General features: G+C 66.2%; 41 protein-coding genes (2 of these 41 cut by a window edge). 21 read left to right on the forward strand and 20 right to left on the reverse strand.

From position 1 onward, the window contains the following. The 3 genes in view from ACWPN8_RS30890 to ACWPN8_RS30900 are tightly spaced (at most 55 nt apart) and all read right to left on the reverse strand, a layout consistent with a single transcriptional unit that may run on beyond the window. Positions 1 to 1,198, reverse strand: the 5' portion of a protein-coding gene (locus ACWPN8_RS30890) for a glycosyltransferase (RefSeq protein ID WP_492243560.1). 1,193 nt of this gene lie to the left of the window's left edge; the window shows 1,198 of its 2,391 coding nt (coding positions 1-1,198); the start codon lies at positions 1,196 to 1,198; the stop codon falls past the left edge of the window. Next, entirely contained in the window at positions 1,195 to 3,060 is a 1,866-nt protein-coding gene (gene asnB, locus ACWPN8_RS30895; protein WP_492243561.1) for an asparagine synthase (glutamine-hydrolyzing), read from the reverse strand. Before asnB ends, ACWPN8_RS30890 begins: the two co-directional genes overlap by 4 nt. Positions 3,061 to 3,115: 55 nt before the next feature. After that, entirely contained in the window at positions 3,116 to 3,802 is a 687-nt protein-coding gene (locus tag ACWPN8_RS30900; protein WP_492243671.1) for a tetratricopeptide repeat protein, read from the reverse strand. Positions 3,803 to 4,080: 278 nt separating this feature from the next. Here ACWPN8_RS30900 and ACWPN8_RS30905 point away from each other — a divergent pair, with 278 nt between their 5' ends. The 8 genes from ACWPN8_RS30905 (at position 4,081) to ACWPN8_RS30940 (ending at position 14,391) form a co-directional block, all read left to right on the forward strand. After that, positions 4,081 to 6,099 (forward strand): radical SAM protein, encoded by a 2,019-nt coding sequence (locus ACWPN8_RS30905; RefSeq protein ID WP_492243562.1) that lies wholly within the window; start codon positions 4,081 to 4,083, stop codon positions 6,097 to 6,099. Between the two features lie 238 nt (positions 6,100 to 6,337). Then, complete coding sequence (locus tag ACWPN8_RS30910) at positions 6,338 to 7,216, forward strand: hypothetical protein (RefSeq protein ID WP_492243563.1); 879 nt, start codon at positions 6,338 to 6,340, stop codon at positions 7,214 to 7,216. A gap of 77 nt (positions 7,217 to 7,293) precedes the next feature. After that, positions 7,294 to 8,406, forward strand: coding sequence for a class I SAM-dependent methyltransferase (locus tag ACWPN8_RS30915; protein WP_492243564.1), 1,113 nt, complete (start codon positions 7,294 to 7,296; stop codon positions 8,404 to 8,406). Between the two features lie 534 nt (positions 8,407 to 8,940). Beyond that, entirely contained in the window at positions 8,941 to 10,551 is a 1,611-nt protein-coding gene (locus ACWPN8_RS30920; protein ID WP_492243565.1) for a glycosyltransferase family 61 protein, read from the forward strand. Positions 10,552 to 10,671: 120 nt separating this feature from the next. Continuing rightward, positions 10,672 to 11,979 (forward strand): lipopolysaccharide biosynthesis protein RfbH, encoded by a 1,308-nt coding sequence (rfbH, locus tag ACWPN8_RS30925; protein ID WP_492243566.1) that lies wholly within the window; start codon positions 10,672 to 10,674, stop codon positions 11,977 to 11,979. Further along, positions 11,976 to 12,746: a glucose-1-phosphate cytidylyltransferase gene (rfbF, locus tag ACWPN8_RS30930; protein ID WP_492243567.1), complete on the forward strand. Its 771-nt coding sequence runs from the start codon at positions 11,976 to 11,978 to the stop codon at positions 12,744 to 12,746. Before rfbH ends, rfbF begins: the two co-directional genes overlap by 4 nt. Then, a complete protein-coding gene (gene rfbG, locus ACWPN8_RS30935; RefSeq protein WP_492243672.1) occupies positions 12,746 to 13,846 on the forward strand; it encodes a CDP-glucose 4,6-dehydratase in 1,101 nt (366 codons plus the stop codon). The genes rfbF and rfbG overlap by 1 nt, the downstream gene beginning before the upstream one ends. After that, positions 13,843 to 14,391: a dTDP-4-dehydrorhamnose 3,5-epimerase family protein gene (locus tag ACWPN8_RS30940; protein WP_492243568.1), complete on the forward strand. Its 549-nt coding sequence runs from the start codon at positions 13,843 to 13,845 to the stop codon at positions 14,389 to 14,391. The genes rfbG and ACWPN8_RS30940 overlap by 4 nt, the downstream gene beginning before the upstream one ends. A gap of 73 nt (positions 14,392 to 14,464) precedes the next feature. Here the strand turns inward: ACWPN8_RS30940 and ACWPN8_RS30945 are convergent, their stop codons facing one another. Continuing rightward, the gene (locus tag ACWPN8_RS30945) at positions 14,465 to 15,376 is read right to left on the reverse strand and encodes an NAD-dependent epimerase/dehydratase family protein (RefSeq protein ID WP_492243569.1); all 912 of its coding nucleotides are present in this window, start codon (positions 15,374 to 15,376) and stop codon (positions 14,465 to 14,467) included. 24 nt (positions 15,377 to 15,400) lie between these two features. Next, on the reverse strand, positions 15,401 to 16,777 hold the full coding sequence (locus ACWPN8_RS30950; RefSeq protein ID WP_492243570.1) for a protoporphyrinogen/coproporphyrinogen oxidase: 1,377 nt from the start codon (positions 16,775 to 16,777) through the stop codon (positions 15,401 to 15,403). Positions 16,778 to 17,026: 249 nt separating this feature from the next. Between ACWPN8_RS30950 and ACWPN8_RS30955 the strand changes: the two genes are divergently transcribed. From ACWPN8_RS30955 to ACWPN8_RS30965, 3 genes are read left to right on the forward strand one after another with little or no spacing between them, the layout of a single operon-like run. After that, on the forward strand, positions 17,027 to 17,347 hold the full coding sequence (locus ACWPN8_RS30955; RefSeq protein ID WP_492243571.1) for an NAD/NADP transhydrogenase alpha subunit-like protein: 321 nt from the start codon (positions 17,027 to 17,029) through the stop codon (positions 17,345 to 17,347). Then, positions 17,340 to 18,224 carry a hypothetical protein gene (locus tag ACWPN8_RS30960; RefSeq protein WP_492243572.1) on the forward strand — a complete coding sequence of 295 codons (885 nt, stop codon included), beginning with the start codon at positions 17,340 to 17,342 and terminating at the stop codon, positions 18,222 to 18,224. Before ACWPN8_RS30955 ends, ACWPN8_RS30960 begins: the two co-directional genes overlap by 8 nt. 25 nt (positions 18,225 to 18,249) lie before the next feature. Next, positions 18,250 to 18,510 (forward strand): hypothetical protein, encoded by a 261-nt coding sequence (locus ACWPN8_RS30965; RefSeq protein ID WP_492243573.1) that lies wholly within the window; start codon positions 18,250 to 18,252, stop codon positions 18,508 to 18,510. Between the two features lie 17 nt (positions 18,511 to 18,527). Here the strand turns inward: ACWPN8_RS30965 and ACWPN8_RS30970 are convergent, their stop codons facing one another. Beyond that, complete coding sequence (locus tag ACWPN8_RS30970; protein ID WP_492243574.1) at positions 18,528 to 19,649, reverse strand: class I SAM-dependent methyltransferase; 1,122 nt, start codon at positions 19,647 to 19,649, stop codon at positions 18,528 to 18,530. A gap of 415 nt (positions 19,650 to 20,064) precedes the next feature. Between ACWPN8_RS30970 and ACWPN8_RS30975 the strand changes: the two genes are divergently transcribed. Further along, positions 20,065 to 21,636 carry an asparagine synthetase B family protein gene (locus ACWPN8_RS30975; RefSeq protein WP_492243575.1) on the forward strand — a complete coding sequence of 524 codons (1,572 nt, stop codon included), beginning with the start codon at positions 20,065 to 20,067 and terminating at the stop codon, positions 21,634 to 21,636. 262 nt (positions 21,637 to 21,898) lie between these two features. Here the strand turns inward: ACWPN8_RS30975 and ACWPN8_RS30980 are convergent, their stop codons facing one another. The 6 genes from ACWPN8_RS30980 to ACWPN8_RS31005 form a co-directional block, all read right to left on the reverse strand. Beyond that, positions 21,899 to 24,538, reverse strand: a complete 2,640-nt coding sequence (locus ACWPN8_RS30980) for a glycosyltransferase family 2 protein (RefSeq protein WP_492243576.1) — start codon at positions 24,536 to 24,538, stop codon at positions 21,899 to 21,901. 114 nt (positions 24,539 to 24,652) lie between these two features. Next, positions 24,653 to 25,858 (reverse strand): glycosyltransferase family 4 protein, encoded by a 1,206-nt coding sequence (locus tag ACWPN8_RS30985; RefSeq protein ID WP_492243673.1) that lies wholly within the window; start codon positions 25,856 to 25,858, stop codon positions 24,653 to 24,655. Positions 25,859 to 25,868: 10 nt separating this feature from the next. Next, positions 25,869 to 26,945 (reverse strand): hypothetical protein, encoded by a 1,077-nt coding sequence (locus ACWPN8_RS30990; RefSeq protein ID WP_492243577.1) that lies wholly within the window; start codon positions 26,943 to 26,945, stop codon positions 25,869 to 25,871. A 329-nt stretch (positions 26,946 to 27,274) separates the two neighbouring features. Beyond that, positions 27,275 to 29,275 (reverse strand): O-linked N-acetylglucosamine transferase, SPINDLY family protein, encoded by a 2,001-nt coding sequence (locus ACWPN8_RS30995; RefSeq protein ID WP_492243578.1) that lies wholly within the window; start codon positions 29,273 to 29,275, stop codon positions 27,275 to 27,277. Beyond that, positions 29,272 to 30,852 carry a tetratricopeptide repeat protein gene (locus tag ACWPN8_RS31000; RefSeq protein WP_492243579.1) on the reverse strand — a complete coding sequence of 527 codons (1,581 nt, stop codon included), beginning with the start codon at positions 30,850 to 30,852 and terminating at the stop codon, positions 29,272 to 29,274. Before ACWPN8_RS31000 ends, ACWPN8_RS30995 begins: the two co-directional genes overlap by 4 nt. A gap of 71 nt (positions 30,853 to 30,923) precedes the next feature. Then, positions 30,924 to 31,748, reverse strand: a complete 825-nt coding sequence (locus tag ACWPN8_RS31005) for a class I SAM-dependent methyltransferase (RefSeq protein ID WP_492243580.1) — start codon at positions 31,746 to 31,748, stop codon at positions 30,924 to 30,926. A 209-nt stretch (positions 31,749 to 31,957) separates the two neighbouring features. Between ACWPN8_RS31005 and ACWPN8_RS31010 the strand changes: the two genes are divergently transcribed. Continuing rightward, the gene (locus ACWPN8_RS31010; RefSeq protein ID WP_492243581.1) at positions 31,958 to 32,809 is read left to right on the forward strand and encodes a hypothetical protein; all 852 of its coding nucleotides are present in this window, start codon (positions 31,958 to 31,960) and stop codon (positions 32,807 to 32,809) included. On the opposite strand, the gene ACWPN8_RS31015 is transcribed toward ACWPN8_RS31010, so the two are convergent. Both ACWPN8_RS31015 and ACWPN8_RS31020 read right to left on the reverse strand, forming a co-directional pair. Next, positions 32,791 to 34,503, reverse strand: a complete 1,713-nt coding sequence (locus ACWPN8_RS31015) for an O-linked N-acetylglucosamine transferase, SPINDLY family protein (protein ID WP_492243582.1) — start codon at positions 34,501 to 34,503, stop codon at positions 32,791 to 32,793. The genes ACWPN8_RS31010 and ACWPN8_RS31015 overlap by 19 nt on opposite strands. An 8-nt stretch (positions 34,504 to 34,511) precedes the next feature. Continuing rightward, entirely contained in the window at positions 34,512 to 35,099 is a 588-nt protein-coding gene (locus tag ACWPN8_RS31020) for a D-sedoheptulose-7-phosphate isomerase (RefSeq protein WP_492243583.1), read from the reverse strand. 216 nt (positions 35,100 to 35,315) lie between these two features. Here ACWPN8_RS31020 and ACWPN8_RS31025 point away from each other — a divergent pair, with 216 nt between their 5' ends. The 8 genes from ACWPN8_RS31025 to ACWPN8_RS31060 all read left to right on the forward strand — a co-directional run bounded on the left by ACWPN8_RS31025 (position 35,316) and on the right by ACWPN8_RS31060 (position 48,780). Beyond that, positions 35,316 to 35,858 (forward strand): hypothetical protein, encoded by a 543-nt coding sequence (locus tag ACWPN8_RS31025; protein WP_247872667.1) that lies wholly within the window; start codon positions 35,316 to 35,318, stop codon positions 35,856 to 35,858. Between the two features lie 112 nt (positions 35,859 to 35,970). Beyond that, positions 35,971 to 37,572: a tetratricopeptide repeat protein gene (locus ACWPN8_RS31030; RefSeq protein WP_492243584.1), complete on the forward strand. Its 1,602-nt coding sequence runs from the start codon at positions 35,971 to 35,973 to the stop codon at positions 37,570 to 37,572. A gap of 133 nt (positions 37,573 to 37,705) precedes the next feature. Then, positions 37,706 to 39,034: a hypothetical protein gene (locus tag ACWPN8_RS31035; protein WP_492243585.1), complete on the forward strand. Its 1,329-nt coding sequence runs from the start codon at positions 37,706 to 37,708 to the stop codon at positions 39,032 to 39,034. Between the two features lie 127 nt (positions 39,035 to 39,161). Then, positions 39,162 to 40,400, forward strand: coding sequence for a glycosyltransferase family 2 protein (locus ACWPN8_RS31040; protein ID WP_158285307.1), 1,239 nt, complete (start codon positions 39,162 to 39,164; stop codon positions 40,398 to 40,400). 64 nt (positions 40,401 to 40,464) lie between these two features. Next, positions 40,465 to 43,536 carry a glycosyltransferase family protein gene (locus ACWPN8_RS31045; protein WP_492243586.1) on the forward strand — a complete coding sequence of 1,024 codons (3,072 nt, stop codon included), beginning with the start codon at positions 40,465 to 40,467 and terminating at the stop codon, positions 43,534 to 43,536. 158 nt (positions 43,537 to 43,694) lie between these two features. Further along, a complete protein-coding gene (locus ACWPN8_RS31050; protein ID WP_492243587.1) occupies positions 43,695 to 44,360 on the forward strand; it encodes a hypothetical protein in 666 nt (221 codons plus the stop codon). A 426-nt stretch (positions 44,361 to 44,786) separates the two neighbouring features. Further along, on the forward strand, positions 44,787 to 45,524 hold the full coding sequence (locus ACWPN8_RS31055; RefSeq protein WP_146207949.1) for a hypothetical protein: 738 nt from the start codon (positions 44,787 to 44,789) through the stop codon (positions 45,522 to 45,524). Positions 45,525 to 45,672: 148 nt separating this feature from the next. After that, positions 45,673 to 48,780, forward strand: a complete 3,108-nt coding sequence (locus ACWPN8_RS31060; protein WP_492243588.1) for a M10 family metallopeptidase C-terminal domain-containing protein — start codon at positions 45,673 to 45,675, stop codon at positions 48,778 to 48,780. A gap of 15 nt (positions 48,781 to 48,795) precedes the next feature. Here the strand turns inward: ACWPN8_RS31060 and ACWPN8_RS31065 are convergent, their stop codons facing one another. From ACWPN8_RS31065 to ACWPN8_RS31090, 6 genes are all read right to left on the reverse strand, one after another. Beyond that, positions 48,796 to 49,659: an FkbM family methyltransferase gene (locus tag ACWPN8_RS31065; RefSeq protein ID WP_199237383.1), complete on the reverse strand. Its 864-nt coding sequence runs from the start codon at positions 49,657 to 49,659 to the stop codon at positions 48,796 to 48,798. Positions 49,660 to 49,759: 100 nt separating this feature from the next. After that, positions 49,760 to 52,018, reverse strand: a complete 2,259-nt coding sequence (locus tag ACWPN8_RS31070; RefSeq protein WP_492243589.1) for a peptidase — start codon at positions 52,016 to 52,018, stop codon at positions 49,760 to 49,762. A 45-nt stretch (positions 52,019 to 52,063) separates the two neighbouring features. Beyond that, positions 52,064 to 53,536 carry an efflux RND transporter periplasmic adaptor subunit gene (locus tag ACWPN8_RS31075; protein ID WP_492243590.1) on the reverse strand — a complete coding sequence of 491 codons (1,473 nt, stop codon included), beginning with the start codon at positions 53,534 to 53,536 and terminating at the stop codon, positions 52,064 to 52,066. Further along, the gene (locus ACWPN8_RS31080) at positions 53,533 to 54,396 is read right to left on the reverse strand and encodes an efflux RND transporter periplasmic adaptor subunit (RefSeq protein WP_492243591.1); all 864 of its coding nucleotides are present in this window, start codon (positions 54,394 to 54,396) and stop codon (positions 53,533 to 53,535) included. Before ACWPN8_RS31080 ends, ACWPN8_RS31075 begins: the two co-directional genes overlap by 4 nt. Beyond that, positions 54,393 to 56,606 carry a TolC family protein gene (locus ACWPN8_RS31085; RefSeq protein WP_492243592.1) on the reverse strand — a complete coding sequence of 738 codons (2,214 nt, stop codon included), beginning with the start codon at positions 56,604 to 56,606 and terminating at the stop codon, positions 54,393 to 54,395. The genes ACWPN8_RS31080 and ACWPN8_RS31085 overlap by 4 nt, the downstream gene beginning before the upstream one ends. Before the next feature lie 123 nt (positions 56,607 to 56,729). Further along, positions 56,730 to 57,671 carry the final stretch of an Ig-like domain-containing protein gene (locus ACWPN8_RS31090; RefSeq protein ID WP_492243593.1) on the reverse strand. 10,896 nt of this gene lie beyond the right edge of the window, so 942 of the gene's 11,838 nt are visible here — the last part of the coding sequence; the start codon falls outside the window, past its right edge; the stop codon is at positions 56,730 to 56,732.

Consider the following 57,671-nt stretch of genomic DNA (forward strand, 5'->3'; position numbering starts at 1 on the left):
CGTGGGTCATCACGTCGAGCGACAGGATGGGGATGTCGCTGTCGTGCAGCAGCATGTCGGCGTAATGCCGCCCCTCGTCGCGGATCGGCGACATGGTCATCAGGGACGGCGCATACCCCTGCGCCAGCAGGCCGCGCGCCAGATTGCAGATTTGCCGTTCCGCGCCGCCGGGGCCGAGATAGCCGATCATCAGCAGGATGCGCTGTTCCGACGGTTCGGGAGGCAGCAGCCGGTCGCCGTCCTGCCCCAGCCACTCCTCGAACACCCGCTCGGCCGGGCGCAGGCTGGGCAGCCGGCGCGCCTGTCCGCGGTCTTCCGCCTCCAGGTCGGCCTGGCTCCAGGCGGAGTCTCCGGACGGCAGCACCCCGCTGATCCGTGCCAGACGGCGATCCATCCCCGTCGGGTGTTCCGGCAGCTCGATCCAGGAATAGGTGCGGCCGTTCTCGTTGGGATTGCTGTTGTCGGAGCTGGAGAAGAAGACCCGGCTTTCCCAGTGGGAGTAAAGCCCGCGCCCCACCCCGCGCAGCGCCGTGTGCAGCGCATGCGCCGAGCCCAGCGGCCGACCGTCCTCCAGCAGAACCAGCCGCGAGCGGCCCTCCTTGCCGTTGGCATCGGCGCGGGCGGCGAGGCTGGGGCAGTGGGCGCTGAAGCCGTGCCCCCCTTCGGGGTGATAGCCTCCGGCCTTGCCCAGCGGGTGCTTGCGCATGCTGTCGGCACAGAAGCGGTGAACCGCCTCGTCGATCAGCCGCCGCCGCCGCGCCCGGTTCTCGTCGCAGCGCACCACGACGGGCGCCCCGCCGACGATGGCCGTGACCGTCTTGTGGCCGAGCCGGGCCAGCCGCAGGATGGCTGCCGACGGGATGGCGCTCTGCCGGCAGAGGAAAAGCAGCTCCACCCGCTCCCCTTCGGCCAGAAGCGATGGAAGGGTGTCGCGGTCGGACCCGTCTCCCCCGGCCGTTTCGGCAGATTCGGCCCAAGGCCCGTCGTTCCAGGCATCGTCCGTGAGCCAGGGAAAGGAGATGGCGTCGCCGGTTGCCGGATGGGTCGCCGAATCTCCGCCCGGCACGACGCAGGCGCGCAGGTTGGGCAGCCCGCGGAGCTGGGACAGATCCTCGGGATGGCAGAAGGCGACGAGGCCGCCCGGTGCGCGGCAGCCTGCGGCCTCCACATACAGCAGAAGGCTGATGGACAGGGTCACTGAAGCACCATGGATGCTTGGGGCCGAGTGGAAGCGGCTGTGGCGGATGGGTGCGCGGGATAGCCCGGACGCGCGCGCAGCCAGCTTTCCAGAATGAAGAGCAGCCAGAGCTGGTAGGCGCTGTAGGACTGTTCCTGATGGTCGAGGAAGGCGGCGATCCGCTCGACCGGGATCCAATCCTGCAGGCGGCTTCCGGCATCGAGCGTGAGCGCCCGGGTCCGCGGCAGCAGCTGGTCCTTTCCCCACAGCGCCATCGGCAGGCCGAAGCCGCGCTTGGGCCGTTCCAGCCAGTCGCGTGGAACGTAGCGGGCGGCGATCTGCTTCAGGACGCGCTTGCCCTGTCCGGCGGCATAGCATTCCTCGGGGCGAAGGCCGCTGGCGAAACGGGCGACCTCCAGCCCCAGCAGCGGCGCGCGCACCTCCAGGCTGTTCTGCATGCTCATCCGGTCGACCTTCGGCAGGACGGCGCCCGGCATGTAGTGGGCCGCGTCCAGTTCGCGCAGGCGGTGGATCAGCGGCTTTCCGCTGCGGTTGATGGTGGAGCGCAGGTGGCGCAGGAGGCTGGCGTTCTCCGGCGGCATCCGTCCCAGCAGCCGCGTCACGTCGCTGTCGGCATAGACCAGGATCCGGTACGAGTAATAGGCATTTCCGGGGTCCCAGCCAGCCATGCCGACGGGATCGCGCTCCAGGCGGGCAGCGTCCTCCAGCGTGGAGAAATAGCGCCCATAGCCGCCGAACAGCTCGTCCCCGCCGTCGCCCGACAGGGCGACCGTGACATGTTCGCGGGCGAACTGGGTCAGCAGGAAGGTCGGCAGGCAGGAGGTGTCGCCGTTGGGCTCGTCCAGCACCGATCCGACATGTTCGCCGAGCGCCAGCATGTCGGGCGAGATGATGCGGTCGTGGTGGTCCGTTCCCAGATGGCGGGCCATCGCCCGCGCATCCTCATGCTCGGATTCCGGCGTGTCCGCGAAGCCGATCGAGAAGGTCATCAGGTTGCGGTTCAGCCGCTTGGTGGCGATGGCCGCCACCAGGGTGGAATCGACGCCGCCCGACAGGAAGGCCCCCAGCGGCACGTCGCTGATCAGCTTGCGCCTGACCGAGCGGACGAGGATTTCCTCCAGCTCGTCGGCCAGCTCGTCGATGCTGCGGATCTTCCCCTGGTGTGGTTCCGCTTCGAAGGCGAAATGGCGGCATACGGTCGCATGCCCGTCCTCGCTCAGACGCAGATAGCAGCCGGGCGGCAGGCGGCGGACGTCGCGGTAGATGGTGCGGGTGCCCGGCACATACTGGAAGCTGAGATAGCCGGCGATGCTTTCCAGGTCGATCGCCGCGTCGAACCCCGGCAGCACGGTCAGTGCCTGAAGCTCCGACGCGAAGGCGAACAGCCCGTTTCCCTGCCAGTAATAGAGCGGCTTTTCCCCGAACGGGTCACGGGCGAGCAGCATCGACCGGTTGTCGTGGTCGAACAGGGCGAAGGCGTACATCGCATCGATGCGCGACAGCAGCGCCGTGCCGTATTCGCACAGCCCGTACAGCAGGACCTCGGTATCGGAGCGGGTGCGGAACCGGTAACCCCGGGCCTCCAGATCCTCCTTCAGCTCCAGGAAGCTGTAAAGCTCCCCGTTGAAGCAGATGGAATGGCGGCCGTCGGGGGTCTGCATCGGCTGATGCCCTCCCGAAGACGTGTCGATGATGCTGAGACGCCGGTGCGAGAAGGCGCAGAAATTGGTGTCGTCGACCCAGACGCCGCCATCGTCCGGGCCGCGATGGATCATGGTATCTGCCATCGTCTCGGCGATGTTCGCCAGTTCCTGCCTGCTGAACCGACCGCCGAAATTCACCAGTCCTGCAATTCCGCACATGATCGACGTTATGCCTCCTAACAACTTGGAATTGCCCGGATCGGGCCTTGTCGGGTCACCGGTGGGGGCGGACAGCCTGCCGGAGCCGCTCGGACAGAAAGGCCACCAGCCCCTTCAGGCTCTCGATCGTTGCCGACTGGGCACGGATCTGGATCAGCATCGCCGCGCGCTCCCGCAAGCCATTCTCCTCCCCCTCCTTCAGCCGGCCGATCGCCTGCCGGATGTCCCAGCCGGAGGCGGGGGTGTCAGCTGCCGAGGACGCTGCGGACAGAGCGGATTGCTCTCCCAAACGTTGAATCATGGTGTGACAAGCACTTCCCAGGCGCGCCGCCAGCGTGTTTCCGCTTCGATCAAGCGCAACTCTGAGCCTGCCGAGCCTCTGTGCTGCTTCGTCTCGGTTGTTTAAAGCAATGGCCACTTCCACAAGACCAAGCTCGGCCGACAAATCATCCGGGTTAACTCGCAGGGCCTCTTCGAATGCAAAGCCTGCCGCAACGATGTTGCCGCGCGCCATTTCTGCATGAGCCAGCTTCTTTAAAACTTCGGGGCGCCTTTTCGATGCTTTTTCCGCCTTTGAATAAAATTCTACCGCCTCATCAAATCGACCGCCAGAGACAAAGAAATCTCCCGAGATTTCATAATCGTCATCGTATGATATTTGTTCTATTACCGACGAGTTTTGCTCATCTTTCTGAATTGATGGTGAGTAGTCAGAGGAGTTTCCTGAATATACACGCATCACTTCATCCAAAGAAAATTGAAACTTCGCCTTGCGGGAAGAATATATCCAATTGACGTGAAAGCTTTCTTAATGTTTCTTGATGCGTATCTTTTGTAAAGAAGCATGTTAATCGTACTCCAGAGATCATGTGGGATACAATGCCAAAAGGGCAGAGCACGGCGGAGCGCGCGTCCTCCCAAAACCAGCCGTACCCCCTGGAGGGTCCGTTCGAGGATGATGGGGGATACGGCTGGCGTATCTCGCTGCCGGAGCTGAGTGCTTACGGGGCCTCGTCCGAAATGCCCCGTTCGTCCTTGTCATTGCTGGAAAACGGCCGTCCCCTGGGGCCGCCGGACCAGCTTCACGACGATGTCCGCCAGAAGGGCGGCGGCCGCTACAGCCATTGGGGCGACGGATTGTGGTTCTCCGCCTCCGACAACAGCGACCCGAACACCAACGGCCGCGACTACACGATTATTATCGATAAAGAAAACAAATACAGTGCGGCCGAAGTCGAGGACTCCGAAGCCGGATGCTCCTCCCCGGTCGTCCTGTCGCCCTTCGGGGCCGATATCCAACCGCAGGTAGGGGCGATCTATCCCCTGCCGAAGCCCTTCGCGACCGACAACGGCTTCGCCTGGCTCGTGAAGCTGCCCCAGTTCGAAGCCTGGGGAAAGGGCGGGACAGGATTCAGGCTGCAGTTCATGGAGGATGGCCGTCCCCTGGGACCGCCTGAGCAGCTCCACGACGATATCCGTCAGGAAGGCGGCGGCCGCTACAGCCATTGGGGCGACGGGTTGTGGTTCTCCACCTCCGACAACAGCGACCCGAACGCCAACGGGCGCGACTACACGATTTCCATCGTGCCGGCCGGCCAGGCTGTGCCGGCGGCCGCGGTCAAGGAGGGCTATGCCCGCCTGTCGTTCGAGGAGGGCGTCTACACAGTCGACCTGCCGGGGCGGTACGGCAATGCCGGCGGCTTCGCCTGGACCGCCTACATTCCGGAACTCGCGGCCCTGGCCTCGGATGGGCAAAGCCGCTACTCGGAGCTTTTCCTGATCGAGGACGGCGTGTTCCTGCCGCGGGCGGACATGCTCCACGACGACATCCGCCAGAAAGGCGAGGGCCGCTACAGCCATTGGGGGAACGAGCTGTGGTTCGCCACCAGCGACAACAGCGATCCCAACACCAACGGCCGCCACTATCAGCTCGGATACAAGATCCATAGGACGCTGGACGACGGATCGATCATCTATCACGCCGCCCGGGGTGCCCATGTCCTGTTCCGCGGCGGCAGCCGCTTCGCTTTGCCGCAGTACTGCAACATCGGCCTGACCAACAAGTGCAACCTGCGTTGCGAGATCTGCGGCAGCCAGAAGTTCCTCGACAACGAGAAGATCCCCCGCCGCTTCATGGATATCGGGGTGTTCCGCAAGGTGGCGGACACCATCCTGCCCTTCATGACCGAGGTCGAGCTGAGCAGCTACGGCGAGCCGTCGCTGCATCCCGACTTCGAGGAGGTGCTGAGGGCGATCCGTGACCATGGCTGCGTGTTCAAGCTCCAGACCAACGCCACCCTGCTGACCGACCGGCTGGTCAACCTGCTGTCCGGCATGGTGGGCACCGTCTGGATGTCCATCGATGCGACCGGCCCGCTGTTCAACGAGGTCCGTCGCAATGGGAAATGGGAGGCTGTCGAGCGCGGGGTCCGTCGGCTGAACGAACTGCGCGATCCTGAAAAACTGAAGCTGTGCGTCAACCCCACAGTCACCCGCCGAACCCTGCCGGCGATGCTGGACGTCATGGAGTGGGCCTCCGCCAACCGGATCGATTCGGTGAATTTCCGCCAGTACGATCCGATCTCGGATTCGTTCGAGGAGCAGCCCAGCCCCGAGGAGCTGGCTCCCCAGATCGCCGCGCTGGGCGAATGGGCGGCGGCGCATCCGGACGGTCCCGACATACGGTTCGAGCCGAACTGGATCCGCTTCACCAACAAGGAGGTCGTGGACACCGTCCATTACAAGGCGCGGTCCGGCCACGCCAACTACCCGATCCTGTCGGGCCGCTCCGACGCCCATCCCGTCTATGCCTGCATGGCGCCGCTGCAGTATGTGGACATCGGGCTGGATGGCGAGATCTATGCCTGCTGCCGCACCCAGCGGACGGTCCTCGGCTTTGCCAACAGCCTGGACGCGTTTCTGAACACCTGGTGCGGCAAGCGTTATAAAAGCCTGCGCCGCTCGCTGCGGCATGACAGCCTGAATCCAATCGTGCTGCCGGAATGCGCAGGCTGCGTCAAAAGCTACGGTGGAAGCTGACGCCGGCCGTTTCCTACCGACAGGACTGTCGCCACTCCGGACTGTGAAGGCCGGAGTGGCCGGCAGCCCGGACAGGTGCCGCCAGGGTACCGTCATGCTGATCATATCGACGATGCACATGTATTGGAGCGGGGCTGGGTTGATGAATGCTCGTCGAAACCCGGCAAGACTGGACGTTTGATGAAAAAAATGTTATCAATTCGCCTCGATTGAAAATTAGAAGCTGCTGAGTTGTTCGATGTCACAGATCTTGAAGCATCTCTATTTTAAAGAGGCTGGCTATGCATGGGCTCGTCCAAGCTGGCCGATTGAAGGGATATCGGATAATTCACAAGATGCGTTGGCATCAACGCTTCAGGTTTTTGAAAATGGTCGGCCGCTTGGTCCGCCTCATGCTCTTCATGAAGATATTCGGTTGAAAGGGAATGGCCTTTTTTCTCATTGGAGGTCTAGTCCTTCCAGCATGGCGATGGTTATTTTTTCGACATCCGATAACTCAAATCCAAATACAAACGGCAGAGCCTATGATTTTATTTTTAACTATGGCGAAGAATACAATGAAAGAAAAAATAAAAACAGAAGATCCATTGGAGATTTTCTGACGTACTGCTGCCTATCTTACCATTTGGATGATATTAATGCCGTAGGGCTTTCATCAATTCGGATAGTGAATTTTCTCGCTCACGTTTCTCGAAGTCTCAGAGTAATATTTCCATGGGGGACGCATGGAGAAAATTTCATTGATGATTACAATGAGAATTATCATGATTTTCACGAAATTATTTTAAGACGACCGCCAATGCTATGTGGTGCCTTTGCAAGGGCATTAGGGGACTGCGCGATGGGTATGGGGTTGAGAGCAAGGCCAGTTATATTTCCAGCGCATATTGCAGTTGAGATCGAAATTACTCCTGATCGTTGGGTCTATTTCGATCCGGCGTTTCAGTTCTTTGCAGCGGTAAACGGAGAGTACTTGAGCGCTCGTGATTTGGCTAAGCGCATGGATTTGATTCAGGCTTGGGATCAGCATTTTAATTCAACTTTAACATGTACAAATATTCTGTCTCATCAATTCAATATGGGATTCCATGAAGGGGAAATTCTTCCATCTATATAGATAAACAGTAGATACGAAAACCGCTCGAGAGCTAACACCTGACTCTGCTTGGCAGATAAAATAGAAGGAGTAAAGCCATGGAAATAAATCTGGAAAGACCATTTCGCCATCATGGCGGGTTTTCGTATCAAAAAGATCTTTTTGACTTTGTTTCTGTTGCTGATATCCCTGGAGAAGATCGATCGACCTTGCAGCTTTTTGAGGATGATCTTCTGCTCGGTCCGGCGCATATCCAGCATAGCGAAGTGGCTGCGAAGGGAAATGGGCGATATAGTCATTGGGTGCAAGGGATATGGTTCTCTGCTTCCGATAATAGCGATCCAAATGAAAATGGTAGATCGTATCGAATCATCATAGATGATACAAAAGTCGAGATGGCAAAGTCATCTAATAATGTAGATTTTGAAATATATCAGACTTTTTCCTGTATGAACTCATACTGCCGTGAACCATTCCCTGTATTTCGTAGTGAAAATAAAATAAATATACTAGAAATTGGCGCAAGATATTTGGGTGTTGCTGCGCTTTTCGCAGCACGTGGCGCATATGTAACGGTCATAGAACCGGAGGGAATTCAATGGGACGATGAACGCAGCCCGCTTTTCTATAAGTCACTCTCTGAGCGAGCCGAATCGCAAGGTATTTCTATCGTCGATCAATCTGTATTTGATATAATTATCGAAAGCAAGGGAAAAGTAACCCCTCGCATTGAGGTCTTGGAGACCACAGTAGAAGAAATGAATTCAAGAGAATATTCAAATAGATTTGACCTTGTTCTTTCTAATTCTGTTCTTGAGCATATATTTGATCCAGAGCGTACAATGGAAAATTTGGCTAAATGCTCAAAGCCATGGTCTTTGGCAAGGCATGGCGTGGATTATAGAGATCACAGTAATTTCAGTGATCCACTGAATTTTCTTTTCATTGACGATGCTGAGTTTCGTCAAAAAATTGTTGCGCATGATACAGCTAGAGGAAATCGTCTGCGTCCTTCCGAGCTTGAATATTGGTTCACACGCATGAACTTTAGCATCAAGGAACGTATTGTTCGTAGCTATAATACAGACGATTATGTCAATAAATTCCTTCAGGAAAGTAAAGAGAAAAGTCGGAGCCGTCTTTACAGAAACTGCATTCATCAAGATCTATATGAAAATTCAATAGCTTACAGCTTGGTTCTGATGCCATGAAATAAATTTATTCAATATATTTTCTGTATGAGTATTGGAATCTCTATTCATGGTAACGGGGGTTTCGTTCCCCGTCATGGGAGTCATCTTGCTCTGCTACGAAGATGATTGGGCATTGGTTTGGGAAGGCTCTCGTTGAGAGCCTTCAGCACTATAGATTCGATTCCGTCGTATTTGACTGCCAAGTTGAATAGGGTTGTGAAAAGATGTGAGGACCATTGGTTACGTCCAAACACCAGCGGTCATTGGTGATCGCCGCTGGTATCCGCGCCGACCGGCGCGGCGGCGGCTCCTGCCGCCGAAGCCTTTGATCCTGACCTGTCAGGATCAAAGGCTTCTGGGATAAGGGCAACACATCGTAGCCCTGTGCTCCAGTATGATAGAGATGTGAATGAATCATGGGGCTTTATAGGTAGGCTTGAGGAGGTATTGTAAATTTGCTAGTACTCTCTTGTCCATGAAAGCAAGAAAGTCCGGACTTTCAATCTTTGTCAAAAAACGAAGAAAATCTATCAATTGGAGGTTGCTCTGAGGATGAAAGGTACTTTCATTGAAACAAAAAAAATTGAAGAATTGATTGAAGTAAATTCATCAATAGAAGAATTTTTTTCTTCCAATTCTAAATATTGCAAATCAATTTTATTAGGAGAAGAATTTGTTGATTTCAGCGATGGGTATTTCCTCGAGGATTATTTTCAGGATAAGAGTGCTTACAATTATAATTGGACTAAAAGTCAAAAATCCTATACAAGCCAGAATTTATTTTTCCTTCGTCTGAAGGATGTTTTTGTATTTCCGAACCGCAGCGCGATCATGATTGCTCCTGGGGTATTCTTAAAAGAATCTTTGAACAATATTTGCTACGGAGATCAATCAAAAAACTTTGATTATTTAACTCGTTTTCTGCCGAATATTACAAAGACGGACAAAGGCTTGGTTTTCGATCCGGAAATCTGCGACCGTGCAGAAATGATCGAAGATACAGTCATGCTGGTCAACACCGTTCAGGACAATTATGGTCACTGGCATCTTGACAGCATGTTGTCCGCCTACGGGATCCGTGACTGGATTTTAAAAAATGATGTCAAGTTCCTTATGCCCAGTGCTAGGCATGCAATTAATCATTACAGAAACCGAGGTTGGATTCAAGAAAGTTTGACGGCGCTAGGCATGGGGGGGCGGTTGCTCGGCACCCCTGAACCGATTGTGTTTTGCCGGGACCTCATCTATTCAAGTCGGATGCTTGGGTTGGGAACAAACAATCCTCCACCACTTTTTCATACTATGACTTCCGAGATCGCGGAGCGAATCGCCCGTGACAGTTCGGTTCAGATCCATCAGCCCGAGTACATCTTCCTGATGCGCAAAGGTGGTGGCTCTGGACGTTACATGCTCAATGAGGAGGCTTTATCTATCGGCCTCCAGAATTATGGTTTCAATTGCGTTGTGCCCGATAATTTTAACTTTGCCGACGAAGTGAAGTTTTTCGGCAAGGCCAAGATCCTCATCTGCCAGACCGGCTCGGCGATACTGAATGCCGCCTATGCGCCGGAAGGCTGCATCATCTGCGAGATCGGGGCCGGCAACGTGTTTTTCACCGCCTTCGTCCATGTGCCGGGGGTCACGGGGAAGCGCTACGTCATGTATCATGTGCCGGAAATGATCCGGCAGGATCCGACCCGTGCGGTGGAGGCGGCCAACCGCGACCAGTGCTCCTTCGAGGTTCCGCTGGAAAGCTTCCTGCCCTTCGTCGCGCGGCTGATGGAACTGACAGGCGTCACGGTCAATCCGGAAGCCGCTTTGATCCGTGCCATGGCCGAGACGAAGCCGGAAATCGAGCGCGGGGCCTGCTATCGGGTTCTTGATGCGCCTTTTTCGCCCGACCAGATCGGGACCTTTGCCTATGCATACCGTCTCCCTGAACTCGTGCGTTACGCGGACGGCATGGCGGCGAGCTCCCGGTCGCCGCTCCGCCTGCTGGAAAATGGCCGGCCGATCGGTCAGCCACACAGTATGCATCACGACATCCGGACCAGCGGTGGCGGGCTCTATTCCCACTGGAACGACTACATCCTTTTCTCGACCAGCGACAACTCCGATCCGAACGCCAACGGCCGAACCTATTCGATCTATCTCGACCGCTGATCGTTTGCCCTTTCCCAATCTCCACCGGGGCAGGCTCTTTCCGCCCGTCCCGGCGGAGGGGCGACGCGACGCACAATCACAGCCGCCGTCCGGCTCATTTTTTCAGGCAAGGAATGCCGCATGGATAGACAGGATCTCCTCGACGCCGCGGGACGCTGGTGGGAAGACCAGGCAAAGCCCGCCTTCGTTCCGGGGGAGAGCTATGTGCCCGTCACCGGCAAGGTGGTGGACGGTGACGATCTGCGGCATCTGATCGACGCGTCCCTGGACATGTGGCTGACCGAAGGGCGCTTCGCCGACGGTTTCCGCAAGCGGTTGGCCGAGCGTTTCGGGGTCAGGTACGCCAGCCTCACCTGTTCCGGCTCCGCCTCCAATCTGGTGGCGGTGAGCGCCCTCACCTCCCCGTCGCTGGGGGAGCGGCGGCTGGCGCCGGGCAGCGAGGTGATCACCGTGGCGGCCGGTTTCCCCACCACCGTCGCCCCGATCGTCCAGAACGGCTGCGTGCCGGTCTTCGTCGACGTCGATCTTGCCACCGCCAACATCACCCCCGACCGGGTCGAGGCGGCGCTGACCGACAGGACGCGGGCGATCGTCGTCGCCCACACGCTGGGCAATCCGTTCGACGCCGCGGCGCTCGCCGACATCGCCGAACGCCACAACCTGTTCCTGGTGGAGGATTGCTGCGACGCCTTCGGCGCCACGCTGAACGGCCAGGGGGTCGGCACCTTCGGAACGCTGGCCACCGTCAGCTTCTATCCGGCCCACCACATCACCACGGGCGAGGGCGGCGCCGTCTTCAGCAACCGCAAGGCCTACGAGCGGCTGGTGAACTCCTTCCGCGACTGGGGGCGCGACTGCTGGTGCCCGCCGGGCCGCGACAACACCTGCGGCCGCCGGTTCGACTGGACCTTCGACGGGCTGCCGCCGGGCTACGATCACAAATACGTCTACTCCCATCTCGGCTACAACGTGAAGATGACGGACATGCAGGCCGCCATCGGGTTGAGCCAGCTGGACAAGCTCGACGGCTTCGTCGTCCGCCGGCGGGAGAATTTCCGCTTCCTGCGCGACGGCATGACCGCCCTGGGGCTCGACCGCCATTTCGTGCTGCCCGAGGCCATCCCGGGGGCGGAGCCGAGCTGGTTCGGCTTCCTGCTGACGGTGCGCGACGGCGTGGCCCTGGACCGCGGCGTCCTGGTCCGCCGGCTGGAAGAGCGCAGGATCGGCACCCGCCTGCTGTTCGGCGGCAACCTGACCTGCCAGCCGGCCTTCCGCGGCGTGGACTATCGCACTGCCGGCGATCTCACGAACACCGACACCATCATGCGCCGCTCCTTCTGGCTGGGCGTCTGGCCGGGCCTGACCGAGCGGCACCTGTCCTATGTTCTCGACACCCTCAAGAGCATCGTTGCGGAGGAACTGCGATGAAGGCGGTCATTCTTGCCGGCGGGCTTGGATCGCGTCTCAGCGAGGAGACGGACCGCCTTCCCAAGCCGATGGTCCGCATCGGCCGCATGCCGATCCTCTGGCACATCATGAAGCTCTACAGCCATCACGGCATCAACGACTTCGTGATCTGCCTCGGCTACAAGGGCGAGGTCATCAAGCAGTTCTTCCTGGAAATGCGCAGCACCCTGTCGGACTTCACGATCGACATCGGGAACGGAGCCATCAGCTATCACGACAAGTCGCACGACGACTGGCGCGTGACGCTGATCGACACCGGGGATGCGACGATGACGGGCGGCCGCGTCAAGCGGATCGCCCCCTATCTCGACAACGAGACCTTCTGCCTGACCTATGGCGACGGCGTCGCCGACGTCGACATCCGGAAGGAGATCGCCTTCCATCACGAGCAGAAGCGTCTGGCCACGGTGACGGCGGTGGAGCCGCCGGGCCGTTTCGGCGCGCTTGAGCTGGCGGGCGACCGGGTGGCCTGCTTCTCGGAAAAGATCGACAACAGGAACGCCTATGTGAATGGCGGCTTCTTCGTGCTGGAACCGGGCTGCCTGGACTACATCGAGGGCGACACAACCGTCTGGGAGCAGGAGCCGCTGGAGCGTCTGACTGCCGCGGATCAGCTGGCCGCCTATCGGCACAAAGGCTTCTGGAGGCCGATGGACACCATCAACGACAAGCGCATCCTGGAGGAGCTGTGGGCGACGGGCAGCGCCCCCTGGAAGGTCTGGTCGTGATGACCCCGCAGGCGCACGGTTTCTGGCGGGGCCGGCGGGTCTTCCTGACCGGCCACACCGGGTTCAAGGGGGCATGGCTGTCGCTGATGCTGCGCCGGCTGGGCGCGGAGGTCACCGGCTATTCCCTGCCGCCCCACACCAACCCCAGCCTGTTCGAGCTGGCCGGCGTCGCCGACGGCATGACCTCCATCATCGGCGACATCCTGGACGCCTCCTCCCTCGCGCGCGCCATCGCCGATTGCCAGCCGGAAATCGTCCTGCATCTGGCGGCCCAGCCGATCGTCCGGCTGGCCTACACGGATCCGGCCGGCACCTATGCCACCAACGTCATGGGCACGCTGAACCTGCTGGAGGGTGCGCGCCGCGTTCCCTCGGTGCGATCCGTCGTGGTCGTGACCACCGACAAATGCTATTTGAACCGCGGCTGGGTCTGGGGATACCGCGAGAACGATCCGCTCGGCGGCAACGATCTCTACAGCAGCAGCAAGGCCTGCACCGAGATCCTGACGGCCTCCTTCCGCCAGTCCTTCTTCCCGCCCGAACGCCATGGCCAGCATGGCGTCGGCATCGCCACCGCCCGTGCCGGCAACGTGATCGGCGGCGGCGACTGGGCGCCCGACCGGCTGGTTCCCGACGCCATCCGCGCCTTCACCCGCGGCGACACGCTGCGGCTGCGCTATCCCGGCGCGATCCGCCCCTGGCAGCATGTGCTGGAGCCGCTGGAGGGCTATCTCCGGCTGGCGATGCGGCTGTGGCAGGACGGCGCCACCCATGCCGACGCCTGGAACTTCGCGCCGCTTCCCAGCGGGGAGCGCCCGGTGGGCTGGATGGCCGCCCGGCTGGCCGCCCTGTGGGGCGGTGGCCGGGTCGAGGTCGAGCAGGCGGACCACCCTCACGAGGACACCGTCCTACGGCTGGATGCGACCAAGGCTCGCGTGTCGCTCGGGTGGGAGCCGCTGCTCGACCTGAACGAGACGCTGGAGCAGACGGTGGCCTGGTACCGGGCGCAGGCCGGCGGCACCGACGCCGGCACCCTCACCCGCGACCAGATCGACGCCTATCTGGCCCGTGGCGCCGCCAAGGCAGAGGTGCTCCCGTGACGGAGACCGTCAGGCTGGACCTTCCCGGCGCCTTCGAGATCCGCCCGCCCGTGCACCGGGATCCGCGCGGGACCTTCCGCAAGATCATGCACCGCCCGACCTTCGAGCGGCACGGGCTGTCCACCGATTTCGCCGAGGAATATTTCACGGAATCGGCGGATCGGGTGCTGCGCGGCCTGCATTTCCAGCTGCCGCCGCACGATCATGTGAAGCTGGTCTATTGCGTGACCGGCACCGTGCTGGACGTTGCGGTCGACCTGCGCCGGGACTCCCCCACCTTCGGGCGCCACGTCATGGTGGAGCTGTCGGCGGACCTCGGCAACGGCGTCTATCTGCCGCCGGGACTGGCGCATGGGTTCTATGTGCGGCGGGGGCCGGCCATCCTGGTCTACAAGACCAGCACCGTCCATGCCGCGGCTGCGGACAGCGGCATCCGCTGGGACAGCGCCGGCATCGATTGGCCTGACACTGCCCCTATTCTGTCCGAACGTGACATCAATCTCCCGATGCTGGAGTCTTTCGAAAGTCCTTTCCATATCCGCTGACTGACATGTCTAGTATCGTTGCGACGAATTGCTTGTGTGAAGCCTCATCGATTTCAATCCAAGAAAGTACAGTTCAAGACAGTCCTGAAACTTGGAGTAAATCTTTCAGGCCCGCCTCAAGAGGGATTGCCGGTGTCCAGCCCGGTACGGAATTCCCTCCGCGCCATGGCTGCATTACCTCCCGAGTTCGGTAAGGGCGGGCTCCCCACTCTACGGAAATCGGTTGCGCGATGACTTTTTCAAAGAGGCTTACAATTTCACGCAACGGCAGACAGCGGCCCGATGATACGGTGTAGCACTCTTGTGCGCCGATTTTCCTGCTCAGCAAATGTGTCCCGGCTATTCGAAAGGCTTCGACCACGTCCTTGATATGAACAATATCGAGGAGTTGCTCTCCCGGTGACATGCGCAACGTTTCTTTATTTTCCACAGCGTTCCGCAGTAAATGAAACAATTTGGAGCGACTATCTCCGGGGCCGTAGGTGTCATATAATTTAAGCGTTGTTACGGAAAATCCGCGAGCGGAAACATAGTAAGAGATAATCGATTCAAGAGCCTGCTTGGTCGCGGCATAAAGGTTTACAGGCTCATATTGATCGCCATTGAAGTGCTGCCACGAGGTTCCGGTATTAACGAGACGCTGAACGCCCACATTGGCCATGGCTTCCATCAATCGGGTGCCGAACAATACATTGGAATTTATAAGGCTGATAATATCCTGGGGCTTATGTTCTGTTATGTAGAGAGAAGCAAGGTGGAAGACGATATCTGGCCGAACTGTTTCAAGAATTCCGGCTAATTCCTCACCTTCGCCATCCATATGCTGGGTGATGTAGGGAGGAAGGAGATGTGAGTTGCTGTCGGGACGGACCACAGCGTGTACGAGTGCTCCATGCGCGGCCAAATGGCTGGCAAGATGACGTCCAACAAAGCCGGTGGCCCCTGTCAGGAGAACGCGTAATTGATTGGACGGTGCTAACGTCATGGCACGCCTCTTTTGGAAATGATTTTACTCATAATCGGCATTGAGCGCCGCCGGCGACAGACCGGCCATCTGAGCGCCGCGCAAGGCGCAGTCGTCGGACCACAGATATTTCCATTGGGCAAAACGACCACCGAGCAGCAGGGGGCCTGACAGGGGGCGTGCACGCTCCCAGTCGACCACCGGGTCCAGATCGCCCTCCTCCCGCTCCAGCCCATAGCCGGACAGCCAGTCGAGGATGCTGTCCAGCGCCGCTTCGCGGGCATGGTCGAACAGCACGTTGGCGTAGGGCTGCGACACCAGCCTGGCCCGGATGCTGTCCCGGCCGGTGCCAGGCGCGATCAGCCCCATCGCCGTCAGTTCCTCCACCACGCGGTCGACCAGCGCCTGCCCTTCCAGCGGCAGCGGCCGGGTGGGGCCGGCATACACCTCTACCTGCAGGCCGCAACTGCCGGGCGGGGTGACCTCCGGCGACAGGTTGGTGGTCAGGGTGATGCGGGTGGACAGGCAGTCCTCGTCATAGACATACAGCCAGCTCTCTGGACGCGTGGGCGGATGGGGGACCAGCACATTGACCAGCGACAGGTCGGTGCGGACCAGCCGCCTTGCCGCCACCCGTATCTCGTCGCCGGCCTGCAGCGTCGCCTCGACGAAGCGGTCAAGCGGGATGGTGCTGACCAGCCGGCTATAGGGATGCACCGTTCCGTCGGCGGTGGTCACCTCCCGCCGCTCCAGATCGATCCGCTCGACGCGGGCGCCGTAGCGGATGTTCGCTCCCTCCGCCAGATGGGAGAAATAGCCGGCATAGCCGCCCGCCTGGGGATAGCGGATGCTGGTGATGTAGTGGGTGTCGTAGGGCAGGGGGCCTTCCGCTCCCCGTTCGATCTGCTCCAGGTCGGGATAGAAGATGCGGCGCCCGATCCAGGACACCGTCATCTCTTCCGGTTCGACCGTCCAGTATTTGCGGGTGTAGGCCGCCGCGAAGACCCGGCTGAATTCGGGGCCGAACGCCCGCTCCAGCCAGTCGCCGTAATGCGCCGGCTCCTTGGCCGGCAGGGCGCGGATCGCCTGGACCGACGACAGGCAGGCTTGCCGCAGGCCCGGCTCCATCTGGTAGAGGTGGCTCTGTGCCGGATGGGAGATCCAGCTGCCCCGGTAATGGTTGCTGATCAGGGCCTGGAAGCTGCGCTGCCGCCCGGCGCAGCCGACCTGCTGGAGATGGCGGACATAGGCATGTTTCGTGAAGGACACGTGGGGGCCGATGTCCCAGAAGGCGCCGTCCGCCTGTTCGGTCCGTACCAGCCCCAGGGGGCGCGTGCTTTCCTCAAGCACCAGGCAGCGGTCATGGCCCGCATGGTGGCTGAACGACAGGCCGGTCAGGCCCGCTCCCAGAACGACGATCATGACTGGACCACGCAAGAGCGGTGAGGATGGAGGGGAGAAACGGGGCCAGCCTGCCCCTGATCGGACTATATCGATAGTCCAGATGGAAATCAGCGAAGCCGTCCATCCTCCCAGCACCGGACGTTGCCTGACAGGCTTGACATAAAGGAAAATGTTCCTTTACTGTCCGTCCATCAACACCCGCAATGCGCCCACGCCGGTTCCCGCCGCCGTGGGCTTTTTCATGCCCGGACTCCGGAGGTGCCGCCGATGAACCCTGTTGTCATGATCCCCGACGCCTATGGGCACAAGACCGACATCCTGACGCCGCCCCCGCACCGGCAGGTCCATTCGCTGGCGCCGTCCACCGCCGTCACCATACCCGTTCCGGCCGGTGCCCGGGCCGTTCTGATGGCGGCGACCACCGATTACTGGGTCCAGTACGATGGGGATGCCGTCCTGCCGGCGGCGTCGATCACCGGAGGAAAGGCGCCGGAGTTCAACCCGATGGCCCGTTCGGTGGCCGGGCTGACGACGCTTTCCTTCGTCTCGGAAAAGGCCGGCTTCCTCAGCCTCGGATTCTATGGGTGACGCAATGAATGGACGATATTCCTATGCTCCGCAGCCCGATCTGAGCGGCCTCGCTCCCGCCGCCCACGGCCATGGGATGGAGGCGGTGGCCGGGCTGACCCCGGCGCTGAACGGCAAGGCCCCGCTGGCCTCTCCCTCCTTCACCGGTGCCGTCGCCTTGGCCTCCGGATCGGCCGCCGTTCCGGCCCTGACCTTCGCCGGCGACACCAACACCGGCCTGCACCGGCCCGCTGCCGACACGTTGGGCTTCGCGACCGGCGGGGTGCAGCGCACCACCCTGGACAGCGGCGGCGCCCTGGTTCAGGGCCATACCGCCGGGGTGGGCATCGGTGGAACCGGTGGGTCCTCACCGGTGATCCAGGCGCACGGGACATCCTGGTCGTCCGGGATCGGCGCCTGCCGCTGGGACGGCGCCAGCGTCTGGGGCGCGCAGCTTTCCATCGCCAAAAGCCGCGGGACCGCCGTCGGTACGCGCGGCATGGTCCAGAGCAACGACGAATGCGGCCGGGTGTGGTTCATGGCCGACGACGGCAGCGCGTTCCTTCCGGCCGCCGACATCCGGTGCTGGGTCGACGGCACGCCGGCGGCGGGCAGCGTGCCGGGCATGCTGGCCTTCGGGACCACCCCCGCCGGCGGCACCGTACCGGTGGAGCGGCTTCGCATCGGCAGTGACGGCACGGTGACGCACCGGTCCAACGCGACCGTCGTCATCGATGCCAACAGCCATCTCGGCCTGCGCAGCTACACGGTGGCGACGCTGCCGAGTGCCGCCGCGGTGGGGCGCCTGATCTGTGTCAGCAACGGCACTGCCAGCAAGAGGCTGGCGGTCAGCGACGGCACCGGCTGGCGGTGGCCGGACGGCGCCCTGGTTTCCTGATTCGATAGCTGACTGGGAGAGAACGATGCAGACGACGAAGCGTCCTTACGAATTCCTGGTGCGCTGGGACCAGCAGGGCAATCTGGCCGGTGCCCATGCCCAGTTCCGCTATATCACCACCGATGAAGCCGGGACGGTGATCGGCGAGTTCATCGGGCCGGCGGAACCGGTGGCGATTGCCGGGGCGAACGGCTTCCCCCTGGCCACCGTCCTGACGCAGGAGCAGATCGCCGCCTTTGCCGGCGCGGTGCCGGAGCCGGTGGACGGCGGCGGTCAGCCGCTCTGATCCCCGGCAGGGGAAGCCTACCGGACGATCAGGAAGATTCCGCCCAGGGTGGACAGCAGGGCCGGGTCGATGTCCCGGAAGGGGCTGTCCGTCGCAGCACGGAGACGCGGCAGGAATTCGGCGAAATAGTCCTGATCGACGGTGGCTTCCGGCAGGAAATCGACCGTGGCGAAGTCGATGGTGCGGAAGAGGGCCTCCATGACGTTCGGCCGCATCCGGTTGCCATGCTGGTACTTGGCATCCCCGCTCAACTCGTCGTAGCCGTCCTGGCTGAGCAGAAGGAATTCCAGCGGGCGGGCGAAATTGCGGTGGTCGCGGAAATCGACCCGATGCACACCCCGCCCCCCCGGCTTCATGCAGCGGGCCAGCGAAAGCAGCGCCGGCTTCATCGCATAGAAATGCTCGAACGCGGCGTGGGAGACCGTCAGGTCCGCCAGTTCGCCCCCCGTTCCGAGATCGGCGGCCGTCACATCCTCCAGCGAGAGCGGCACCGGCCGGATCAGTTCGGGATCGAACGCCTGGGCCGCCAGCGATCGCTCGACCGGTTGCGGATCGACCGGCCAGCCGCGCTTGCGCATCTCCTCGATCAGGACCGGCAGATACTTGTCGTGCCATCCCGCCCGCCAACTGGCCAGATAGCGGTCCACCACGCAAACCCGCGCGCCCAGGCATGCCATCGCCAGAACGCTGCCCATGTCCGGACCGGGGCCGATCTCCAGAACCAGGCGGTCGCGGAAACCGTTCAGTCCGCCCTGCACATGCGTCGCATAGAACTCGACGATGCTGAGGGCGTAGTTCACGCGCTCTGAAAAATAAACGGTCTCCGACGGCTCGACCGTATAGACGCGCCCGTTGGTGTTCGGGTCGCTGTTGTCGCTCGTGGAGAAATACAGGACGTCTCGCCAATGCGAATAGCGTCCGTTGCCCTTGGTCCGGATTTCGTCATGCGAGGCATGGCCGGGACCGAGCAGGCGGTCACCCTCCCGCAAGGCCAGGATCGAACGGGTGACGAAGCCGACATCGTCGGTCAGCGGAAAAAGACCTGAGTCTATCTGAACCGTCCATGCGGCTCCGCTTTCCTTCCGGAAAGGCGGAGACAGTATGACGGGAATGGAAATCTGCTCGTCACCGCCGAACATGGCAGCCCTTAACTCTGATTAATCTGCACTAGCTATTGAATAGCTCTGCCGGAAAGTCAATGAATTGCCATGACAAAAGATATGGCTTTCTTTGATTGCAGCCCATGCATGCGAACGGATGCCTTCCACGGCAGTTCTGCGAAGTGAATGAACCATCCCGGCATCGTCTCAATGGAAGCGCCAATGGCGTGGCATGATACCGCAGCGTGTGGATGCGGCCGGCTTGTGAGGCGGGCGCGAATGGCTTGTCGAAGTTGCTTTCGGCGTGCAAATGTTCAATCTGCATTGTCAGGCGGCCCGATGACGCCTTGCAAGCCAGACAGTACCATCATCAAGACCAGGTCCGGACTCCATGAGCTTCATCGCAGGATGCCTCCACACCTCTCCTTCAGTGGACAAGGCGGCGCGGTCGATTGTGTCCAGGGCCGCAGCCAAGGCGGAAGCACGGGGACTGCTGCGCTTCGGTTTCGAGGTGGGGCCGCGGATCAGCGTTGCCGTCGCGCAGCCCGCTGGACCGGACGAACCGTTCCAGCCCTTCGCCACCGGCGACGGACGATGCGGTCTCGTGCTGCTCGGCGGCCGTCCGGCCACGAACATCGGGCAGGCGTCCGGCGGCGCGTCGCACCTGGGCGAGCGGCTGCTTGAGCGGTACCGCACCGGGGGCGAGGCTGCCCTGGCCGGGCTGGCGGGCGATCATCTGTTTTGCCTGTGGGATGAAGACCGCGACCTCTGCATCGTGTCGCACGGCTTGGCGGGCACCCGGCCCCTGTTCGTCAGGATGAATGGCGCCGACATCGTGTTCGCGTCCGAGGCACGGCTGCTGTCGGACATGGATGGATGTCCGCTGTCTCCCGATGCGGCCCTGCAATTCCTGCTCGCCGGCATCGCCGCTCCCGGTCTGGACCGGAGCCGTCCGGACGACGGGGTGCGGCGCCTCGATCCGGGGATGACCTTGCGCTGCCAGGGCGGGGTTCTGTCCCTCTGGCTCTCCGATGCTCCGGCAGGAACGGGAGGCGGAAGCCTTCTGGACCGGCTCGCCGGCGTTTCCGGCTTCGGACCGGGCCGCAAGGTTCTGCTGCTGAGCGGCGGGCTGCACGCCGGCATCCTGGCGGCGGCGCTGGGCAAGGCCGCCGCGGGAGATGGGGCGCCGCCGGTCGCCTGGGCCTTCGGTTTCCCCGGATTGAACGAGTTTCCCCTCGCCGGTGCCATCGCCGACCGGTTCGGCCTGAAGCTGGAAACCTGCGAACTGTCGCCCGAAGCTGTTTTCGATGCGGTGGATGGCCGGCTGGCCGGCCATGGGCTGCCGGTCGACGATCTTCTGCTTTTCCTGCTGTGCGCCGGGATTGGGCATCTGGGCGATGGGCCCGGCCGTATCCTGGCGGGAATCGGCGGCCGTGCCCTGTTCGGTGAAGCGACCGTCGGGATGACCGCCGGGGCGATGCTCGACGCCGGTGCCTGCGCCGGGCTGGTGCGCGGAGCTGACGTCGTCGGAACCCTGCACCGGACCGGCCTGTCGATGCGCGGCTGGGACCCGACGGGTCCGCTGCCGGCTGCGGATGAAACCACCCGTCTTGCCGGAGGGACGGTTCCGCTGCTGGCCAGTGTGCTGGGGGAACGCGGTTGGGAGCTGGACGTGCCTTTCCTCGGCGGCGGCGAACTGGCCGGCTGGGCGGAAGCGCTGCGTCGCCAGGCCCGCGCCGATGGCATGCCGGTGCGGCGCCGGCTGCTGGCCGAAGTGCCGGCACCGCTCGCCGATGCGATGGGACAGCGGGAGCCGGGTGCGGAACTGGTGACGCCCGACATCCTGCTCGACGGTCAGCGCGACCGTGTTCTCGACCGTCTGGCCACCGCCCGTGGCGGCTCGCTCGCCGGCCTTCTCGATCTGGATGCCGCGGAGCGGCGGATCGCCGCCCATTATGACGGGACACCCGATCCGCTGCTGGTCTGGCGGCTGTTCCTTCTCGCCACCTGGTCCGCTTCGGCATAGAGCCGAAGCGGAACCGCCCCGGGTCCTCGGGGGTGTGGATGTTGTGCAGATCGATCATCACCGGCCGCTTCAGCATCGGAATCTCGCCGTTCCTCAGCCGCTCGATCTTGCCGGCGTCCTTGTCGGCGTCCTTGTCGGCGTCCTTGCCGGCGCAGGTGACCTGCACGCCGAATTCGGAAAAGCAGGCGGCGGAGACCAGGCCGATAGATGGGTCGGAAGGCTGATCCCCGTCCCGGGATCCGATCCCTTCACGCCTTTTCCTTTACAGGGCGATCCTTGCGAAGGGGGTGTCCAGCCGGTTGAAAGCCGGGCTGTAGAAGGGGTCGTCGAGCGCCTCTCCCCATGCCGCCAGGATTCTCTTCACGTCGTTCCGATGGGTGTCGAGGCCGGCCTGACCGGACAGGTAGCCGCGGGTCTTGGATTCCAGGTGGTACAGGCAGACCGCGGGGTCGTAGACCACCCGCCGTCCCTCACGCCGCACCGCCATGCAATAGACGATGTCGTTCCACTCGACCGGCCAGGACGGGTCGAATCCCTTCACGCTCTCGAAAACGGAGCGCCGGGTCACCATGCAGGCGCCGGTCACGGCGGCGGCGGACCGCAGAACGAGGTTGCGGCCGAGATAGCCGCCCTCGTTGCCGGGCATTCCGCGCCCGTCATGCACCGCCCCCTGCTGGTGGCTGGTGATCACGCCGGCATGCTGGATGCTGCCGTCGCCATAGAGCAGGCGGCCCCCCACCACCGCGACGTCGGGCAGTTCCAGCGTCGCGACCGCACGGGCCAGCCATCCGGTGTCGGTGGTGATGGTGTCGTCGTTGAGGAAGACCAGCACGTCGCCGCCGGCCTGCGCCGCGGCCAGATTGTTCATCATCGCCCAGTTGAAGGCGCCGCGATACGGCATGACGTCGACGCCGCGCTGAGCCTTCATGGCGGCGATCAGGGCGACGCTGTCGGGATCCTCGTTCTGGTGGTCGATCACCAGGATCTGCATCGTCCCCGCATAGGCCGTGCGCGTCCGCAGGAGCGAGTCCAGGCAGTTGCGCAGCAGGACCGGGGCGTTCCTGGTCGGGACGATGACGGTGACCGAAGGCAGGTTGGGTCGGCGGGGCACGATGTCGCAAGGCTCGACCAGCGTCTGGCCGGCCTCCCCGGTTTCGCTGACCACACGCGTCTGCCGCACCTCGGCCGCCAGCCCACGGCGTGCGGCCCATGCCTCGACCGCCCGCGGGTCGCCGGTCAGCAGCCGCGGCAAGCCGCCGGGGCCGCGCAGGTCGGCCGTCTGGTCCAGGCTGTAGAGCACGGACGGAACGTGCCGGATCGCCTCGGCCGGCACGCAGTCGCTCAAGCGCAGCATCAGGTCGTGCAGCCCCGACGGCGGCGTTCCGTCGGCAATGGCGAATGACCGCAACAGAGCGTCCGGCGTCACCAGGACGATCGGGCCGGCATAGTCGTAGGACAGCAGCATCGCCGGATCGAAGCCGGGCTTGAACACCGGCAGCACCTGCGCCGGCTTGCCGTTGCGGGCATCGGTCAGGACGTCGTGGTCGCTGTAGGCGACGGCGGCCGGATTGTCCGATGCCGGTTCCAGGGCGGCAAGAAAGGCGGCAAGGGCGTCGGACCGCAGCGGACCGGCGCTGCCGACCACCAGATGGGCGGCGGCACCGGCCAGGGCAGGGTGGCCGGCCAGCAGGCGCGGCAGCGTGGCCGGCGCCGCGACCACCGCCCGGCCGTCGGCCTCCAGCGGACGGATCAGCGCCCCGGCCTCGCTGCCCAGGTTGTTTTGGCCGAGGCCATCGGCGGCAAGCACGGTCAATGTCCAACGGCGGTGCGTCTGGTCGTCCAGCGAGGCGAGCAGGCTGCGCAGCGGTGCCGGCTCGAGCGCCGTCTCCAGCAGGATCACGTTGACGGTGAGGTCGGCCGCTGCGGCGGCCTCACCGTCCAGCAGGCGATGGCAGGCGAGCAGCCCTTGCGCCTTCAGGGCGCCATAGGCCGACAGCGGTGGACTGACGGCACGCAGGACATGCGGGATCTGCTGCTCGATGCTGGCGAGCATCTCCTTCATCGACTGGATGGCGGCCAGCACCCGGCCGAGATCGTCGAGGGCCGCCGGCAGGTTCGCCTTGACGTAGATGTCCGACCCGAAAGGCGCCTTGGAATGGGCGTCGCGCAGCCGCAGCATCGTCCCCCGGGCGACGAGGTCGGCATGGGCCGTCGGGATATCGAAGAGGAAGCCGTAGGTGCCGCCGCCGCCGACGCGCTCGCCCAGACCCGGAATGAAGTGCTCGCACCGCACCGCGCCGATGAAGCGGTCGCCGAGATGCAGTTCCAGCACCACGCGCTCCGAAAAGTCGCTGGCATTGGCGCACCAGCCGGAAACGCCGCCGGTTCCGTTGTGCGACGCTTCCCCGATCAGGCGGCGGGTCGGGGCGAGTTCGACGGCGGCCAGCCGCCCTTGCACGCCGGAACGTGCCAGCCAATCGGCGACGGCAGCCGGCAGCCCGCCGCGGAAGCCGTCGTCGCGCAGGATCGTCAGCAGCCAGAAGCGCCAGGAGCGGCTGGTGGCGATCGACTCCCGGGAGCTTTCCGACAGGGGCAGGCGGTCCAGCGCCCAGCGTGCCAGGGCATCGTCCGGAGCCGGGGCCAGGGCGACATGCGGCAGAACGGCATCGCCGGCCAGCCCGGCGATGATGCCGTTGAGAAACTCCTTGTGCAGCAGATAGCCGCCGAGGAACTCGGCCGGCGTGCAGCCGGTGGCGGCCGTGATTTCCTGAACGCTGTTCGGGTGGCGGCCAAGGAACAGGCGGTAGCCGTTGAAGGCGTCCTCGAGGCTGGTTTGCGCAGAGGCGTCCGGGCCCTGCGCCGGGAGCGGCTTGTTTCCAGCCGTGTTCAGGCCGCTGTCCATTCCCATATCCCTGTCTTGCTCCGCCGATCCGCCTTCATGCCGACGCCCTTCACGTCAACGCCGGGCGGGAAGGATGCGGACCTTCCATCCGGCCCCTGCTTACCAGAAACCGGCTCAGATGGTTTGCAGGATCGTGGAGAGGCGGCTGGCATAAAGCTCCTGCAGGACGGGCCGGGCGAAGCGGCCGCGGACGGAGGCGGCCCCGGCGGCGGCCCGCCGTTTGGTTTCGCTCCGGTTCTCCTTCACCCGCCGCATCGCCTCGGCGGCTTCATCGATATCCGGCTCGAACCAGCGGGCGCCCGGCGTGACGCCGATATACTCGTCGCTGTCGAGGTAGCATTCGCAGCCGCCGACCAGGAAGCCGGTCTCGTCCGTCATGTAGTCGAGATTGGCGGAATAGCGCGAGGCAATGACCGGCTTGCCCATCATCATCGCCTCCACCATGGTGTAGCCGAAGCCTTCGGCCCGGTGCAGCGAGACATAGGCGTCACAGGACCGCATCTCGGCCAGGGAGTCGGCGTATGACAGCTCGCGGTCACGCACGACGATGCGCGGATCGGTGCCGACCAGACGGTCGAGGTCCAGCTTGTGGGCGAGATCGGCGATGCTCCGGTTGGTCTGGCGGTAGCGGATGCGCAGGATGAGCCGCACCCCGCTTTCGGACGGAAAGGCTTTCCGGAAGGCGCGGACCACCGCGAGCGGATTCTTGCGCGTGTACCAACTGCGGGCATCGAAGCAGAAATAGAAGGTGAAGGGCTGATCCTCCGGCCGTTTTTCCGCGGAGACCTTCAGGACACGCTCGTCGACGCAGTTGGGCACGATGCGGATGGGACCGGAGAAATGCTGCCTCATGGTGTCGGCGCAGAAGGCCGACATGGTCCAGACCTCGTCCATCATGTCCAACGCCAGATGGGCCGAGCGGGGCAGCGCGCTGGTTTCCCACAGGAAGAAGCCGATGTTGTACGCGCCGGCGAAGCGCGCCAGTCCATGATTGATCATGTCGCCCGGCGCACCCAGCAGGCCGAAATGGATCAGGTTGATCGGGTAGAGTTCCTCGCCGGCATGGCGGTTGGGCACCGCCATCATCGGCATCGTCACGCCGAAGCCGGCGTCCTGCAGGATATCGCGGGAAAACAGGGCATTGCGGCTGATGCCGGTGCCGCCGTCGAAATAGCCGAACAGGTTGACGCCCTTCGCCTGCGGCATGCGCGGCAGGTGGCGCGCCACCGGCGCGCATTGCCGCTGGCGCAGCGACGACAGGCTCAGGGCCTGCGCCCCCGGCACGCCGAGGCGGGTGTAGAAATAGCCAAGCCCGGACATGGCCTGCCCGTCATGATGGATCGGCGCGTCCAGAAGCGCGCTCACCTCCGGCGGCAGGAACAGGTCGTCCAGGTTCCAGCGCAGCAGCCACAGCGAGATCGCCAGCAGCAGGGGGAACAGCGCCCGCTCGTCGCGCAGGTCGAAGGCCGCGGTCAGCTCGGGGTCGCGGGCATGCATTCCGGCGTAGAAGCGCGAGATCAGTCCATGGCGGTCGATCCGGGCCGGCGCATTCAGAATCCTCCACATGGCGGGGGGACAACGATTCCTTGGGCAGGCGGGCCTTGCCGAACATCCAGTGGACGAGGTCGCACAGCACGTCACCGTCACCGCTGGCCGCACCGGTCTCGCCCGTCCGGTAGGCCGAGAGCAGGCGCGAGTGGAAGAAGCCGGCGGCATCCTCTTCGCCCGAGGTCAGATAAGCCGTCACATCGGCCGGCAGCGGGCACCATGCATGGTCGGCCAGCGTGAAGCGCTCGGCGTGCTGCACCAGAAAGCGGGTCAGGTCGGCCGCGCTGCGCAGATGGAAGTTCCGCTGTTCCTGCAACCGGTAGAGCTGGTGTGCCAGGAAGGAGCCGACCGTCAGCTCGCTCCTTTCAAACCCCTCGGCGTTACGGACCAGCCTTGCGTCCTCGATCTGGTCGCGTCCACGCCTGGTCTGGTTCGTCGTCTCGCAAAGCGCACTGGCGCACAGGGCCTGCCGTTCCGGCGTCATTCCGGACAGGGCCGTGTCGATCACCGCCCGGTGAAGGCCGGTGACGACGGGGGCGCCTGGAATCGATATCCTGGTGCCATGGATCTTGATGTCGACACAGCAGCCGTCGATCGACAGAAGGCCAGTGGGAAGGGGGATGTTGAAAGCGAGGAAGCCGTTCCGTCCCGGCAGTCCGCTCAGCGCCTTGTGATGCTCGTTGCAGGCATGGGTGCCGAGAAAGCGTCCATCGACATAGAGATCGACCAGGCATTCCTCCGCCGGATTGCTCTGGTTGTGCAGCCAGCCGTAGATCTTGCTGGTCGTCACGAACTCGAGCCGGCCCTGGTAGGTGGCGACCTTTGCGAATTCGACCTTGACCGGGCTGATCGCATTCATCGGACACCCCCCGGCGCGGCGGCCGCGCCGGCTCCGGAGCTGAGTGCAACCGAAGAGGGCGCGTGGCAGTTCAACCCAAAGGCAAGGGAAGAGATCGAAGCGCTCTGGAAAAGCTTAGATCCCGAAGCAATACGCTCCATTTGGTCAGCCGTACCAGCAAAGAGATATCACCGAAGAGGTATAGTATCAAAATCAACCCCAATCGGTTAGGGCTTTTGCATTATATTGCAATCATGAAACAGGAATTTACGCATCCTGGAATTGAAAATTGCGGACCGGGCGGATGGAAGCGAAACGGGGGAAGGTTTCCCTTCCCCCCGCCCTTCCCCTCAGCCCGCCGGCAGGATGAAGCCCTGCGGCGGCTTGCCGGCCTTGTGCAGCGCCCACATGACCTGATAGGCGCGTTCCAGGTTGCGGGTGAAGCGGTGGCTGTCGAACAGCGGCACCGTCATCCGCCCCCCCTCCAGCCGCTTGCGGAAACCGGCGCGCCGCTCGGGATCGCCGGCGAGCGCCACCGCCAGCTCTTCGTAGCCGGACAGCGAGCGGGTGATGGTGTCGGGCAGGCCGGCCGCGTTCAGCAGGCTCGCCGCCACCCTGGACGCGAAGCTCCCGCCCAGGCAGGTCACCACCGGGCAGCCGGCCCACAGCGCGTCGCTGGTGGTGGTGTGGCCGGTGTAGGGCAGGGTGTCGAGCGCCAGATCGGCGACACGGTAGCGGGCGATGTGGTCGGCCAGCGGGCGGGGCGGGGCGAAGACCAGCCGGTCGCCGGAGACGCCTTGGGCCTCGGCCGTGGCTTTCAGATTGGCGGCGGCCTGCGGATTGGCTTCGAACAGCCACAGCACCGATCCGGGCACGCGCTTCAGGATGCGCATCCACAGGGCGAACATGGTCGGGCTGATCTTGTAGGCGGTGTTGAAGGCGGCGAAGACGACGCCGTCCTCCGGCAGGCCGCACTGGCCGCGCGACGGCACCTGCTCGGGCAGCGGGCGGCGGCGGTCGTTGATCTGATAGGCATCGGGCAGGATCGCCAGCCGCTCGGCATAGAAGGGCTGGTGCTCCGGCGGGGTGACGAAGCGGTCGCCGATCACATAATCCATGTACGGGCAGCCGATGGTGCCGGGATAGCCCAGGTAACTGACTTCGACCGGCGCCAGCCGGCGCGACAGCAGGTCGAGCCGGGTCTGCTTCGTGTATCCCTTCAGGTCGATCATGATGTCGACGCCGTCGTCGGCCATGCAGCGGGCGACGGCATCCAGCGGCACGCTGCGGATGTCGCGGAAGCGGTCGAACGACTTCACCAGCCGCTGGCGCATGGCGCTGCCGTCGTCGGGGCCGTAGGAATAGGCCAGCACCTCGAATTGCCCGCGGTCGTGCAGCTCGAACAGCTCGGCCGCCAGATAGGCGGTGGCGTGCTCGTGGAAATCGGCCGAGACATAGGCGATCCGCAAACGGCTGTCGGGCCGGCTGTCGGGCCGGCTTTCCGGCCGCGCCGGCATCGGCGGGGCCGAGGGGCGCTTGACCAGCCGGTCGTAGAACAGCCGGGCGGACCGGTCCTGCTGGGCCGGCGTGGTGTCGATCGACAGGGTGGCCAGCGGGATGACGACGCCGGCATCCTGGTCGATGGTCTCCGTCACCCGGGTGCACAGCCGGTCGTAATCGTCCCAGGCGCACAGCGTCTGCTTGAGGTAGAGGTGGTAGCACAGGGCTTCGGTCTTGGCCGGCGTCAGCGTCACCGCGCGGGCATAGGCGGTTTCCGCCTCGCCCAGGCGGCTCAGTTCGCGCAGGGCGTGGGCATAGCCGAGCATCGCCTCACCATTGCCGGGCTCGATGACCAGCGCCCGCCTCAGGGCGCGGATCGCCTCGGCCATCCGCTGCCCCTCGCGGAGCGCCACGCCGAGATTGGCGGCGGCGAGCGCGTCGATCGGCCGCAGCCGGAGCGCGCGGGCGAAATCGGTCGCCGCCCCGTTGCGGTCGCCGAGCGCCAGGCGGGTCGATCCGCGGTTGACGTAGCCCTCCGGCGTGCCGGGGGTCAGCTGGACGCAGCGGTCGTGGGCGGCCAGGGACTCGCCCATGCGGCCCAGCGACTGCAGCACGGTGCCGAGATTGCTGTGGCTGTCGGACAGATCGGGACGGATCGTGATCGACTGGCGTAGGATGGTCTCCGCCTCCTGCGGGCGGTTCTGCATCATCACCACCGTGCCCAGCAGCTGGAGGATCTCGCCCTGGCCGGGAACGGCGTTCAGGATCGCCCGGCATACCTGCTCCGCCTCGGCCGGCCGGCCGGCCCGGAAATGGTCCAGCGCCAGCCGGAGCGCTTCGTTCAGCGTCATCGCCCCGCCTCCCCGGCGAGAATGCCGGTCCGGTTTCCGGCCTCGGCCGCCACGTCCGCCGTCACCCTGGCCATCACCTCGGCCCAGTCGTTGGGTCTCGCCTGCCGGAACAGGCGCATGGTCGGATACCAGGGGCTGTCGAGGCGGTCGCGCATCCAGCGCCAGTCGGCGAACCATTTCAGCACCACCCAGGTCGGCCGCCCCATGGCGCCGGCCAGATGGCAGACCGAGGTGTCGCAGGTGACGATCAGGTCCATGTTGGCCATCGCCGCGGCGGTGTCGAGGAAGGCATCCGGTCCGGCGTCGAAATCCGCCCCCAGCTCGGTCACCGCCACCCGGTCGCGCAGCCGCTCCAGATGGTCGAGGCCCGACACCTTCTGCAGGCTGTAGAGCCGGACGCCGGCCAGTTTCCCCATCGCCTCGAAGCATTCCAGCGGGATCGACTTGCCGGTCTCGTTGCCGTGCCAGTTGATGCCGATCCGCAAGGCCGGGCGATTGCCGCCCTCCAGCCGGTCCAGCCGCTCCGCCCAGCCGGCCTGCAGCTGCGGCTCCGCCCGCAGATAGGGCACGCCGCCGGGGACGCTGTCCGGCGTGGTGCCGAGCCGGTTCATCAGGCTCATCAGCGAGATGTGGTAATCGTAGGCCGGCAGCGGTTCGCCGAAGGCGAACAGCCCGTCCAGGTCGGGGGCGGCCGACAGCACGCGCTTCAGCGCCGGCTGGCATTCGTAGAGCACCCGCGCGCCCATCCGCTTCAGCACGCCGGCATAGCGGATGTACTGGAAGGAATCGCCCAGCCCCTGCTCGAAATGGACCAGCAGGGTCTTCCCCGCCAGCGGCTGGCCCTGCCACAGGACGCCCGGCATGTTGCGCTTGCGCCAGACCCCCTGCTCCAGCCGGCCCTCATAGGCGACGGTGCCGTTGGCGTAGTCGCCGGCCATCAGCAGGCAGGTGCCGAGATTCTTGCGGTATTCCGGCCTGCCGACGTCGATGGCGAGCGCCCGGCGGTAGTTCAGCGCCGCGTCCGCCAGATGGCCGAGGCTGAGGCTGACGGCGCCCAGGTTGTTGTGGTTGACGGCCACGTCCGGCTCGACGGCCAGCGCCAGCCGGTAGACGGCGCACGCCCGCTCGCCGTCGCCGCTGAACATGAACAGGTTGCCCAGCGTCAGCAGTGCTCCCGGATAGTCGGGCTTCAGTCTCGCCAGTTCGCGGAAGGCGATCAGCGCATGCTCGATGTGGCGCTGGTCCAGCAGGATGCCGCCCAGCGCGTTCAGCGCGTCCAGATGGTCGGGCTTCAGCCGCAGCGCCTGGCGCAGCGGTTCCATCGCCTCGGCCGGCCGGCCGGAGGCGCGCAGGCACAGGCCCAGCGCCCCATGCAGGGTGGCGCCACGCGGTGCCGCGATGTCCGGGTTTTCGTCGATCAGGCGGCGGTAGACGGTGGCCGCCTCGTCGAAGCGGCCGGCCTGGAACAGCGCCGCACCGGTGTTGTAGGCCTGGACGAAGGCCGGCGAGAACTCGGAAATGGCAACCCCCAACGCTTGATCGCGCAAATGACCGGCGGCGCGGATCGATTGTCGCACTGACCCGCGGCTTCTTAACCCAAGACCCCGGCCGTCAGCAATAAAGGGCTGCCTTGTTCATTTCTTTGATCTTACCCCCGCGGCTTCGCTCCGATGGCCGCCCAGGAGATCTCGTTGACCCAGGCGAGCTGAACGTCCTCCAGCCCGGCGCCCTTCATCAGCGTCTCCACCTCGTCACGGCGCCAGTAGTTGGCGATCTTCGGCAGCATCTGGTCGAAGACGATGGAGCGCAGATGGGCGAAGTCGAAGCGGCGGATCAGGCGGAAATATTCCAGCCGGTCCAGCCCCAGCCGCAAGGCCAGCCACAGCAGGGCGGTCGGCGGCAGGGACAGCGCATGCACCAGCCCGATCGGCAGGCGGCTGAACAGCGCCTTGCGCAGCGGGTCGGCGAAGTGGACGATCCAGCCGTTGTTCTCGCGGCCATAGACCCAGACCATCACCCGTCCGCCGGGTTTCACCGCACGCACCATGTTGGCGAGCGCCGTTTCCGGATGGGCCAGATGGTGGATGACCCCGATGGAGAAGGCGAGGTCGAAGCGCTCCACCTCGTTCAGCTCATAGGCGCTCTGGCGGCGCACCTCCATCGCCGGATGCGGCGCCAGCGTGGCGCGGGCCGAGGCAAGGCTGCGCTCGTCGATGTCGATGGCCAGCCCGCCGGCCGCACCGTAGCTCATCGGCCAATGGCTGTTGCGTCCCATGCCGCAGCCGACGTCGACGAAGGTCAGGCCGCGCCAGTCCTCCGGCTTGAGGAAGGGCGTCCAGCGGCGGAACTGTTCTTCGTAGATGCCCTTCAGCTCGGCATAGCGGCCCCACTCATAGCCGAAGCGGTCGGCCGACCCGCTGTGCACCGCGGATGCGGTGTCGGGGGCGGGGGAAGAAGACGGCGCTTCGCTCATCGCGGCGGTCCGGTGTGGTGGAAGGGCAAGACGGCGCTATCGGTAGAAGCCGGAGGGCGGGCTTGTCAAGCAAGGGGCAGGCAGGGCGGGCAAGGCGGGGAGACGGGCAGGGGAGCAGGACGGGAAGAAGGGTGCGGACAGGCCGGTTCCTCCCGCCGCCGCGGACGGCTACCATGCCGCCCCTTGCCGTGAGACGAAGCCGCCCCTCCATGCCCAACCTCCTGTTCGACAAGCCCGGCATTCCCATCCTGTTCGTCCATATCGGCTACAAGGCCGTGGTCGACATCGCGCTGAGACAGGCGGCGCTTGCCTCGCCCGACAGCCCGGTGATCCTGCTGACCGACGAGATCCGCGACCTGCCCTTTGCGGTCCATCAGGCCGACATCCGCCTTTACACCGGCTCGTACTCCCGCTTCGACGCGGTGTACGAGCATCTCTCGGTGAATGGCGAGGGGTACGAGGCGATGTGCTACGGGCGCTGGTTCTTCGCGCACGAGTTCGCCGTCCGCCATGGGCTGGGCCGCTTCTGCGTGTTCGACAGCGACGTCATGCTCTACCGCCCGGCGGAGCGGTTCTCCGCCGCCTTCGCCGGGCGGATCGCCGGGAACTGGAGTTGGGCCAACTGCTTCGAGGGGCCGGAGGCGCTGGGCTTCCTCTGCGACCGCTTCGTGGAGATCTTCGCCGACAAGCCGAGGCTGCACGCCCTGGGCGACCGTTTCCGCATCGGCGGCCGGCCGCATGTCAGCGACATGCACCTGCTGATGGAGATCGCCGCCGCCGATCCCCGCTTCCTTGAGCAGGGAGGTCTGATCGCCCAGGGCTTCGACCACAACATCCGCGATGCGGACGGCTGCTTCGCCATGCGCGATGGGTTGAAGAGCGTCCGTTTCGGGGCGGACGGCATTCCGGTCTGCGCCCGCACCGACGGCGGCGCCCCGGTTCCCTTCACCTTCCTGCATTTCCAGGGTCCGGCGAAGGACCGGATGGGCGGCTTCGCCTGGCCGGCCGCGGGCCAACCGCCTGTGGACCGGCCGCCTGTAAATCAGCCGCCTGTGGATTGACTGTCCGACCGGCGCTGATCGCACCAGCGCTGCCACATCAGCCGGTAGGCGGTTTCCAGATTGCGCATGAATCGCCCCTCGTCGCACAGCGCCGATGCCCGCAGCCGCTCGCGCATGCCCATGCGCAGCCGCATCAGCCGGGTCAGGTCGCCGGCCAGACCGGCGGCGATGGCAGCGTATTGCCCGGGGGTGCCGGCGACCAGTTCGGGCAGGCCGACGGCGGCCATCAGGCTGGCGCCGACGCGGGCGGCATGCCGGCTGCCCGCCAGCGTCACCAGCGGCGCCCCCATCCACAGCGTGTCGCAGGTGGTGATGGTGCCGTTGTAGGGATGCGGGTCCAGCGCGATGTCGATGCGGTTGTAGGCGGCGAGATGCCCCGCCGCATCCTTGATGAAGCCGACGAGGTCGAGCCGGGCCGGGTCGATGCCGGCGGCGGCGAAGCGCGCGCGCATCGCCGCCGCGGTGCCGGGGTCGGACAGCGGCCGGTCCTTCAGCAGCAGGCGGGAGTCCGGCACCCGCCGCAGAACCTCGGCCCACAGCGCGACGGTGCCGTCGGTGATCTTGGACAGCTTGTTGAAGGACCCGAACGTGACGGTTCCGCTGGCCCCTGCCGGCAGCGGAACCACCGGCGGGGCGGAGGCCGGCGGGCGGAAGCACAGGAAGGGGGCGGGCAGCCGGACCAGCATTTCCACCGCATGGGTATCGGTCGGGCCGACCGGGTCGCTGATCGGATCGACGATGCGGTAGCCGACCGAGTCCATGCCGGTGCCGTTGGGATAGCCCAGCCAGGTCACCTGCACCGGCGCCGGGCGCCGGGCCAGCATCGGCAGCCGGTTCAGCCCCGAATGGCCGGCGAGGTCGACCAGGATGTCGATGCCGTCGGCACGGATCTGCGCCGCCAACGCCTCGTCGTCGAGATGGCCCACGGTGCGCCAGCCGTCGGCCTGCGCCTTGAAGCGGGCGGTGTGGGCGTCGGCATGGGTGTCCGGCAGGATCGAATAGCAGACGATCTCGAAGCGGTCGCGGTCGGCCGCCTCGAACAGGGGCGTCAGGAAATAGGCGCCCAGATGCTCGCGGAACTCGACCGACAGGTAGCCGATGCGCAGCCGCTTCTCCGGATCGGGGCGGTTGGCGTGCGGAGCCGCCGCCGGCAGCCGGCCGTCCTGCCGGCCGAAGCGCTCGTCGAAGCGCCGGTGTTCGGCCAGCAGGCGCTCGCCGGACAGATCCAGGTAGTTCAGGCACAGCAACCGCTGGCTGGCGATCAGCGGATCGGCGGGGGCCAGCCGTTCGGCCTGGTCGAAGCATGGGGCCGCCGCATCGGCATTGCCGCGCATCTGGTGGGTGACGCCCAGATTGAACCAGACGCCGATGTCCTGCCGTGGATTGGCGGCAATCGCCCGGGTCCAGCGCCGGACCGCCTCGTCCAGCCGGTTGGCGCCGTAGGCGCTGCTGCCCAGCCCGACCCAGGGCTTATCGTAGTCCGGCCGCAGGACCAGGGATTTGCGCAGCGCCGCCGCCGCCGCGTCGGGCTGGTTCAGGTCGGACAGGATGACGCCCAGATTGTTCCAGACGTCGGCGGCCGTGCCGTCCTGAGCCAGCAGAGCGCGGCAAAGCGCCGCCGCTTCCTCCAGGCGCCCGGCGTTGAAAGCCTCCAGCGCCTGCCGCTTGAGCGTTTCCTGAACGGGGGCGGTCATGAACGCGCTCAGGCGAGCCGGGCTTCGACCTGTTCGCACAGGTAATGGTACAGGCAGATGTGGACCTGCTGGATCAGCGGGGTGGAGCGCGACGGCACGTCCAGCAGGATGTCGCTCAGCCCCGCCATCTTGCCGCCGCCCTCGCCGGTCATGGCGATGGTGGTCATGCCCAGCCGCTTCGCCACCTCGAAGGCGGCGATCACGTTGCGCGAGTTGCCGCTGGTGGAGATGCCCAGCAGCACGCCGCCCGGCTCGCCATAGGCCTCGGCCTGGCGGGCGAAGACGCTGTCGTAGGAATAGTCGTTGCTCCAGGCGGTCAGGACGGCCGCGTTGGAGCTGAGGCAGATCGCCTTCAGCCCGCGGCGCTCCTTCAGGAAGCGGCCGACCAGTTCGCCGGTGATGTGCTGGGCATCCGACGCCGAGCCGCCGTTGCCGCAGACCAGCAGCGCCCGGTTGGCGCCCAGCGCGGTGGCGACCGCATCGACCGCCGCCTCGACCCGCGCCGGATCCAGGCTGTCCATGGTGCGCCGCAGGACGTCGATGGCGGCGGTGAGGCAGCCGTGCAGCGAGGGGGCGGAGGTGGCCTGGGAATCCATGGGCGGAATACCTTTGCGTGACCGATGATGCGCGTCGGCGGTGACGGGACGGGGCGGACCCTGCGCGCGTGCCCCATGTGCAGCGGCCAGTGCATCCTATGGATCGCGGGGGCCTGTCAACTGCAAGCCGCGCAATGACGGCTTTCCCAGACCGCCGGGAAAGCCTATTTTCGGTCCTGTGCCCCGGCGGCGGGGCGAGGATGCCAAGGGTGGCCTATGACGACGCGGACGGTCCGGCTGGGCCCCCTCAGCGTGAAGATGTATTGTGCGATCGGCATGATCGCCGTGTCCTGGGCGCAGTTGGAAGACATGGTTTCGCTGTGCATCTCGCGCCTTCTCGGCACCGATCACACCGATTTCCTGCCGATTGCCTCCAACATGCAGATCAAGGCGCGCTTCGATGCGCTGAAGTCCATCGCCGGCCTGCGCCTGCCCGCGGACGAGGCCAAGGCCCTGATCGCCCGCTGCGACGAGGCGCTGGAGCTGGGGCGGGAGCGCAACAAGATCCTGCACGGCTCCTGGATCCAGGGTGAGACCGACGATGTCGCCATCCGCCTGAACTATCGCGCCCATGGCCGCATCTCCACCGACGCTCCCGTCATCTCCGCCCGCGAGATCGCGGAGATCAGCGACCGCATCACCATGCTGACCGAAGGCTTCGCGCAGACCCTGCAACGCCTCGGCCTGTTCGATCCCAAGAACCCGATGCGCAGCCCGGCGCGCGATTCAGGCAGGACGCCGGAGCCGCCCCTCGATTGAAGGCCGGCCTCGGCGGCCTCCCGCCAACTCCCCTGCCAGCTTCCCCGCCAACTCCCCGACCGATGCCGGTGACGGCACCGGCGCCTCGATTTCCGGTTTTTCCCGACAGGCCATGCCTTCCATCCACGATATCCTGACCAAGGCCGTCGCCCTCCACAACGGCGGCCAGCCGGAGCGGGCGGCGGCGCTCTACCGAGACGTCCTGGCGGTGGAGCCGGCCGAGCCGCACTCCCTGCATCTGCTGGGGCTGCAGATGCGCCGTGCCGGCCGCGAGGCGGAGGGGATTGCACTGATGGCGCGGTCGCTCCTGCTGGCCCCCACCCTTGCCCCCGCCCTCTTCAACCAGGCGCGCGCCTTGCAGGATTCGGGGCGGCTCGACGAGGCCATCGCGCATTTCCGCCGCAAGCTGGAGGTGGAGCCGGACTGTGGCGTGACGCTGATCACCCTGGGAAGCGAAGCGCTCGCCCGTGGCCGGCTGGACGAGGCCGAACGGATTTTGCGCCGCGCCGCCGCCCTGGAGGCGGGCGGCGCATTCGCATCCCGGCTGCGCCGGGCACTGGAGCGAGTAGCCACCGCCCGCGGGATCGCCCGCGATGCCGCCGACCCGTCGCTGCCGCCGGGGCTGGTGGTCCGCGGCGCCTTCCGCGACAACAGCGGCTATGCCCACAAGGTCCGCCAGTTCGTCCGCCATCTGGTCGATGCAGGAGTGCGGATCCGGCTGGTCGACCTGAACCATGACGATGTCGACAATCTGCCCGACGATCAGATCGACCCGCTCCTTCACACGCTCGACCGGCCGGTGCGGGCCAAGGCGGTGCTGAGCTTCACCACGCCGCTGGTGGTCGAGGCGGTGCCAAACCTGAAGACGATCAACTACACCGTGTTCGAGGCGCTCGACATTCCGCCCCTGTGGGCGACGCACAGCCGGCGCCACGACCATGTCGTCGTCGCCACCGACTCCTCCCGCCAAGCATGGCTCAATGCCGGCCATCCGGCCGGCCGCGTCCATGTCTGCCCGGAAGGGGTGGAACCGCTGGAGCCCGGCCGGGTGGCGCCCGCCGCCTTCCTTGGCCTGAACGGGCGCCGGATGACCGACTATCCGGTGCGCATCCTCAACATTTCCGACCTCAACAGCCGCAAGAACCTGGAGGGGCTGCTGCGGGTGTGGCTGCGCACGACGCGGGCGGAGGATGGCGCCGCCCTGCTGCTGAAGGCCGGCAAAGGGGGAGGGGCGTCCGGCAGCATCCGCGATCTTCTGGTCCGGCTGACGGCGGAGACCGGCCGGACATTGGAGCAGGCAGCCCCTCTGTTCCTGATCGAGGGCATGCTGTCGGATGCGGACATGATGTCGCTCCACGCCACCGCCACCCATTACTGGAGCATGTCGCATGGCGAGGGCTGGGACCTGCCGATGGCGCAGGCCGGCGCCATGGGGCTGACCCTGCTGGCCCCGGACCACAGCGCCTATCGCGCCTATCTGGACGGCCGGGTGGCCCACATGATTCCCAGCCGCGTCACCCCCGCCCTGGACGGCTATCGCGGCCGGGACTGGTGGACCCCCGACGAGGAGGCAGCCGCCCGGCTGCTGCGCGCGGTCATCGACGATCCCGACGGCACCCGACTGTCCGCCCGCGAGCTTCTGCTGGAGAATTTCAGCTGGCGGTCCGCCGCCCACCGGCTGATCGGCCTTCTGCGCGGGCTGGACGCCCTGTGACCGGCGGCCCCGACCTTCTCGGCATTGGCCCGGCCCCGGAGCGAGGGGCTCTTGCATCGTCGGGGGGAGCAGGGCAAAGAGCCATCTTCGGCCCTCGGCTTCGGCACGCACCTTAACGCAGGCGGGTTTGCGCATGGATCAGCAGAAATTCCGGCAGGTGATCGGCGGCATCGCCGCGGCCTGCGCAATCGACCATGCCGCCCTCGACCGCGAGCTTTGCGCCATCGAGGCCGCCGGCGACCGTCAGCGCCTCTACGACATCATAGCGCTGCTGATTTCCCGGATCGGCGACGGGGCGGAGAGGGGCCGGCTTGCCGACGCGCTGATCGGCTGCCGGCCCGATGACGAGGCCCTGTATCTCGCCCTGGCGCACCGGCTGGCCTATGCCGGCATGGGGGTCCTCGAACGCGATCCGGCCATCCCCCGGCAGGGCATCGACCTGCTCGGCCGGGCGCTGGAACGGGCGGCGCCATCCCCCCTGCGGCCGCAGGTCCATGCCAACCTGTCCTTCCTGTTCAACGAGGCCGGCCGCCCCGATCTGGCGGAGGCCCATGGCCGCGCCGCGGCCGGCTGCCAGAATGCCATCTTCCATCTCTGGCTCGGCGAAGCCCTGTTCCGGCAGGGAAAATACGCAAGCGACGGGCTCTGCGTCATCGACCTGTCGTCCCTGTCCTTCCGCCGGGCGGCCCAGGCCCTGGCCCAGGCGGATGCGGCGCCGCCCTTCGCCCCGGCCGGACGGCATGTGGTGCTGGTGTCGGTGGACGGCGCCTATTTCAAGCGCTACGCCGCAGCGCAGATCCTGAACCTCCACGCGCTCGGGTCGGCGGTGGCCGTCCACTACCACATCGTCAACGGCGATGCGGAGGTCGCCCAGCTGATCGAGCGGCTGCGGGGCATCGTCGGCGCCATGCCGGTCACCTTCTCGCACGAGCGCTGGGCGCTGCGGGGGGAGGCCATCGACAAGCCCTATTACGCGTCCTCCCGCTTCCTCATCGCGGCGGAGGCGATGCTGCTGCACAAGGCCGACGTGATCGTCTGCGATGCCGACGTGCTGTTCCGCGAGAAGCCGGAGGACATCGTCAGGCTCGCCGGCACCGCCGACGTCGCCCACACCGACTATCGCGGCGAGCCGCTGTGCAGCCGCTACAACGCCTCCTTCGTCTATTTCCGCCACAGCCGCAGCGGCTATCTGACGCTGCTGATGATCGCGGATTTCCTGCGGACCAACTTCGCCCGCTGCTACATCTGGATGATCGACCAGGTCGCCCTGTTCGCCTGCGTCGAACGCGCCGCGCAGCTGCTGGGGAGCGAGATGGCGCACGCCGCCTGGCCGGACAGCGTCCTGCCGCCGCGTGCCCCCGATGCGCTGCCGCTCGTCCTGACCGGCGCGCTCGCCGGAAAGCACGGCAACAGCCCCTACAGCGCGAAGCGGGACGAAATCCTGCGGGCATACGGCCTGTGAGGAGCGCGGGACGCCGGTCCGCCGGTTTGTCTTCGGCCGTGCATCGCGATTGCGGCTGCGGTAAGTAAGCGGCCGTCCTGCCCGCGCCCGAACGGCCCGGCAGATGGATTGCCCCGACGGAGCTTTCATGCCGACCCTCGAAGAAGCCTTCCGCATCGCCGTCGAGCACCACCATGCCGGACGGCTGGCCGAGGCCGAGGCCGTCTACGAGAGCATCCTCGTGGCGGTGCCCGACCAGCCGGAGGCGATGTCGAACCTGGGCTACGCCCAGCAGATGCAGGGCAGGCTGGGGGCGGCGGCGGCCACCTACCGCAAGGTCCTGGCCAAATGGCCCGACCGGCCGCAGGCCCATATCCGGCTGGGCGAGATGATGCAGTGGACCGGCCGCTGGGGGACCGCGGCCGACTGTTACGAGACCGCGGCGTCGCTGCTGCCGAACGATGAGGGGCTGGCGGCCCAGCTCGACCATGCCCTGTCGCTCGCCTCCCGCCACCAGGCGCTGCGCGAGCCGCTGCGCCGTGGCGGACGGCTGGACCTGCGCGACGTCACCTTCCTGGTGCCCTGCCGGATCGAATCCCCGGACCGCAGGCGCAACCTGCGCATCCTGGTCACCTATCTGCGGCGGTATCTGGACACCAACATCCTGATCTGCGAGGACAATCCGGAGCGCCAGGACGTCCCCGGCATCATGGCCGAACTGGGGCTGGGGTCCGCCGACTACGGCTATGTCCACCTGACCGGCAACGACAGCCCCTACACGCACAAGGCCAAGCAGATCAACCTCATGGCGGCGGCGGCGGCCACGCCGATCCTGGTCGTGCAGGACACCGACGTTCTGGTGGAGCCGACCCAGTATGTGCTGGCCCGGCAGGCCGTCCATGACGGCGCGGCGCTCGCCTGCCCGTTCAACGGCCTGTTCTTCGACGTCGCCCCCGACTTCGTGCCCGGCGTGGAGCGGACGCTGGCGGTGACCCAGATCGACCTGTTCGATCCGCGCAACGAGATGCTCTACAAGAACTCCTACGGCGGCTCGGTCTTCTTCGCCCGCCGGGTGTTCGACCGGCTCGGCGGCTTCAACGAGAGATTCGTCTCCTGGGGCTGGGAGGATTTCGAGATCTACCGCCGCCTGGAACTGCTGGGCGAGCGGGTGGAGCGGACGCTGGGGCCGCTGCTCCATCTCAGCCATGCGCGGTCGGCCAATTCGGTCACGGAAAACCCCTGGTACGCCCACAACACCGCCGAGTATGAGCGGGTGGTGTCGATGACCCCCGACCGGATCCGGGCGGAGATCGCCGGCGGCGGCTTCCGCCGTCCGCTGGTCGGCGCGGACACCGTCCCCGGCTGGGGGGAGCCGCCGGCCTCCTGAGTCCGGCCCATGGCGCGGCGGGCATGGGGTCCGCCGTTTCCCAACCCGCGTCCGAGACCTCCGCATGCCGCCGCACACGCAAGCCGCCTCCCTCCTCCCGCAGCCGGCAGCCGACGCTCCCCGCACGCTGTTCTGCTGCCTTGCCACGCCCGACTATTACCGCCGGCCGCTGTTCTCGGAGCGCGAGGTGTTCTGCGGGCCCGACTGCCCGACGGTGGAAACCGGCGACGGCTTCGCGTCGCTGAACACCCCGCCCGGCGAATATGATCTGGTGGCCGTCGTCGCCCGACTGCCGGCGCACCAGCGTCCGGAGCTGATCGTGGTGAAGGCCGACGCCACCCGGCGCAACCTTCCCCGCGGGCTGGACCGGCTGCCGGGCACCAAGGTTCTGCTGGTCGGCGACACCCACCATTTCGCCGGCCCGCTGCGCACGCTGCTGGCCTATGGCGCGATGGAGAGCTTCGACGCGGTGGTTCTCGACCACACCCGCCAGCATGCCCATGCCTTCCTGGAGGCGGGGTTCGACCGCGTCTATTGGATCCCGGCGGTGGATTATGCGCTGCGCCGGCGCGACATTCCCGCAGTCCCCGACCGCCCCCTCACCTTCGTCGGCCAGGTCGGCGCCTTCCATCCCTGGCGGCGTCATGTGCTGGACCGGCTGACGGAAGCCGGGCTGCCGCTGACCGCGATGCGGGCGCCGCCGGAAATGGCGGCCGACATCTATGCCGGCTCGCAGATCACGCTGAACGTCTCGCTGAACGGCGACCTCAACCTGCGCGTCTTCGAGGCGCTGGGCGCCGGCGGCTTCCTGCTGACCGATGCGCTGTCGCCCGACGCCGGTCTGGAGCGCTGCTTCACCCCCGGCCGCCATCTCGCGACCTACCGTTCGCCCGGCGAGCTGGTGGAGATGGCCCGCCATTACCTCGACCACCCGGATCAGGCGATGGCGATCCGCCGGGCCGGACAGGCGCATCTGCTGGAATTCCACAGCCCGCGGGTCAAATGCGCCCAGTTCTACGCCGCGGTGTTGGACGACCGCGTCGATCCGGCGCTGGAGGTGCGCGGGGAACGACGCGGACTGTCGGCCCTGCCGGCCCGGAGCGCCGGCTTCCGCTGCCGCCTCGCCGCCTACGAGGCATTGCAGAGGCTGCAACTGACCGCGTCGCGGCTGACCGTCCATGCCGCCGTGGAGGACGGATTCGCCGCCGACCTGCGCCTCATGGCCCGCGATTTGCCGCGGGTGGCCTTTGCCGCACCCGGCGCCACACCGGACGCCGCGCCGGACGCCGAGACCGCCCCGGTTGCCCTGCCGCTGCCGCCATCCCCCGACCGGGTGCGGGACGATGCGGTGACGCTGCTGCCCTGGCCGGGTGCCGGTTCCGATAGGGCCGAAGCCGACCGCCGGATGGCCCGGCTGTCCGGCGCCTTCGTCCTCTGCCCCGCCGCGTCGGCGCGCGACCATGCCGCGGTCTCCGCCCATCTGGCCGGCTGGGGCTTCGTGCCCACCGAACCCGGCGGCATCCTGTTCCAGTGCGCCGACGCCCTGCGCTATGCCGGACGCTCGCTGTCCGATCCGGACTTGGCGGCGGGACTGGCGCCGGATCTGCGGCGTGCGCGCCTGGCGGCGCTGGAGCCGATGCTGAGGACCGCCGACCAGATGGTCGGCGCCGCCCGTCTGGCCGCCCGCTTCGGCGAGAACAGCTTGGCGGAACGGTTTCTGCTGGGTGCCGTCGGGCTGGACCGCCAGCAGCCGGATGCGCTCGCCGGGCTGGCCCGCCTGTGTGCGGTGGCGGGACGCGCGTTGGAGGCATTCGTCTATCTCTGCGAGGCCCGGCGTGCCGCCCGTCTCGCCGGAACCGCAGACCCGGCTCCGGATTTGGACGCCGCCGCCTTCGCCGCCGCCACCGGCGGCCATCCGGGGCTGGAGCGCTACCTCGGCCTGTTCCGGCAGGCGGCCGCCCCGTCGACCGGCCGGCCGCGCCGCATCCTGGTGGTCACCAACCTGTTCCCACCGCAGGAGTTCGGCGGCTATGGCCGCAAGCTGTGGGAGTTCTCGGCCGAACTGATCCGCCGCGGCCATGTGGTGACGGTGCTGACCGCCGACGTGCCCGAACTCGCCCGGCCCGGCATGGCCGGCACCGAGGATATCGAGGCGCATGTCGACCGCTCGCTGACCCTCTATGGCACCTGGAAGGACGGCCGCGCCTTCATCCACGACGATCCGGCCCATCGCGCCGCGCTGGTCCGCGCCAACATCCGCCGCGTGCTGGAGACCGCCCGCGACTTCCGCGCCGACGCCTGTCTGGTCGGCAACCTCGATCTGGTCGGAACCGAGTTTCTCGACCCGCTGACCCGGCAGATGGGCGTCCCGGTTCTGCACTGCCTGGGCAACCAGAATCCCGGCTACGCGCCGGAGACGGCACCCCGCTCCCCCCTCTACCGCGCCGGACCGGCCAGCGGCTGGGTGGCGGACCGGCTTGTCGCCGGCGGCTACGGCCTGCCCGCCACGGTGATCCATCCCGGCGCCCGCGTCGATTATTTCCACCGCGCGGCGATGCCCTCGACCGACCGGCTGCGCATCGCCTTCGCCAGCCTGTTCGTCAACTACAAGGGGCCGCAGACGCTGATCAACGCGCTTGCGATCCTGCACCGCGAGGGCATCGACTTCGACTGCACCTTCGCCGGGGAGGCGCCGGACACCGATCTGGCGGCCCGCTGCCGCGACTTCATCGAGCGCCACGGCATGGCCGGCAAGGTGCGCTTCACCGGCTTCCTCGACCGCCGCGGCCTGTCCGACCTGTTCGCCCGCTGCAACGTCCTGGTCTTCCCCAGCGTCTTCCAGGAGCCCTTCGGCATCTCGCAGGTGGAGGCGATGGCCGCCGGCCTGACCGTGGTCGGCAGTGGCACCGGCGGCAGCGGCGAGGTGCTGCGCGACGGCGTGGACGGCCTGCTGTTCAAGGCGGAGGACCATGAGGCGCTTGCCGGCCGCCTGCGCAGCCTGGTCAAGGACCGCGATGCCTGGCTGCGCATGGCCTTGTCCGGCCGCGACCGCGCCCGCGACTTCACCGTCGCCCGGTCCGTCGACCGCATCGAAGCGGTGTTCGAGGAGCTGGCCAGAGTGAAAGATGGCCTCTAAAGTTGCCAATAATGAAGATTTTTGGTATTATCGTCAAAGTTGTTGCCGGAAATACCTATTAGTTTTTGGGTAAATTGAAGATGACAAATGTCCTCGTCACTTGTTGCAACTCCGAATATTACTCATCCTGCCTTCTTTTGATTAGTACTGTCCATAATTTGAGCGATTCGACTATTGATAAGATCCTTGTCTATAATCTCGGTCTTTTGGGCGAAGAGGTCGCTTTCCTGGAAAAGTGTCATAAGGTCCAAGTCGTGGAATTCCCGGCCTGGATGTCCGACATATACCCCGAGTTCCTCACCCCCAAGCAGTATGCCTGGAAGACCTTCGTCATCAAGGATGCGGCATCCTACGGAGACAACATCTTCTATCTCGATTCCGGCGCGATGTTGGTAAGGGACATCAAGGACATCTACGAGAAGATCGAAAAGAATCACATTTTCGTCGTCGGCGGTTGGGGGCAAAACAAGACCTGGACCCATGATCTCTGCTTCAAGATCATGGGGGCCTCCGAGAAGGAAAAGAATGCCAATCAGATATCCGCAGGAATCCAGGGTTACAAACCCAACGGCCGGTTCCAGCGTTACGTGGATGAAGGGTTTCTTTACGCCTGCATCAAGAGCGCAATTTTCGGCGATCACAAGAACCATCGCCATGACCAGAGCATCTATTCCGTCCTGGTCAGCCGCTACGGCATAGAACCCGAGGACATAGGCATCTACGGCGAGTTGCAAGGCATTCTAAGGCCCGATCAGGCCATCTATGTCCACAGACGCGCTTTCCCGGTTTCCAAAATCCAGCTCAAGGCGAAGGGGCGGGAATGACCTGACGGGTCACTTCCGGAGCCCGGCGGTGAGAAAAAAGGTCCGGAGCAACCGCCCCTTTCGATAGGGGAATGAAAGGCTGTAGAGTGGCCGTGCCGCAGTCCGCGGTGCTGTTTCCCTCCCGGTCATGCCAATCACACTCTCCGACCTGCCCGACGCCCCAGGCGGCACGATGCCTGTCTGTTCCTGCCTGTTGTGCAGCGCTGCCGGTTGGAGAACTCCCGCCATCGTGATGCTTGGATGCGCATGGCCCTGTCCGGCCGCGCCCGCGACTTCACCGTCGCCCGCTCGGTCGACCGGATCGAGGCGGTGTTCGAGGAGTTGATCGGAAGGAAAGGCAACCCGCCGGGTTGCTGATGCAGCGAGATTTCTGATAATGTCGGTCAAATTTTCCGGAAGAATTCCTGTGTCGGGGCAGTGCTGAAGATGTCGAATGTCCTTGTTACCTGCTGCAACTCCGCCTACTACGAATCCTGCCTTCTTCTGATCAGCACTGTTCATTCGACGAGCGATTCCACCATCGACAGAATCCTCGTCTACAATCTCGGTCTTTCAGGAGAACAGGTCGATTTGCTGAACAGGTGCCACAAGGTGCAGGTCGTGGAATTCCCGGCCTGGTTGTCCGACATATACCCCGAGTTCCTCACTCCCAAGCAGTATGCCTGGAAGACCTTCGTCATCAAGGATGCGGCATCCTACGGAGACAACATCTTCTATCTCGATTCCGGCGCGATGCTGGTGCGGGACATCAAGGACATCTACGAGAAGATCGAGCAGAACCATATCTTCGTCGTCGGCGATTCCCACAAGAACAGGACCTGGACGCACGATCTCTGCTTCAGGATCATGGGAGCGTCCGAAGAGGAAAAGAACGCCAACCAGATATGCGCGGGAATCCAGGGCTACAAGCCCAATGGACGGTTCCAGCGCTATGTGGACGAGGGGTTCCTCTACGCCTGCATCAAGAGCGCGATTTTCGGCGACCATAAAAATCATCGCCATGACCAGAGCATCTATTCCGTTCTTGTCAAGCGCTATGGCATCGAACATGAGGACATCGACATCTACGGCGAGTGGAAAGGCATCCTGAGGCCCAATCAGGCCATCTATGTCCACAGGCGTTATTTCCCGGTCTCCAAGATCCATCTCAAGATGAAGGGGTGATGGGGTTGACCGGCCGGGATCCGGCCGATCGCCCTCCAAGGCACGGCGGTGAGAAAAAAGGTCCGGGTTTGCCTCCCCTTTCGATTGGGGAATGAAAGGTTGTAGAGTGGCGGAGCCGCAGATCCGCGGCCCGGATCCGCTCCCGTCCATGACGACCACCATTTCCGACCTGTCCGACGCCCCGGCCGGCACCGTGCCTGCCTGTTCCTGCCTGCTGTGCAATGCCGCCGGCTGGAGTGCCGCGCCGATTGCCGCAACCCCGGACCCGCAAGGTTCGGTTCCGCAGGGCGCCGCCTCCGCCACCGTCTCGGCCCTGCTGGCGACGGGGACGCCACGCTGGGGCAGCGGTGCCGCCGGCAGCGGGGCAACCGTCACCTACAGCTTCATGGAGCAGCTGCCGTCCTACGCCACCGTCTCGGACGGGACCGGGTTCGCGCCGCTGTCCGCCACGCAGCGCGACGCGGTGCGCCAAGCATTGGCCGCCTGGAGCGCGGTCGCCAACATCTTCTTCGTCGAGACCTCCGACAGCGCCAACAGCGGGCAGGGCGGGTCGATCCGCCTCGGCACCAACCGGCAAAGCTCCAGCGCCGCCTACGCCTATTATCCGAGCGGCTCGCTCTATGACGGCGGCGGCGACATCTACCTGTCCAACAGCAGTGCCGCCAACACAAGCCCGACGCTTGGAACCTACGGCTACCTGACCATCCTGCACGAGATCGGGCATGCCATCGGGCTGAAGCATCCCGGCAACTACAACGCCACCGGCGGCGGGGGCGAACCGCCCTACCTGTCCTCGGCCGAGGACAATTACCGCTACACGATCATGTCCTACAACAGGCACCCCAGCCTGGGTCTGAACGGGCTGGCGACGGGGCCGGCGCTGTACGACATCGCGGCGGCGCAGTACCTGTACGGCGCCAACACCAACACCCGCATCGGCGACGACCGCTATGCCTTCGCCAGCAACACGGTCGCGGTCAGCCAGTCCATCTGGGATGCCGGCGGCACCGACACCATCGATGCCGGCGGGCAGGCATCGGCCGTCAGCATCGACCTGACGCCCGGAGCCTTCAGCTCCATCGGCCCCAACGGGTCGGGCGGGCTGGCGGTGGGCAATGTGTCGATCGCCGCCGGCGTCACCATCGAGAACGCCATCGGCGGCAGCGGCAACGACATCCTGATCGGCAACGGCGCCAACAACCTGCTGATCGGCGGGGCGGGTGACGACACGCTGACCGGCGGGGCCGGCGACGACACGCTGCAGGGTGGCGGCGGAACCGACACCGCGGTCTACAACGGCAGCCGGTCCTCCTACACCGTCACCGTCACCTCCGACGGCGCCACCATTTCCGGCGGCGGCGAGGGCACCGACACGCTGACCGACGTCGAATTCGCCCTGTTCGCCGACACCCGCATCAGCCTGCTGCCTCCGGCGGTCGCCGCCAGGGCCGGCCGGGTTTCCATCGGTTCCTCCATCGCCATTGCCAGCCTGATCACGGCGACCGATCCGGCCGGCGGCCTCGTCACCCAGTATGAGCTGGTCGACAACACCAGCGGCGCCGGCTCCATCATGGTCGGCGGGACGGCCCAAGCTGCCGGCGCGGCGGTGCCGCTGACCGCGGCGGCCTTCGCCGGCGTCACCTTCGCCGCCTCCACCCTGCCCGGCATCGACGAGCTGTCGGTGCGCGCCTACAACGGCGTGGCGTGGAGCCGTTGGATCGGCTTCACCATCGCCTCGCGACCGGCCAACCGGCCGCCGGCCGTCCAGGGCGACAAGACCCTGACCGCCCTGGAGGCCGGGCCGGCCATCGCTCTCGGCATCGACCGGCCGAGCGACCCGGACGACGGCGACAGCATGACGGTGACGCTGGTCCGCCTGCCGTCCGCCGGCACGCTCCGGCTCGCCAACGGCACCGCCGTCACGGCCGGGGTGACGCTGGGGGTGGCCGATCTGGCCGGCCTGACCTATCAGGCATCATCCGGCACCCCGGCGTCGCCGGGGTCCTTCGCCTACACCGTCACCGACAGCCAGGGGGCGGTCAGCGGCCAGACCGTGACCTTGCGGGTGACCACGCTGGCCGAGACGATGGCCGGCTTCGACCCGCTGGCCTATCTCGCCTCCAATCCCGACCTTGCCGCCGTCTTCGGCACCGACGCCGCGGCGGCGCGTGCGCATTACCTGTCCGTCGGCCGGGCGGAGGGGCGGGCGGCCCGGTCCTTCGACCCGCTCTCCTACCTCGCCGCCAATCCCGATCTGGTGGCGGCCTTCGGCTACGACCTTGCGGCGGCGAGCCGCCATTATCTGACCCTGGGCCGCCGGGAAGGGCGGTCGGCCGGCAGCTTCGACCCGCTGGCCTATCTCGCCGCCAACCCCGACCTCGCCGCCGTCTTCGGCACCGACACCACGGCCGCCACCCGCCATTATCTGTCCAGCGGCCAGCGGGAGGGGCGCAGCACCCGGTTCGACGGCTACGGCTATCTGGTGTCGAACCCGGATCTGGCGTCGGCCTTCGGGCTGGACCCGTCGGCGGCGGCCCGCCATTACGTGACCGCCGGCCGGGCCGAGGGGCGCGGCATCACCTTCGACAGCCTGGCCTATCTGGCCGCCAACCCCGACCTTGCCGCCGCCTTCGGCACCGACACCGCGCGGGCGGCCGGCCATTACCTGTCCAGCGGCCGGCGGGAGGGGCGCAGCACCAGTTTCGACGCGCTCTCCTATCTGGCGGCCAACCGCGACCTCGCCGCCGTCATCGGCAACGATCCCGTGCGGGCGGAGGAGCATTACATCCGCTATGGCCGGCTGGAGAACCGCAGCACCAGCTTCAACACCCACGACTATCTGCTGGCCAACCCGGATCTGCTGAGCGTCTTCCTGGGCAGCGAGCAGCAGGTGAAGCTCTATGTCGTCCTCTACGGCAACACGCCGCGGCGCGACGCCGCCGGCTTCGATGCGCTGAGCTATCTGGCCGCCAACCCGGATCTGGCGGCAACCTTCGGCACCGACACCGCCGCCGCCACCGCCCATTACCAGTCGACCGGACAGGCGGCCGGGCGGCCGACCCAATTCAACGCGCTTGCCTATCTGATGGCCAACCCCGACCTCCAGCGCGCTTTCGGCAGCGACCAGCAGCAGGCTCTGGTCCACTTCATCCAGTATGGCCGCAACGAGCCGCGCCCCAACCCGATCGGCTATGTCCGCCCGTCCACGGCGGGGTTTGCCGTGGACGGCGATGGGATGCTGGCGGCAGGAGGCTGATAGGAGGAGCAGGCTTCAGCGTTTGGCGATGCTGACGGCGGCAGGCTCGTTCGCCACGCTGTCCCAGACCCCGGCAACCGTTTCGATGCGGGAGAACAGGACGTTGCAGGTGTAGGTCTGCCTGACCTCGCTTCCGGGCGGCACGAGGCGGGGCAGGGCTCCGCCATGGTCGAGCAGGAACATGTGATAGCCGTGCTCCACCATGAACCGGCGCAGCTCGTGCTGGTTCGTGCGGTTCCTTGCCAGACCGGGAAGGTTGAGTTCGGCGGCGATGAAGTCGATCCTCTTCCCGTGAAGAAGCCCTTCGGCGCCCTTCAGGACATTCAACTCATGTCCCTCGGTGTCGATCTTCAGCAGGCGGATGCGCTCAAGCCCGTGCCGCTCCGCCAGACTGTCGAGCGTCTCGGCGCGGGCGACGAACTGCGTGATGGACTCGTTGCTTTCCAGCGCTTCTCCCGGCGTCTTCTCGGGCACGACGCCGCCATTGCTGTCGTTGGTCCCGTTCGATCCGAAGACGATCTCTCCGTTGCGATCGCTGATCGCAACGTTTTCGATGAAAAGATGCGAGACATCGTTCAGCGCGGCGCTGTCGCGGATCAGGGCCGCCAGTCCGGGATTGGCCTCGGCGGTGACCACGCGTCCCTGTGCGCCCACCGCGGTCGCGGCAAGCATGGTGAAATAGCCGGCATTGCCGCCGACATCGACGGCGGTATCGCCGGAGCGAAGAACCTTCAGGAACAGCAGCGACGTTTCGTGTTCGTACATCTGGCCGCCAAGGAAATGGGCGATGACGTCACGCTGGGCCATATCCTGCGGATCGAGCTGCAAAAAGAACGTCGTTCCATTCGAAGCAACGATGTTGAATTTTTGAAGAGCCATGGTCCGCCGATCCGTCGCTGAAAGCCGGAAGCACTTTATGGGCATGGGCTTTCCAGATCAACGCTTCCACCAGCGGCGGGATTTCAGGCGGGCCCAAGCTTCAGAACCCCGTCTCGCGGATCAGCACCGATGCGGCCATGCGCCAGAAGCGTTCGGCGATGCTGCGGGCCTCGCCCGCCACGCGGACGATGCCGCGGGTGACGCGCTCCGGCCCGTCCTGTGCGCCGGCTGCGCCCGGCCCGGCACTCACCGGTTCGACGGCCAGGGTGATGCGGTAGACCGCCTCCACAGGGGCGAGCGCGCTGCGGGTGGAGCCGCCATGGGGCTGCTGGCCCGGCTGGGAGCCCGCCTGCCCCTCCACCGCCACCGGCCCGCCATTGACCGAGGCCAGTGCCGGCACGTCCAGAACCGACACGGCGACCGGGTCGACCGCGCGCACCGTCGCCGCGCGCCGGGGGGCCAGTGGATCGTCGGGGTGGAACTGTGCTCCGGCCCCCGGGCTCAGCCGGTCGAAATCGCCTTCGCCGACATAGCCGACCAGCTCGCCGCTGCCCGGCGCCACCACCATCGCCAGCGGCAGTTTCGGACCGATCCAGCGGCCGGGGATCAGCGCATCCTCCATGTCGCGCACGGTGCCCGACAGGGGAGCGCGCACCACCAGCCGGTCGCGGCTGTCGAGAATGCCCTGCCGCTCGGCCAGGGCGGCGGCCAGATCCTCCTCCATCGCCCGCACGCGGTCGAGCTGCTCGCGGCTGGCGGTCAGGCGGGCGATCTGCTCCTGCATCCAGTCGATGCGCAGTTCGGCCTGCCGCAGCTTGCCCTCCAGGTCGGGAGCGGTCAGGCGGAACAGCGGTTCGCCCTCCACCACGCTCTGGCCGCGGGCGACCAGCGTCTCCTCCAGCCGGGCGGGGAAGGGGGCGTAGACGGTGGCGAACCCCGACGCCCGCCAGACCACCGGCACCGACACGGTGGCGGTCACCGGCAGCAGGGTCAGTCCGACCGCCGCCGCCAGCCCGGCCAGCGTCAGCCCGGTGCGCAGGTTCATATGGAAACGGTCGCGCAGAGACCACCAGGCCTTGGCCTCGGTCAGGAAGGGACGCGCGACGAACCAGCCGATCTCGATGACGAACAACAGGATCCCCAGAACCTTGATGGCGACGTGGTAGACCAGCAGCGCGATGCCGAGGAACAGCACCAGCCGGTAGACCCAGGTGGCGTAGGAATAGGCCAGCAGGATGCGCCGCCGCCCCGCCGGCATCTCCTCCGGCGGAGCCATGCCGAGGCCGAACAGCCACTCCCGCAGCTTCCAGCGCGCCATGGCGAAGGCGCGATCCTGCAGGTTGGGCACGTCCAGCGCGTCGGACAGCAGGTAATAGCCGTCGAAGCGCATGAAGGGGCTGAGGTTGATCGCCAGCGTGGTGACCCAGCTGACCGTCGCCAGGAAATAGGCGGCGCTGCGCAGCGGTCCGTCGGGCAGGAAGCTCCAGGCCAGCGTGGCGAAGACGGCGATCGTCAGCTCGGTGGCCATGCCGGCGGCTCCCACCGCCAGCCGCTGCCGGCGCGACACCAGCCTCCAGGCGTCGGTGGTGTCGGTGTAGAGCACCGGCCACATCACCAGGAAAGCCACCCCCATGGTCGGCACCCGGCAGCCGAAGCGCTTGGCGGTGTAGGCATGGCCAAGCTCGTGGCAGATCTTGGTGCCCAGCAGGGTGACGCCGTAGAGCGCCAGCCCTTCGGGCGAAAAGAAATGCTGGAAGGTGTGCAGGAAGGCATCCCACTGCCGCGCCACCAGCAGCCCGGCCAGGAGCGCGGTCAGCAGCACCAGGACCATCCAGGCCCGGCTGTAGAGCGGCGCCACCAGCCCCACCGTCGCCGACAGGAAGCAGTCCGGCCGCACCAGCGGGATGCGGAAGAACAGGTAGTTGTGGACCAGCCACCAGAACCAGCCGGTGTGCCGCGCCGCCGCCTGCCGCGCCAGAAAGGCGGTGTCGGTCGTGACGGTCAGGTTGTTGGCCGCCAGGAACTGGTAGAAGCCGATCACGTCCTCGGCCGTCGGCTCGAACAGGCTCTGCTCCGCCACCGCCGCGGCGATGGTGCGCGGGTTGGCATGGTGCCAGTGGGCGATCAGCGCGAAGCCTTCCGGCCCGATGCGGAAATAGCGGTTGCGCACCGGGTCGTGGATGGTCCAGCCCGGCGCCCCGTCCTGTCCCGCCGGCGCCGGCAGCAGGGCCAGGTCGTCGCGCAACCCCGGCAGCCGCAGGGACGCCAGCGGGTCGGCCGGGGCGAAGCTGGCGGCATGGCCTCCGGTGGAGGGGCCTTCGGTGGAGGAGCCGGCGGAAGGGGTGAGGGCGATGGACACGGGAGTCCTCGGGTTTGCCGTCGGGTTTGCCTTGGGAGGGCTGCCTCAGATGCCCAGCGACTGGCGCAGCAGGGCCAGCGGGCGGCGGAACAGGTAAAGCGCCAGCGGCACGCGGTCGCCCAGGATCTTGGCGGTGCCGCGCAGGCCGATGCGGGGCGGGGCCTCTCCTGCGTCCAGTGCCGCCTTGACCCGGTAGGACAGCACGCCGGCGGCCGACAGGCCGGCTTCGTAGCTGGCATGGGTCAACCGCGCCCGCAGCGGGTGGAGCGGATCGACGTTCAGGAACAGCTCCACCGGGGAACCCGGCTCCAGCACCAGGGCGTCGCCGACCGGCACCATGATGTCGATCTCCGGCGCCTGCGGGTCGGCCAGGGTCAGCACGCGCTCGCCCACCGACACCGGCTTGCCCAGCCAGTCGTTGACGTCGGTGAAGACGGCGATGCCGGCGCGCTCGGCCTTCACCGTCACCCGCTCCAGCAGGTCACGGGCGAGCGCCATCTCGGCGCGGCGCAACTCCACCTGGGCGCGGAGCTGGGCGATGCGCGCCTTGGTCTGCGGGTCGGCGAAGGCGGCCTGCGAGGCGGTCAGCAGTTCGGCCTCCGCCTGGGTCAGCCCCTTGCGCGCCACCTCGAAGCGGCTGCGCAGGACGGTGGACTCGAAGCTGAACAGGGGCTGGCCGGCCGCCACCGGCTGGTTTGGCTGCACATGGAACCGCTCGATCACACCGTCCAGCGGGGCGGCGACGATCACCGGATTGCTGGTCTGGATCTCGGCCGGGGCCAGGGTCGACATCGGCACCGGGATGGCGAGCGCGCCGGCGACGGCCAGCAGCGCCAGCAGCGGCAGCAGGGTCCGACGCAGCCCGTGCCGCTTCGTCCGCTTGCCCGACAGCGCCCACCAGGCATGGCCGTAGCCTTCGGCCAGATGGCTCAGCAACAGGATTTCGCCGTCGGTCCAGGGCTCGTCACGGCCGAGCCACAGGCCGGCCAGCGGCGGTGCTGCCTTTTCCGCGGCGGCGGCGGGCGCCGTTCCCCCAGGGGCTTCCCGGGGCGCCTCCTGCGGGGATTGCGGCTTGCGCAGCGGGCACCACAGCACCTGCGCCAGTCCCCATTCCCCCCAGGCGCTGCGCACGGAGGCGGGCAGGGCGGCGGGATCGACGACGTGGACGCTGTTGGCGTCGTGCCCGGTGGCGACGGCGCGCACCGCTTCCTCCAGCCATTGGGCGAAGGGGGCGTTCGGCTCCAGCACCGCGATGTTGGACACCGCCCCCAGCGTCGCCCGTCCGCGCTCGCCCACCGTCAGGAAGGCCGCTTGGCGATAGGCGATCAGCCGGCGGGTCTGGTTGACGATGTGATAGCGCAGCTCCGGCGCCGTCGCCTGCCGCCAGGCCTGCCGCTGCAACTCCAGCAGCATCAGCAGGCCGTTGACGGGCTGCGCGCCTCCCTGCGGCGTCCCCTGCGGCGTCCCTTGCGGCGGAGCCGCCTGCTGGGGCGGGGTCTGGGCCATGGCTGTGCTCATGGCTTCGCAGTTCCGGGTCTGGGGGCGCCGCCCTGATTTCCAGCCCCTTGGTTCCCGGTCGGCAGAGAAGACAGCGCGGGCTCGGGGAAGATGGCGGTGCCGCTCATGCCGGCGATCATGCCGGACGGAACGCCCTCGCCGGTCAGCTTGGCGGTGACCTTCACCGACTGGCTGGCCGGATCGACCTTGGCACCGGGCAGCACGACCTCGCCGGGCAGGGTGGCGCCGGTTTCGTCGACGCGCAGGTCGAAGCGCTGCCCCGGCCTCAGCCACACCAGCCAGGAGGAGGGAACGATCAGCTCCACCTTCAGGTCGCGGTCGGACAGGATCTCCAGCAGCGGCGCGCCGGCGGCGACCAACTCATGCTCCTGGATGCGGCGTTCGACCACCCGGCCGTCGAAGGGCGCCTTGACGTCGCAGCGCCGGGCCTGCACCTCGGCCTTGCGGACGTCGGCGCGGGCGACCTGGGCCTTGGCCTCGGCCAGCTGCACCTCCGCCTCGCCGATGGAGCGCAGGCTGTTCAGGCGCCGGTTGACCCGCGCCGTCACCTCGGCCGCGTTCAGCTGGGCGCGGGCGCCGTCCAGTTCCGCCTGATAGCTGGAGCAGTCGAAGCCGACCAGCAGCTCGCCGGCCTTGAAGCTCTGGCCGGCATCGACGCTCATGCGGGCGATGCGGCCGGGGATCTCGGAGGAGAGGACGGCGTGCCGCCGGGCCTCGATCAGGGCGCGGACCTGCCCCTGGGACGCGTCCTGAGCCACCGCCGGGGTGGAGGCGAGGCCCCCACCCACCAGCGCGATCAGGAGAGCGGCGCCGGCAGCAATGCCGGGCCAGCCACGGGGACGACCACCGGGACGGATCACAGCGACGCGAGCCGATCGGCGGTCTGGCTGTCGGACTGCTGCTCTTGGGCCGAAAGGGTACGAACAGTGCATTCCCGCTGACTATCCTTCACACGATGGCAGAACCGTTCGGCCGCGGCGCGGTCGGTGAAACCGCCTGCGCGCAGTTGGACGATGGTCTTGCCGTCTTGGCTGCGCCGGCTGGCGACATACAGGGCGCCAACCCCGCTGCCCTCCGTTTCCAGGCGTTTGGCGATGATACCCCATTCCTTCTCGGCAAGCCTGTGGCTTGCGTAAGCCCCGAGTTCAGCCTGGATGACGGGAGAGAAGGAGGCCGTCGCAACCGGTGCGGCGACCTGGGCGGCGGCTGGTGCCACCGGGGCAGGAGTGGAAACGGCAGCCTGAACCGGAGCGGGAACCGGCACCGGGGCAGGAGCGGGAGAGGAAGCGGGCGCCTGCGCTGCGGAGGAGGCCGGCACGACAGGCGCGGCGGCCGGAGCCGGTTCGGCCGCGGCGGCCTTCGGCGCCGGCTCGGCTGCGACGGGAGCAGGGGCGGGGGCCGGAGTGGGGGTGGGGACGGTCGCGACCGGAACCGGCTTGTTGACCGGCTCCTGTTTCACCGCGTCCTGCTTGACCGGCTCCGGCTTCGGGGCTTCCTGGGCGGCGGTCTTGGGCGCAGCCATCAGGTCCTTGACGCGCATCACGCTGTTGGCCCGGTCCTGCCAGGAGGAGAGGCCCCGGCTCACCGCCTGGGTCAGGGTGGGCAGGTCGTCGGCGGCCATCGTCTCGGGCAGCGGGTCGACGCCGGCCGACACCATCACGCGGGCATAGGCGTTGTGCAGGTCGGCCAGCACCAGGTCGCGGCGCAGGTCGGACAGCAGCGCCGTCACCTCCGACTGGATCACGCCAAGCTCGCCGACCTGCCCGGCCTCGCCGACGTTGGTGTATTGCGAGCGGATGCGGGTGTCGAGGTCGGCCTGCTCGGCGGTCAGGGCGAACTCCTGCTTCAGCTCGCGGTACTGAAGCACCGCCACATGCACCTGGCTCAGCACCGCCATGCTCAGCGCCTGACGGCGGAAGGCGATCAGCTCCTCCTGCGCCTCGGCGTAGGATTTGGTGGCGGGGGCCGACACCAGATTGATCAGGTTCCAGCTGATCCGCGCGCCGTAATCGGCCCAGCGCTGGTTCAGCAGGAAGCTGTTGCTGTCGTAGCGCAGGGCGGCGTTGACGTCGATGCCCGGCAGCAGCTTCAGCAGCGACCGCCAGGTCTCGTCGGCGGAGATGCGCTGGTTGTAGCTCTCCTCCAGCAGCTCCGGCCGGTTCAGCAGGGCGTAGGTCTCCAGCGCTTCGGCGCCGACATCCAGCTTGGGCGGCGACTGCATGACGCTGGCCGCCGGCATCTCGATCTCGAACGGCTCGCCCGGCGGTAGCCCCATCAGCGCGCCCAGCTGCGACTTCGACGCCACCAGCTCGCGGCGCAGCGACTGCAGCTGGCGCAGCGTCTCGACCAGGGTGCGGGTGTAGTTGAGCGCCTGCAGCGGCGCCTGGACGCGCAGCGCCTCCAGCGTGCGGGCATCGCGGCGGGCGCCCTCGACACGCTTCTCCAGCGGGGCCAGCCGCTTCAGCAGCCGCTCGGCGGCGACGGCGCGCCAATAGGCGGTGCGCACGTCCTGCATGATGCCCTGGACGACGCGGCGGCGGCGTTCGTCGGCGATCAGCACCAGATTGGCGTTCTGCCGCGCCCGCAGATAGCTGACGCCGAAGTCCAGCACGTTCCAGGTGAAGGCGAGGTCGCCGGTGCGGCGATGCCTGTCGGTGGCGGTGGTGCTCTCGCCCGTCCGCCGGCCGGTGGCGAGGTTCAGGCTCTCCGACCCGGCGTCGTTGTTGCGCCCGACATAGCCGGCCGCCGCCACCACGCGCGGCAGCATGTCATAGCGCGACAGGTCCAGCTGGTCGGTGGCGACCGCCACCTCCATCAGCTTCACCCGTTCGTCGAGGTTGTACTTGATGGCCCGCGCCATCGCCTCGTCCATCGAGACCGCCTTGGTCAGCGGCTCCTGCGGGGTCAGGACGACACCCAGATCCTTGCGGACGCGCGCCAGATTCTCCTCGGCCGTCAGCGGCTCGGGTTTGACCGCGCAGCCCGCGGCCAGCAGGGATGCCGTCAGAACGGCGACGGGAACCACCGAAGAAAGCAAGCGGCGGCGGAGGTGAGCGGTCGAAGTCTTCATGGCGGGAGCAATTCCGTTCGGCGGAAAAGGATTGGATGAGGGAAAAGCGACGCGGGAATGAGAAGGACGGCGGGAAAGACCCCGGGTGAGAAGGATGGGTGGGGATGGGGAGCCGGGCCGCCGTCAGGCGGCCCGGCTGTCGGGCAGGACGTGGCTGGCGAGTGCGGCCAGCAGGTCGGCGGCGCCGGTCGGGCCGCCATGGGCGCGGGCGACCTGACGGGCGAAGCCGGGGGAGGCCGGCATGATCTCGGCGCGGGTGTCCGCTCCGCGCTCCGCCGGCCGGCCGCTGCCGTCCGCCGGGGTGCCGCCGCCATCCTGGGGAGCGCCCTGGTTTTGCGGCTGGCCCTGCTGCTCGCCCTGGCCCTGACCTTGCTGGCCCTGGCCTTGCTGACCCTGTTGGCCCTGGTTCCCCGGCTGTCCGGCCGTCGGGCCGCGGCCCTGCCCGGTGCCGAGGCCGGTCCCCCGGTCCTGGCCTTGGCCCTGAATCTGGCCCTGACCCTGACCCTGACCGTTGTTCTGGCCGGTGCCCTGGATGCCGGTCTGGCCGGGAGTGCCCTGGCCGTTGGTGCCGGTGCGCGTCGTGCCGCCCGTGCCGGTCGTGGTGCCGCCGCTGGCGGTTCCCGTGTTGCTTCCGGTCCCCGTGCCGGTCCCTCCGAGCGTGCCGCCGGTGCCGCCGAGGCCCGTGCCGCCCAGGCTGCCGCCGCCCAGACCGCTACCAAGACCGCCGCCACCGAGGCCAACCAAACCGCCGCCCAGCCCGCCACCGAGGCTGCTTCCCCCCAGTCCGCTGCTGGAACTGCCGGAACCGGAGGAGCTGCCGCCGATGCTGGTGAGCGTCACCGACCGGCCGGCATCCGTGCTGGCGGAGCTGCCGCCGACGCTGCCCAGCGTCACCGACCGGCCGGCATCCGTGCTGGCGGAGCTGCCGCCGACACTGCCCAGCGTCACCGAGCGACCGGCATCCGTGCTGGCCGAACTGCCGGGGATGCCGGCGCTGCCGGCGCTGCCGCCGCCCGGCAGGCTCGGGCCCGACCCGCCACCCAACACGCTGCCGCCCAGCACACT

It is taken from the genome of Azospirillum sp. UENF 112521 (assembly GCF_058780665.1).

Excerpts from the sequence above, each read along its gene's own strand:
- ACWPN8_RS30950 (WP_492243570.1), bottom strand. The coding sequence starts at position 16,777 with ATGATCGTCGTTCTGGGAGCGGGCCTGACCGGCCTGTCGTTCAGCCAC.
- ACWPN8_RS31065 (WP_199237383.1), bottom strand. The coding sequence starts at position 49,659 with ATGGCTCTTCAAAAATTCAACATCGTTGCTTCGAATGGAACGACGTTC.
- ACWPN8_RS30915 (WP_492243564.1), top strand. The coding sequence starts at position 7,294 with ATGGAAATAAATCTGGAAAGACCATTTCGCCATCATGGCGGGTTTTCG.
- ACWPN8_RS30985 (WP_492243673.1), bottom strand. The coding sequence starts at position 25,858 with ATGTCCGGGCTTGGCTATTTCTACACCCGCCTCGGCGTGCCGGGGGCG.
- ACWPN8_RS31010 (WP_492243581.1), top strand. The coding sequence starts at position 31,958 with ATGCCCAACCTCCTGTTCGACAAGCCCGGCATTCCCATCCTGTTCGTC.
- rfbG (WP_492243672.1), top strand. The coding sequence starts at position 12,746 with ATGACCCCGCAGGCGCACGGTTTCTGGCGGGGCCGGCGGGTCTTCCTG.
- ACWPN8_RS30910 (WP_492243563.1), top strand. The coding sequence starts at position 6,338 with ATGTCACAGATCTTGAAGCATCTCTATTTTAAAGAGGCTGGCTATGCA.
- ACWPN8_RS31060 (WP_492243588.1), top strand. The coding sequence starts at position 45,673 with ATGACGACCACCATTTCCGACCTGTCCGACGCCCCGGCCGGCACCGTG.
- ACWPN8_RS30955 (WP_492243571.1), top strand. The coding sequence starts at position 17,027 with ATGAACCCTGTTGTCATGATCCCCGACGCCTATGGGCACAAGACCGAC.
- ACWPN8_RS31075 (WP_492243590.1), bottom strand. The coding sequence starts at position 53,536 with ATGAGCACAGCCATGGCCCAGACCCCGCCCCAGCAGGCGGCTCCGCCG.
- ACWPN8_RS30920 (WP_492243565.1), top strand. The coding sequence starts at position 8,941 with ATGAAAGGTACTTTCATTGAAACAAAAAAAATTGAAGAATTGATTGAA.
- ACWPN8_RS30905 (WP_492243562.1), top strand. The coding sequence starts at position 4,081 with ATGCCCCGTTCGTCCTTGTCATTGCTGGAAAACGGCCGTCCCCTGGGG.
- ACWPN8_RS31045 (WP_492243586.1), top strand. The coding sequence starts at position 40,465 with ATGCCGCCGCACACGCAAGCCGCCTCCCTCCTCCCGCAGCCGGCAGCC.
- ACWPN8_RS31035 (WP_492243585.1), top strand. The coding sequence starts at position 37,706 with ATGGATCAGCAGAAATTCCGGCAGGTGATCGGCGGCATCGCCGCGGCC.
- rfbH (WP_492243566.1), top strand. The coding sequence starts at position 10,672 with ATGGATAGACAGGATCTCCTCGACGCCGCGGGACGCTGGTGGGAAGAC.
- ACWPN8_RS30970 (WP_492243574.1), bottom strand. The coding sequence starts at position 19,649 with ATGTTCGGCGGTGACGAGCAGATTTCCATTCCCGTCATACTGTCTCCG.
- ACWPN8_RS30960 (WP_492243572.1), top strand. The coding sequence starts at position 17,340 with ATGGGTGACGCAATGAATGGACGATATTCCTATGCTCCGCAGCCCGAT.
- ACWPN8_RS31025 (WP_247872667.1), top strand. The coding sequence starts at position 35,316 with ATGACGACGCGGACGGTCCGGCTGGGCCCCCTCAGCGTGAAGATGTAT.
- ACWPN8_RS31015 (WP_492243582.1), bottom strand. The coding sequence starts at position 34,503 with ATGACCGCCCCCGTTCAGGAAACGCTCAAGCGGCAGGCGCTGGAGGCT.
- rfbF (WP_492243567.1), top strand. The coding sequence starts at position 11,976 with ATGAAGGCGGTCATTCTTGCCGGCGGGCTTGGATCGCGTCTCAGCGAG.
- ACWPN8_RS31085 (WP_492243592.1), bottom strand. The coding sequence starts at position 56,606 with ATGAAGACTTCGACCGCTCACCTCCGCCGCCGCTTGCTTTCTTCGGTG.
- asnB (WP_492243561.1), bottom strand. The coding sequence starts at position 3,060 with ATGTGCGGAATTGCAGGACTGGTGAATTTCGGCGGTCGGTTCAGCAGG.
- ACWPN8_RS30965 (WP_492243573.1), top strand. The coding sequence starts at position 18,250 with ATGCAGACGACGAAGCGTCCTTACGAATTCCTGGTGCGCTGGGACCAG.
- ACWPN8_RS31055 (WP_146207949.1), top strand. The coding sequence starts at position 44,787 with ATGTCGAATGTCCTTGTTACCTGCTGCAACTCCGCCTACTACGAATCC.
- ACWPN8_RS31040 (WP_158285307.1), top strand. The coding sequence starts at position 39,162 with ATGCCGACCCTCGAAGAAGCCTTCCGCATCGCCGTCGAGCACCACCAT.
- ACWPN8_RS30995 (WP_492243578.1), bottom strand. The coding sequence starts at position 29,275 with ATGACGCTGAACGAAGCGCTCCGGCTGGCGCTGGACCATTTCCGGGCC.
- ACWPN8_RS30945 (WP_492243569.1), bottom strand. The coding sequence starts at position 15,376 with ATGACGTTAGCACCGTCCAATCAATTACGCGTTCTCCTGACAGGGGCC.
- ACWPN8_RS31030 (WP_492243584.1), top strand. The coding sequence starts at position 35,971 with ATGCCTTCCATCCACGATATCCTGACCAAGGCCGTCGCCCTCCACAAC.
- ACWPN8_RS31005 (WP_492243580.1), bottom strand. The coding sequence starts at position 31,748 with ATGAGCGAAGCGCCGTCTTCTTCCCCCGCCCCCGACACCGCATCCGCG.
- ACWPN8_RS30990 (WP_492243577.1), bottom strand. The coding sequence starts at position 26,945 with ATGAATGCGATCAGCCCGGTCAAGGTCGAATTCGCAAAGGTCGCCACC.
- ACWPN8_RS31020 (WP_492243583.1), bottom strand. The coding sequence starts at position 35,099 with ATGGATTCCCAGGCCACCTCCGCCCCCTCGCTGCACGGCTGCCTCACC.
- ACWPN8_RS30980 (WP_492243576.1), bottom strand. The coding sequence starts at position 24,538 with ATGGACAGCGGCCTGAACACGGCTGGAAACAAGCCGCTCCCGGCGCAG.